The following is a 56,497-nucleotide window of genomic DNA, read 5'->3' on the forward strand; positions in this document are numbered from 1 at the left end:
GTCACGGTGGACACGATGAGGCTGTTGGTGAGGTACCGCAGCAGCTTCGCGTTGTCGAGGATCGCGGTGAAGTGCTCGAACGTGAGGTGCTCCGGAAAGAGCCGCGGCGGGAACCGGAACACCTCGTGCGTCGGGGTCAGCGCCGTGACGAGCACCCAGTAGACCGGCCCGAAGGCGAAGATGCCGATCAGTGCGACCGTGGTGGCAGGGCCGAACAGCCGGCCCGCACGGCGCTTGCGGACCACGTCCTTCGGCGGGACGACCACCGGCGACTCCTTGACCAGCGTGGGTGCGCTCATGCCGGCTCACCCCGCTCGGACACCCGCACGTAGACGACGACAAGGGCGAGGATGAGCACCAGCCACAGGGCGCCGAGGGCGCTGGCCTTGCCGAGGTCGAAGGCCTTGAACGCGGTGTCGTACACGGCGACGGCGAACGTGGTGGTGGAGCCGGCCGGCCCGCCGTTGGTGAGCACATAGATCATGTCGAAGTGCTGCACGTTCCAGATCACCTCGAGCAGCACGACGATGCCGAGGATCCCGCGCAGGTGCGGCAGCGTCACGTGCCAGAAGCGGTTGACCGCTCCGGCGCCGTCGAGTGCCGCGGCCTCGTGCAGCGCCGCCGGGACGGTCTGCAGCCCGGCGAGCAGCATCACCATGATCCACGGGAAGCTCGCCCAGCTCTTGGCCACGATGACGGCGGCCATCGCGGTGCCGGGGCTACCGAGCCAGACGATCGGCTCGTCGATCAGGTGCATGCTCGTGAGGAGCCCGTTGAGCAGGCCGTAGTTGGCGTTGAAGATCCACATCCAGACGAACGACACGACGACGCCGGGGATCACCCAGGGCATCAGGAACAGGCCGCGCAGCACCGCCCGGCCGCGCAGTCTCGTGTTGAGCGCCAGGGCGAGGGCGAAGCCGATGACGACGGGCACGACGGTCGAGCCGACGGTGAAGACGACCGTGTGCTCCAGGACCGGCCAGAAGTTGCGCTCCAGCACCTCGGCGAAGTTGTCGAAGCCGGCGAAGGAGCGGCCCGGCAGCACCAGACTCTGGTTGAACAGGCTGGTGGACAGGGACCCGATCAGCGGATACAGCACGACCGCGCCGAGCAGCGCGAGCGCCGGCAGGGTCAGCAGGAACCCGAACGTCCGGTCCTTCACAGCGACACCGCGCTCGGGTGGTGCGCCGGCCCGACGTAGCCGAGGCCGATGCTGATCGAGTCGGCCGCCTCGATGACCATCCGGGACAGCGCGACCTCGCGGCTCTGCAAGTCGATTGCGGAGAGCGGGCCCGACACCGACAGCGCGGCGACGACGGTGCCGGCGCCGTCGCGGATCGGGGCGGCGACGCAGGCGCGGCCGAGCGCCAGCTCCTCCAGCTCGGAGCCGTAGCCGCGGGCGGCGGTCAGCTCGAGCTCGGCGTCAAGCTTCTCGTGGGTGGTGATCGTGCGGGGCGTGTAGCCGACCAGGGCGCTCGGCGGCAGCAGCCCGCGCCGCTCGACCGGCGTGAGGCCGGTCAGCAGCGACTTGCCCAGGCCGGTGGCGTGCAGCGGGTTGCGCTGGCCGGCGAGCACGAAGGATCGCGGCGCCTGCCGGCCCTCGAAGTTGAGCAGGTAGAAGAGGCTGGCGTCGCGGCGGACCGCGACGTTGACGCCGAGGCCCAGGTCGGCCGCCAGGTTCTGGGCGATCTGCCGCGCCTCGCGGTGCACGGGGTGGCTGTTGAGCACGGCGCCACCGAGGCTGACCGTGTCCAGGCCGAGCCGGTAGAGCCCGCTGACCGGGTCGCGGTCGACGAAGCCGGCCGCCTCCAGGGTTGCGAGCAGGCGGGACGCGGTGGAGAGTCCAAGGTCTGCGAGTTTGGCGACGTCGGAGACGCGCAGCTCGGAGCGGCCGGCCGTGAAGACCCGCAGCACCGTCAGCGCCCGCTCGACGCTCTGGTTGCTTCCGACATCCGAAGCCATCAGGACCCTCTCTGGAAGTTGCTTGCGTGATACGGCAAGATATCCCGCATGCTGCAAGTGGTCAACCGCACAGCGGGGGTGCCCCGTGAGGATCGTTGACGTGACGACCTTCCCGCTCAAGCTGCGCGGGGAGGACGTCTACCTGGGCGCCGCCACGCGCTCGAATCCCGAAGAATCCGCCTATTACCTCCGGCCGCCCTGGCGCAGCCTGTACTCGGATCGTTACGAGACGCTCCTCGTCAGGATCACCTGCGACGACGGCACGGTGGGCTGGGGCGAGGCGCTCGCACCCGTCGGGCCCGAGATCGTGCAGGCCATCGTCGACCGGCTGCTGGCGCCCGCGCTGCTGAAGCAGGACCCGCGGCGGGTCCGGCCGATGTGGACCAGGCTCACCGGCCTCATGCGGGAGCGCGGCCACCTCGTCGGCCACCAGGCGGACGCCCTGGCGGCGGTGGACATCGCCCTGTGGGACCTGGCCGGCAAGGCGGCGGGGCTGCCCGTGCACGCGCTGCTCGGCGGGGCCTACCGCGACACCGTGCCGACCTACGTCTCGGGCCTGCCCGTCGCGACCGACGCCGAGCGGGCCGAGCTCGCCCGCAACTGGCTTGCACAGGGTGCAACCTCGGTGAAGCTCCACCTCGGCCGTGGGGTGGAGGAGGACCTGGCCACGTTCGACGCGGTCGCCGCGACCGGGATGCGGGTCGCCGTCGACGCGCACTGGGCCTACGACCTCGCCGACGCGCTGCGCCTCGGCAAGGCCCTCGACGCCCGCGGCGCCTGGTTCCTGGAGGCACCCCTCGCACCCGAGGACGTCGACGGCCACCAGGAACTCGCCGCCGCGCTCGTCACCCCCGTCGCCGTCGGCGAGACGCTGCGCAACCGGTTCGAGTTCAAGCTGTGGCTGCAGGAGCGGGCCCTGGACCTCGCGCAGCCCGACGTCGGCCGCACCGGCATCACCGAGGCCATGGCCATCGCGGAGATCGCCTCCGTGCACCACGTGCCGGTGGCGCCGCACCACTCCGTCGGGCTCGGCGTCGTCCTCGCCGCTGGCATCCACGTCGCCGCCGCGATCGAGGCGATGCCGGTCTTCGAGTTCCAGCCCGGCCCGTTCCCCGTCGCCAACCGCATCCTCACCCGGCCGCTGACCGGCGGACCCGGGTCGTTCCACCTGCCGACCGCGCCGGGCCTCGGCGTCGACGTCGACATCACCGCCCTTCTGGAGGACCAATGAGTGGCCAGCAAGCACAGATTCAGCTCGCGACGACGCCGCAGGCGGCGCCGTGAGTGGCCAGCGGAGCGGCTCGGGCCGCTCATCAGCAAGCACAGATTCAGCTCGCGACGACGCCGCAGGCGGCGTCGTGAGTGGCCAGCGGAGCGGCTCGGGCCGCTCATCAGCAAGCACAGATTCAGCTCGCGACGACGCCGCAGGCGGCGTCGTGAGCCGGTCCACCGACGTGCGCGGGCTGATTCCCGTGCTCGCCACCCCGTTCCACCCCGACGGCTCCCTGGACACGTCCAGCCTGCGCCGGCTCGTCGAGTTCTCCGCCGCCGCGGGTGTGGACGGCGTGGCCGTGTTCGGCTTCGCCAGCGAGGGCTTCACGCTGACCACGGCCGAGCGGGCCGCCGTTCTCGCCGTCGTACGGGACGCGCTGGGCCCGACCCTGCCGATCGTCGCCGGCGTGTCGGCGACCGGCACCGGCGACGCGATCGACCAGTGCCGGGCCGCGGCGGACGCCGGTGCCAGCGTGGCGATGCTGATCCCGCCGTTCATGGTGAAGCCGTCCCCGGCCCAGATCGTCGACTTCTACGGTGCGGTGGCCGGGGCCGGAGGGCTCTCGGTGATGGTGCAGGACGCGCCCGCCTCCACCGGCGTCAACCTGCCCGTGCCGCTCATCGTCGAGCTGTCGAAGCTCGACGGCGTCGACTCGGTGAAGGTCGAGACCCAGCCGACCGCCCCGAAGGTCGGCGCCGTCATCGACGCGACCGCCGCCGACTTCCTCGTCCTCGGTGGCCAGAACGCGCTGTTCGTCCTGGAGGAGTACGCCCGCGGCGCCGTCGGCACCATGCCCGCGAGCGAGTTCCCGGACCTGCTCGTCCCGGTCCTCCGCGCGTACCAGGCGGGGTCGCTCCGGGAGGCGCGGGAAGGGTTCAACCGGCTGCTGCCGCTGATCCGCTTCGGGCTGCAGCCGGGGATCGCGTGGTCGATCCACAAGCACGTGCTGCACCGGCGGGGCGTCATCGACTCCACGACGGTCCGCGCGCCCGCCGTGGACGCCGACCCGGCGACCCTGGCCGCGCTGGACGTGATCCTGGACGACCTCGGCCTGTCAGGACCGGCCCGATGAGCGGCGTCCCGGACGGCCGCCACAGTTCAGGGAGCGCCCGGTGAGGGGCGTGCTGGTCATCGGGGCGACGTCGCCGATCGGGCTCGCGATCGGGCGGGCCTTCGCCGGCGACCGGGTCGCGGGCGCCGCCCTGGACACCACCGGGGATCCGGCGTTCGAGGCGAGCTGGGCGGCCGACTGCTCCACCCCCGACGGCGCGGCGGACGTGGTCGGCCGGGCCGTGGACCTGTTCGGCCGGCTCGACGTGCTCGTCCTCGCCGCCGCGGTCATGCCGGTCGCCCCCGCCGAGACCCAGACCGACGACCAGTGGCGCGCCGCGATCGACGTGACGCTCTCGGGCGCCTTCTACGCCTGCCGGGCGGCGCTGCCGCACCTGCCTTCCGGCGGCAGCATCGTCGCGGTCACCTCCGTGAACAGCTTCCTCGCCGCCCCCGGCCTGCCCTCGTACGCGGCGGCGAAGGCGGGCCTGGACGGCCTGGTGCGCCAGCTCGCCCTCGAGTACGGCCCGCGCGGCATCCGCGTCAACGCGGTCGCGCCGGGTCTCATCGGCGGCGACGACCTCCCCGCCGCCGCCGAGGGCTACCCGCTGCGCCGCGTCGGCCGCCCCGAGGAGGTGGCGTCCGCGGTGGCGTTCCTGGCGTCACCGGCCGCCGGGTTCGTCACGGGCGCCTGCCTTCCCGTCGACGGCGGCCTGTCGATCGCCTCCCCGGCCGCGTTCCTCCGCCCCGACCTCCGCGCGAGGTGGCTCCCGTGACCGCCGTTGTCCGGGGTGCGGGCGGTCGCGGGAGGTGGATCGGGTGAGCGGGCTGATCGTGGGGCTCGGCGAGGCGATGGTGCTCTTCCAGCCCGCCGACCTCCTCCCCCTGGAGGAGTGCGCGACGGCGTCGGTGCACGTGGCCGGCGCCGAGCTGAACCTGCTCGCCGCGGCGGCCAGGGCCAGGGCGCGGGCGGCGTTCTGCAGCCGGGTCGGCGACGACCCGTTCGGGCGGCGGGTCGTGGCGGCCGCGGAAGGGCTCGGCGTCGCCGCCGGTCTCGTCGCCGTCGACGGCACCCGGCCGACGGGCGTGTTCGTGAAGGACGTCCGGCCCGACGGTGCGCGGCGGGTCCACTACTACCGGGCCGGTTCGGCGGCGTCCGCCCTCGACGAGGCCGACGCCGACCGGGCTCTGGCCGCCGGGCCCGACCTGGTCGCGGTGTCCGGGCTGACCGCCGCGCTCGGCGACGGGCCGCGGCGGGCGGTGCTGCGGCTGGCCCGCGAGGCGCACGCGCGGGGCATACCCGTCGCCGTCGACCCGAACCTGCGGCCCGGGCTGGACGCGGCCGGTGTCGTGACCGCGTTGCTGCCGCTGACGGCGTACCTCCTCCTCGGGATGGACGAGGCGGTGCCCCTCTTCGGCACGGACGACCCCGGGGAGGTCTTCGCCCGGGCCAAGGCCGCCGGCGTGCGGGAGGTGGTGCTGAAGGCCGGCGCCGACGGCTGCTGGCACGACGGCGGCGACACGCCGGCGCACCTGCCGTCCGCGGCGGTCCGGGTGGTCGACCCCGTCGGCGCGGGGGACGCGTTCGCGGGCGCCTACCTCGCCGCCCGCCTCGCCGGGACCGGGCCGCGCGGCGCGGCGCTGCTGGGCACCCGGTTCGCGGCCAGGGTGGTCGCGTCGGCCGGCGACACCGAGGGGCTGCCGGCTCCCGCCGAGGTCGCAGCGATGCTCGCCGAGGCCGGATGACCCTTGCCCGCGGCGGCGGGGATCATCCTCCTGGCGAACGACCTTCAGATCCGCGTCGGGAGGCCGATGGATGGTTGGGTCCTCCACGAGGACCACAGGGGTCCGCCGTCCAGAGGGAGCGTCACAGGTCATGCCCGGAGTGCTCGCGTGGCTCATGCCGAAGGTCCGCCTCAGCGACGCGGCCTTCCAGTCGCGGCACCGGGCGCTGCGGCTGGTGCTGGCGCTGCACCTGCCGGTGCTCGTCGTCCTCAGCCTCGTCAACGGGCACACCGTCGTCGGCGCGCACGCGCACGACGGCGGGTGGCTCGTCTGGTCGGCGAACGCGGGCGTGCTGATCTGCGCGATCGCCGGCGGCGTCGCCCGCAGCAGGCGCGGCTCGGCGGTCGCCGTGTCGACGGGTCTCGTGCTCGCCGCCGCGGCGCTCGTGCACGCCGGCAACGGCCTCACCGACCTGCACTTCCATTTCTTCGTCGTGGTCGGGCTGGTCAGCCTGTATCAGGACTGGGTCACGCTGCTGGTCGCCGTCCTGCTGGTCGCGGCGCACCACCTCCTCGTCGCCGCGACCATGCCGGACATGCTGTTCAGCAGCCCGCAGGCGCGCGACCATCCGATCCTGTTCGTGCTGCTGCACGCCGGGTTCGTCCTCGCGATGTGCCTGACGCAGCTGGTGTACTGGAGGTTCGCCGCCAACGCGGAGGCCGAGGTCGACGCCGAGCGGGCGCGCGTCGCCGCGGAGAACCAGACGGCGCTGCGGGCCGCCGCCGACGACGCCACCCGGCGCGAGGAGGCGGCCGCGAGCAACGCCGCGGAGCAGGTCGAGCACAGCGAACGCCTCGGCCGGCGCCTCGAGACCGTCCTCGCCGACGTCGCCGACGCCGGTGTGCGGCTCGGCGCCGAGGCCGGCGCGGCGATGGAGTCGTTCGAGCAGAAGCTGGCGGGGATGACCGGCGCCGTGCGGGACGCCGTCACCGACGTCGAGGCGGCGCTCAACGACTCCAACCACGCGCGCACCGTCATCGGCGAGCTGGAGACCGCGATCGCCGACATCGCCACCGTCGCCGGCCTCATCCAGGCGGTCGCGGACCAGACGAAGCTGCTCGCCCTGAACGCGACGATCGAGGCCGCCCGCGCCGGTGAGGCCGGGAAGGGCTTCGGCGTGGTCGCCAACGAGGTCAAGGACCTCGCCGCGCAGACCGCCGCCGCGACCGGCCGGATCGAGACGACCGTCGGCCAGGTCACCGCCGGCGCGCTCGCGGCGGCGAACGCGGTCGGCGGGGTCGCGGACCGGCTCGGCTCGGTCGCCGCCGCCCAGCGCGAGGTCGAGGCGTCGCTGCACGAGCAGACGAGCCTCGCGGCCACCACCCGCAGCTCGGTCGCGGCCGCCGCGGAGAAGGTCAGCGCCACCGCCCACCAGCCCTGACGCCGCGGGTCCACAAGACCTGGCGGTGTGCACCCCACGAACGCACAACCTTTACCGGATCACGGCACACGCGAGGAGCGCAGCGCCGGTGCAGCACCACGACGCCGAGCGGGCGCGGAAGCAGGAGGCCGGAAGCAGGAGGCCGGTCAGTTGGCGACGGGGGCCGGGACCTCGGCGGCGGAGACAGATGCCTTCGTGCGGAAGGCCGGGGCCAGGGCGACGATGCCCGCGGCGAGGACCGCCGGCACGACGAAGGCCAGGCGCAGGGACGCGCTCTCCGCGACCGCGCCGATCAGGCCGGCGCCGACGACGAAGCCGACATAGTTGAAGAGGTTGACGCGGGCGATCGCGACGCCGGTCCCGGCCGGGTCGAGGCGGCCGGCGGCGGAGAAGGACTGCGGGACGACGAGCGACAGGCCGATGCCGACGACGGCGAAGCCGGCGATGCCCATCGCCGCCGACTGGGAGGCGGCGACGAGGCCCAGGCCCAGGCCGCCGACCACGCCCCCGACGGCGACGACGCCGACGGGGCCGAAGCGGCGCACGACGAGGTCGCCGGCGGTGCGGCCGACGAGCATGGTGGCCTGGTAGGCGGCGAGGCCGAGGGCGGCGACGCTGGTGCTGGCCGAGAACGCGTGGTCGAGGAAGACCGTGCTCCAGTTGGAGACGGCGGAGTCGGCGATGAACATGAGCATCATCGCGATGCCGACGAGGATGACGGGGCGCCACGGGACGGCGGTGTCGGCACCCGGTGGCACGTCCGCGACCTCCTCCGCGCGGCGCAGCTGCCAGGGGCCCGCGGCGAGGGCCAGCAGCGCGCCGACGGCCGCGACGGCGGCGAGGGACGCGCCGATCGACCAGCCGAGGCGGGACGTGCCGGCGGTGGCGAGCGCGCCGAGGATGGCGCCGACGCTCCAGACGGCGTGGAACGAGTTGAGGACGGGGCGGCCGTAGCGGCGCTCGACGCTGACGCCCTGCATGTTCATCGTGGCGTCGACGAACCCGAGCATGAGGCCGACGAAGGCGAGCGCGACGTACAGCTGCCAGGCCTGGCCGGCGAGGCCGACGGCGGTGATGGCGAGGGCGACGCCGGGGCCGCCGGCGCGCAGCACGGGCGAGCTGCCGAAGCGGGCGGACAGCAGGCCGGCGAGGACGCTGCCGACGCCGGCGACGACCGGGACGGCGAGCAGGACCAGGGAGAGCTCGCCGTCGGAGAAGCCGAACTTCTCCTGCAGCACGCCGACCTGGGTCAGCAGGGCGGCGAAGCAGAAGCCCTGGACCAGGTACGCCACCGCGACGCTGAGTCTTGCCCGGCGGTCCCGCATTCCGGCCCCCAATGGTGAGAATTCCTCGGAAGCATCGTTCACGGGGCGGCGGAGCGCAAGGCCCACCAGCGGGCGGCCTGGAGGGTCGCGCCGTATCCGATGAGTGTCAGCAGGTGGAACAGGTACAGCCACAGCAGCACGGCGACGGTCGCGCCGACCGCGTCCAGGCCGCCGAAGGGTGCGCCGAGGTCGAGGGGCAGCGACCAGAACAGCACGAACCCGTGCGCGAAGCCCGAGACGTTCGCCGCGGTGAACGAGCCGACCACGACCGTCGGCACCCAGGCGGGGCTCGGTGGGGCGCACCAGCGGTACACCATGACGAACGCCGGGCTGAGCGCGAGCCAGGTGGCGAGGAACGACACGACGACCGCCGTCACACTCGACCACCCGCCTTCCTGCAAGCGACGTGCGGCGCCGGGCAGCACGAGGAGGAGGCCGAGCAGCAGCGCCGGCGCGGCGGCGAGGACGGGCAGGATGAGCAGCCGCCCGCGCCAGCCCGCGGGCGAGCCGGACTCGGTGAGCGAGACGAACGCGCGGCGGAGGCCTTCGCCGTACCAGGTGGCGGGGACGAGCGCGATCAGGGTCAGCGGCCACGACATGCCGAGCCCGGCGTCGACGAGCACGGCGGTGGCGTGGCCGGCGCCGAGACGGTCGGGCATGGCGGCGATGACCGGCCCGGCCAGCTCGCGGACCCGGCCGGTGCCGGCGATGAGCCCGGCGAGCTTGATGGTGAGCAGCGCGACGGGCACGACGGCGACGGCGCCGTAGAACGTGACGGCGCCCGCGTGCAGGTTGAGGTCCCGGCCGCGGAAGAACCGCAGGACCACCCGCACCGCACGCATCACGACCGCCCGGTACCCACCGCGGCCCCCCGCGACACACCCCGGCGCGACGCACCGGGACAGCGCCGGAAGAAGGACGGCGGGCCGCGTGCCGGCGGCGTCCGGGAGCAGGCCCGGGGCCGCCGGCACGGGACATGGCGCGGCTACGACACGGCGGGGGCCGGCAGGAGGGTGGTGAGCAGGCCGCGCAGCAGGTCGATGCCGTCGTAGCTCAGGACCGACTCGGGGTGGAACTGGACGCCGGCGAAGGTGGGGCCGCGCAGCGCGTGGACGTCGCCGTTGGCCGGGTCGCGGGACAGCTCCACCTCACCGTAGGCGCTGCTGAAACGGTCGTCCGGGTGCGTGGCGGTGAAGGTGGAGTAGAAGCCGACGGTCGTGGGGCGGCCGAAGAACACGATGTCGCGCTGCATGCCCTGGTACGGGTTGGCCTTGCGGCGCAGGGGCAGGCCCAGCAGCCCCGACAGCAGCTGGTGGCCGAGGCACACGGCCAGCGTCGGCGTGCCGGAGTCGAGCAGCTGCTCGGCGACGGCCCGCATGGCGGCCATCTTCGGCTCCTCGACGCGCCGCGGGTCGCCCGGGCCGGGGCCGAGCACGACGAGGTCGTAGCCGTCCAGCGTGGTGACCGCCGTGTACTTCTGCAGGACGACGTCCAGGCCGAGGATCCGCAACTGGTGGTGCAGCATGCCGGTGAAGGTGTCCTCCGCGTCGACGATGAGGACCCGCCGGCCGGCGAGCGCGGGCGTCGCGAGCGACCGCGTGTGGTGGTCCTGGAGCCAGAACGGCGCGAGGGTGGCGTTGCGGGCGACGAGGGCGCCCTGCACGGCGGGGTCCGCGGCGAGCAGCGGCGCGGCCGGGACGGGGCCGGAGGCCGCGGCGGCGCCCAGGCCGAGCGCGGTCAGCACGCCGGCGGCCTTCGTGTGGGTCTCGCGCACCTCCCCTTCGGGGGTCGAGTGCCGCACGAGGGTGGCGCCGACCGGCACCCGCAGGCGCCCGGCCGAGGAGATCTCGGCGGTGCGGATGAGGATCGGCGCGTCCAGGGTCTGCCGGCCGGCCTCGTCGGTGCCGATGAGGGCGAGCACGGCGCCGTAGTAACCGCGGCCGCGGCGCTCGTGGCGGGCGACGACCCGGCACGCGTTCTCGATCGGGCTGCCGACGACGGTCGGCGCGAACATCGTCTCCCGCAGCACGTCCCGCACGTCCAGGGCGCTGCGGCCGGCGAGGAGGTACTCCGTGTGGACGAGGTGCGCCATCTCCTTCAGGTACGGGCCGATGACCTGCCCGCCCTCGGTCGCGACGGTCGCCATCATCTTGAGCTCCTCGTCCAGGACCATGGACAGCTCGTCGATCTCCTTGCGGTCGGCGAGGAACCGCAGCACCGCCTCCTTGTCGGGCACGCCGCCCGGGTGCCGGAACGTGCCGCTGATCGGGTTCATCATGACCAGGCCGTCCTCGACGCTGACGTGCCGCTCCGGGGTGGCGCCGACGAGCGTGCGCTCGCCGGTGTGCACGAGGAACGTCCAGTACGCGCCGCGCTCGCGCTCCAGCAGCCGCCGGTACACGGCGAGGGCGGCGGCGACCGGGTCACCGTCGACGTCGGCGGTGAAGACGCGGTGGATGACGAAGTTGGAGCCCTCGCCGCGGCCGATCTCGTCGCGGAGCACCTCGGAGACGATGGAGGCGTACTCGTCGTCGGACACGTCGAACGCGCCGTCGCGCAGCGACACCGGCCCGGCCGGCAGTACAGCGAGGAAGTCGGACACGGGGCACGACGAGCGGGCGGAGATGCGCAGCACGGACAGGGGCGTGCCGTCGTCGACGCACTCGAAGCCCCGCTCACGGACCTGCCGGAACGGCACGAGCGAGAGGGACTCGGACGGGATGTCGGCGAGCGACTCGACGGTCTCGACGGTGCCGGCGAGCACCTCGACGACGTCGCGGCCTTCGCGGCGCAGCAGGGCGAACGGGCGGTTCAGGTCGGGCAGCATGCGGGTCGTCCCTCTCAGGTCTGGCCGGCGGTCCGGGCGGCCGGCCCCTTCGAGAAGGGAACGAAAAAGCGACCGCCGGATCGGCGGCCGCGGATGTGGGTGTCACGCGGGAGTGGGCCGCCTCGTCAGGCGGGCCACCAGCATCGGTTCAGGTTCGCGGACACGCAGAAGACCATACGACGAACTCCCGGGCGGCGCCAGCACCTCCCCGCAAAACGCCACCCAGGAAGAAATCGTCAGCGGTTCAGCGACCCCATCGTCGCCGCTGGATACCTCGTGCCGGCCACATCCTGCGCGATGGAGAGCTTCTCGATCGCGGCGAGATCGTCCGCGGTCAGCGGGACGTCGAGCGCGGCCACGTTCTGTTCGAGGTACGGGCGCCGCTTGGTGCCGGGGATCGGCACGACGTCGTCGCCCTGCGCGAGGACCCAGGCGAGCGCGAGCTGCGCGGGGGTGACGCCCTTCGCGGCGGCCAGGGCGCGGACCTCGGCGACCAGGTCGAGGTTGCGCTGGAAGTTCTCACCCTGAAAGCGGGGGTTGACCCGGCGGAAGTCCGACGGGTCGAACTGCGACGGGTCGGTGATCTCGCCGGTCAGGAAGCCGCGGCCGAGCGGGCTGTAGGCGACCAGCCCGATGCCCAGCTCGCGGAACGCGCCGAGGATGCCGTCCTCCGGCTCGCGGCTCCACAGGGAGTACTCGTACTGCCCGGCGGTCACGGGGTGCACGGCGTGCGCCCGCCGTACGGTGGCGACCGACGCCTCGGAGATGCCGAGGTGGCGGACCTTGCCGGCGGCGACGGCCTCGCTGAGCGCGCCCCAGGTGTCCTCGATCGGCACCCGGTCGTCGACGCGGTGCTGGTAGTACAGGTCGATGTGGTCGACGCCGAGGCGGGTGAGCGACGCGTCGAGGGCGGCCCGCACGTAGTCGGGGTGGCCGTTGATGCTGCGGCCGTCGCCGTCGCGCTGGATGCCGAACTTGGTCGCGAGGGTCACCTCGTCGCGGCGCCCGGCGATGGCGCGGCCGACCAGCTGCTCGTTGGTGAACGGGCCGTACATGTCGGCGGTGTCCAGGAGCGTCACGCCGAGGTCGAGGGCGCGGTGGATGGTGGCGATGGACTCGGCGTCGTCACCCGGGCCGTAGAACTCGCTCATCCCCATGCAGCCGAGGCCGAGCGCCGACGTGGTCAGAGTGCCAAGGGTTCGCTGTCGCATGCCCCAACACTCCCCCTTCGAGCGCGCTCGAAGTCAAATAGGCTGAAACGATGGATCTCACCATCGCGGAAGTGGCGCAGCGGACCGGCCTGACCGCGCACACGCTGCGGTATTACGAGCGGGCCGGCCTCCTCGACCCGCCGGAGCGGGACTGGAACGGCCACCGCCGCTACTCCGAGCGCGATGTCGGGATGCTGGGGATCCTGACCCGCCTGCGGGCCACCGGCATGCCGATCGCCGGGATGCGCCGGTACGCGGAGCTGTGCCGGGTCGGCCCGGAGACGTTCGACGAGCGCCGCGAGCTGCTGGAGCAGCACCGCCGGGAGGTGCTGCAGCGGATCGCCGACCTGCAGAGCGACCTGACCCTCATCGAACACAAGATCAGCGTCTACGGCGGCGTGGCGACCCCCGTGCCCGATCTCGCCAGCCCGTAGAGGCACACCAGCGCGGCCAGCACGAGCGGGACGCCGTCGCGGATGACGCCGTCGACGCCGAGCAGCAGCCAGCACAGCGCCGGTTGCACGAGCAGCACGAAGACGCTGATCATGGCGAGCAGCACCCGCGCCCAGGCGTGCCCGAACATCATCGCGAAGCTGATCAGCGACGCCACGAACGCGACGACGATGCCGAGCACGAACCACGAGATGACCAGCGGCACGGCCGTCGAGCGCGGCAGCCGCGGCTCGCCCCACAGCGTCCCGGCGGCGACCAGGCACGGCACGCTCAGCAGCGCCGAGTAGGACAGCGCGGCGACCCGGGCGGTCAGCGCCCACGCCGGGATCGGCCGCTTCGACGGCCTGCGGGTGAGGTGCGCGGCGATCGCCGGCGAGCGGAACAGCTGCCAGACCACGGTCGTGCACAGCGTCAGGATGACGGCGAGCGCGGCGAGCACCTGCCACGGCGGCAGGTAGCCGCCCTCGCGGGGCTGGGCGAGCCGGGCCGAGGCGAACACGGTGGTGACCGCGAGGATCAGCCCGAACGGCCGGGCGGTGAGCCGGCCCCAGCGGATCTCCCGCATCAGGAACAGGAATCCGAGTGCGCGCAGCATCGCCCAGAACGTCCGCACCCCGAGCCCGAATCCGCCCTCGCTGGAGTATTTGAGGTTGACGAGGTCCGCGGCGAGCGTCACCACCGCGGTGAGCAGCACGATCCGGCGCAGCCGCCGGCTCGCCGGAGTCGGCGCCGGAGGTCGTTTGATTTGCACCAGTTCACGCCAACTGCCCTGCATGAAACGGCACGCTAACACCGTCGCCCGCACATTGCTGACGCCAATGCACTAATGTTTCCGCCCATGACCGGGCGATTCCTTGGTGTGGTCAGGCGCAGCACAGTGTTCGTCGCGATGATTGTCGGAATTCTTGGCATCCTGCCGTTTCCGTCAATTGCCACCGCATATGCACCCCGTCTCACGCTCGCGAGCAGCACACCGGGCGCGGAGACCCGAGTGGGCCACCTGCCGCAGGTGCTGCAGCTCGTGTTCAACGACAAGATCGTGGACGCCCAGGTGATCCTGACCGGCCCGGACAGCGCGGCCGTCAGCCTCGGCGCCGTCACCGTGCGCAACGAGACGGCCCGCATCGCGCTCGGCGTCCCGGACGGCGCGCCCGGCAGCTACACCGTGTCCTACACGGCCACCGGGAGCAACGGCGCGGCCGGCAACGGCAGCTTCTCGTTCACCGTGACCACCGGCGCGAAGACCGGCACCTCCGCGAAGCCGACCCGCACGCCGTCGCCGACGGCGGCGCCGACCGTCCTGCCGGTCGGCACCAGCGCCGCGGCCGCGCCCGCCGACTTCCTGACGTCCAAGGCGCAGCCGCCGGCCGCCGCGGCGCCGCCGGCCGCCGGACGTCCCGCGTGGTGGACCTACGCGGCGGTGCTGCTGGTGGTGGCATGTGTGCTGGTGGTGTTCCTCGGGTTCAGCCGCCGCCGGATCCGGCCCGGCATCCCGGCGAAGTAAGGCAGATCAGGCACAACCACGCCTTATCGTGAAGGCATGCTGGAGCACCTTCGCGTCCTCGTCGTCGACGACGAGCCGGACCTGTGCGAGATCGTCAAACGGGTGCTCAGCCGCGCCGGCGCCGATGTCCTCACGGCGTCGGGGCTCGCCGGGGCGGAGCGGGTCTGCGTCGAGCACCCGGCCGCGATCGACCTGGCGATCACCGACCTGAAGCTCAACGACGGCTCCGGTGTGCAGGTGGCGGAGGTGGTACGGGAGCACTGCCCCGACGCGTTGATCATGTACATGTCCGGCCTGCCCTACTTCGACGCCTCCGTCGTGGAGCTCGGGCCCGACGCCTCGGTGATCGCCAAGCCCTTCCGCGCCACCGAACTGGTCGACATGGTGCAGGTCGCTCTGATCCGGGCGGGACGGGTCGCTCCGTAGCGACATCCCCCAAGCGTTATCACCAGCGTTATCACCACGCGCCGGTAGGGCATATGAACGGCATGGAGCAGGACGAACCCACCGGACCGCGGCTCGAGAACCCGCCGAGCCGGCCCACGCAGCTGACCAAGGGGTCATGGATCAACGTCCTGAAGCGGACGGTCAAAGAGTTCAACGAGGACAACCTGACCGACTGGGCCGCCGCCCTGACCTACTACGGCGTGCTGTCGATCTTCCCCGGCATCCTGGTGCTCCTCGCAGTGTCCGGCATGCTGCTCACCGACACGACCCAGAACGCGGTCCTGAAGAACACCCAGGAGCTGTTCCCCGCGCCGATCGCGGGGCCGGTCAACAGCGCCATCGACGAGCTCAAGCAGGGTTCCGGCTCCGCCGGCGTGCTCGCGATCATCGGTCTGCTCGGCGCCGTCTGGACCGCCTCCGGCTACGTCGGCGCGTTCATCCGGGCCGCCAACTCGATCTACGACGTGCCCGAGGGCAGGCCGATCTGGAAGGTGCTGCCGATCCGCCTCGGCGTCACCGTCGTCGTCGGCGTCCTCATCTCCCTCGCCGCGCTGAGCATCGTCTTCACCGGCCGGTTCGCCGAGCAGGCCGGCAGCTGGATCGGCCTGTCGAAACAGGCCGTGCAGATCTGGGACATCGCCAAGTGGCCGGTGCTGCTGCTCGTCGTCATGGTGATCCTCGCCGTGCTGTACTACGCGTCCCCGAACGCCCGGCAGACCGGCTTCCGCTGGGTCACGCCCGGCGGCGGGCTCGCGGTGCTGATCTGGCTGATCGCCTCCGCCGGCTTCGCGATCTACGTGGGCAACTTCAGCTCGTACAACAAGACGTACGGCACCCTCGGCGGCATCATCGCGTTCCTGGTGTGGCTGTGGATCTCCAACATCGCGATCCTGCTGGGCGCGGAGTTCGACGCCGAGCTCGAGCGCGGCCGCGCCATCCAGGGCGGGCTGCCCGCTGACCAGGAGCCGTTCATGCCGCTGCGCGACGCGAGCAAGGTGAAGGAGGGCGACGACCCCGATCTCTAGCGGGACGACGGGGTCAGGGCGGCGCCGACCTGGTCGACGAGGCCCGACATCTCGAACGCGACCTCGCCGACGTCGCAGCCCGGCTGGACCATGGCGGCGATGCTGGCGAGGGTGTGGCCGTCGCCGAGGGCCATGACGAACAGCAGGCTGCGACCCATCTGCACGATCGTGCGCAGGACCGGGCCGGCGTCGGTGGCCGCGGACACGCCCTGCGCGAGGGAGACCACGCCGGCGACCATCGCGGCGAGCTGGTCGGCGCGCTCCGGCGGCAGCTCGTTGGAGGCCGCGACCAGCAGGCCGTCCCCGGAGACCGCGACGGCGTGCCGGACGCCGGCCACCCGATCGGTGAAGCCGCTGAGCACCCAGTCGAGCCCCGTGATGGCTGTCATGACGTGGCATGTCCTTCCTGACGCACCGTGGTGACGGTGCCGAGACGGCCGATCGGATGCCCGTGTGCCGGCAGCGTCTCGCCGGCGTCGCCGGGGTCCGCGGATTGGGATGTGCCCGTGGTGCCGCTCTGCGGTGACGCATTGACAGTACGCCGTGGCAGCCCGTCGTCGAACGCCCGGGCCTCGACCGTGGGCCCCTCCGCGACGACGCCGCTGGGCACCACCGGGACGAGCAGGCCGCCCTTGCGCGGCACGGGGATGTCCATCGGCTCCGCGCCGGGCAGCGCCGGGCTGCGCTCCAGGGGGCGCGGCGGCAGCCGGTGCGCGGCGGGCTCCGGCAGGACCAGTGGCATCCGCGGCCGGTGTACGACCATGCCCTGCGGCAACCGCACGGTCGCGACCAGCCCGCCGGACTGCGCCGGGTGCAGGGCGACACCGATCCCGTGACGGGCGGCGAGCCGGGCGACGACGGTCAGCCCGAGCCGCGGGCCGGCCGCCGGGTCCGCGAGCCGCTCGTTGAGCTCGGCGAGCAGGTCCGGGTCCACGGCGGCGCCGTGGTCGGTGACGTGGACGACGGCGCCGTCGCCGGCCCGCCGGGCGTCGACGACGACGGGGTGCTCGCCGCCGGCGTGCCGGGCGGCGTTGTCGAGCAGCTCGGCCAGCAGGTGCACGACGCCGTCGACCGCGGCGGGCTCCACCGCCGTGTCGTCGTCGACGCGGCCGTACTCGACGCGCTCGTAGGCGTGGATCTGCGACTGCGCGGCGCGGAGCACGTCGAGCAGCGGCACCGGCGCGGGGTGCACCCTGGCGGCGTCGGCCCCGGCGAGGACGAGCAGGCTGTGGGTGTCGTGCCGGATGCGGGTCGCGAGGTGGTCGAGCGCGAACAGCAGCGCCAGCCGGTCCGGGTCCGCCTCGTCGCGTTCGGCCTCGTCGAGGCGTTCGAGGAGCCCGTCGGCGAGCCGGGCCGCGCGGCGCCCGAGGTCGCCGTACATGCCGGCCTCACCGGCCCTGAGCGCGGCCTGCCCGGCGGCCGCCTCGGCGGCGTCGGCGGCGGCCCGGGCCACGGCCCGCTGCACGGCGTCCAGCGCCTCGGCGACCCGCCCGATCTCGTCCCGCCCCGCCGCCACCTCCCCGGCGGCCACCCCCGCCGCGTGCGGCTCGACCCCGGACAGCCCCGCGGCCCGCGGATCGTCGCCGGGCGGACCGGCGGCGCGCGGACCGGTGACCGGAAGGGCGCCTGCGACGGGCGGGGCGGCTGGGTGGGCCGCGGTGTTGGCTGCGGTGTTGGCTGCGGTGTTGGCGAGGCGCAGAGCCAGGGTCAGCAGGGCGCGGAGGCGGCGGCGCAGCGCGCGGGCGGCGGCGACGGCCAGGGCGATCGCGGCGACCACGACGGCGAGGACGGCGGCGAGGCCGAGGACGACCGTGCGGTTCTGCCGGTCGCGGGCGTCGCCGACGGCGGCGGCGGTGTCGGCGGCAACGCGGTCGGCGAGGCCCTGGAGGCCGTCGAGCTGGGCGAGCGACGCCAGCACCAGGGCGGCGGTGTCGGCGGGGGCGGACGGCGGGGCCAGCAGCAGCGGGTCCACGTCGGCGGTGACGTCCAGGCCCTCGAACACGGCCCGCCAGGCGGGGGTCGCGGCGGCGGCGAACCGGTCGAACGCGCTCGCCGCCGCGGCGCGGTGGGCGGCGATCGCGTCACGGTCGGCGGCGGTCAGCTCCCCCGCGGCGAGCGCGCGCACCGCCGTCACCTGCACGAGGGCGAGCTCCTCCTTGCCCACGGCGAGCCACCCCGCGGCCCGGCTCCCGGCGAGGACCGCCGGCGGCGCGGGCCGGTCGGCGACGCCCTGCTGGAAGGCGATCAGGCCGGCGATCAGCTGCCGGTACCCGAGCAGCGGCACCGGACCGGACGGCTCCGGCGCGCGGGCCCGCAGCGCGTCGAGACCGTCCAGCGCACCGGCGGCGCCGGGCACACCGGCCGAGACGGCACGGAAGCGGGCGGCGGCGGCGTCCGTGCGGGCGGGGTCGCCGGCCGGCGTGGGCCGGGCGGTGCCGGCGAGGGCGAGCCGCTCGCGCTGCAGGCCGTCGACGACGCGGCCGGCCTCCGCCGACGCCGAGACGGCCGAGGCGACGGCGCCCTTCACGTCGCCGGAGCGGTCCGCGTAGACGGCGACGGTGACCCCGGCGAGGCCGATCAGGGCCAGCAGGGGCAGGAGCAGGACGAGGACGAGCTTCGCGGCGACGGGGATGTCGGCGAACGCCACCCCACGGACGAAGAAGCGGTGCCGCCGTCGAACCGGCGCAGCGTCACGCAAGACCCCCACCGCCTCCCCTTGTCGGCCCTTTATGCGTACCGCTTTTGCGGTACGTGCGGAAGAGATAACTTTGAGTAGCCGCCCGAATTTCACACATTGACGCGGAATGCACCTCGCTTAAGCAAGAACAAAGACAAAGTTGAACCGGAGCCGCACCCGTCCGCTTGAACGCCCGAACGCGCGCTCATTAGGGTTCAGGGATGCCTGAGCGGCTCTTCGCGGATGACGACCCCTCATCCGACTCGCACAGACGCGTCAAGGGCGCCTTCTTCGCCGACTACACGGGCGAGTTCCCGATGCCGCGCGTCCTCAACGAGCCGTCGCCGGCCGACGACGAGCAGGAGCAGCCCCGTACACCTGCCGCGAAGACCTCAAAGGGACCCGCGCCGGCATGGCTCAGGACGGGACGGCCCGCCCTGCACGAGCTGATGCGCAACCGCCGGCAGGCCCTCATGGCCCTCGGCGGCGGCGCCGTCGCGATCGGCGGGCTCGGATCCGGCGCCGCCGCGATGCTCGGCCGCCCCGAGGACGCCGACGAGATGGTCCGGACCGGCCAGGGCGGCGGCAACGTCTCCCCGCGCGACGCCGGCTCGTTCTCCAACCGCGACTCCAGCTACACCAGCGGCCTCGGCGACCTCAACGACCTCGGCGCCGCCGGCACCGCCGACTCGGCCTCCGCGGCCGCGGTCGCCGCGATGCGCGCCACGCCCCGCTTCCCGACGCCGCTGAACCGCGACCCGGTGCTGCACCTGCTGCGGCGCTGCACGTTCGGGCCCACGCAGGCCGACGTCGCCGCGGTCAAGGAGCTCGGCATCGACGGCTGGCTCGACCAGCAGCTCGACCCCGAGAAGATCCCCGACCCGGTCGCCGACGCGGCGCTGAAGACCACGCCGACCGTCACGATGACCACCGCGGAGATCCGCGCGGCGGTCAAGGACGGCGACAACAAGGCGATGTACGAGCTGACCCGCGCCGTCATCGCCCGGCAGGTGTGGAGCACCCGGCAGCTGTTCGAGGTGATGGTCGACTTCTGGAACAACCACCTCAACATCACCAGCCCGTTCGACGGCGGCTGGGACACCCGGGTCCCCTACGACGTGAACGTCATCCGCAAGCACGCGCTGGGCAAGTTCTCCGACATGCTCATCGCGTCGGCGCGGGACCCGGCGATGATGCGCTACCTGGACAACACGTCCTCCGACAAGCGCAACGTCAACGAGAACTACGGCCGTGAGCTGCTCGAACTGCACACCGTCGGGATCGACGGCGGCTACAACGAGAAGGACGTCCGCAACTCCGCGTACCTGATGACGGGCCGCACCGCGACCCGCGAGGGCACCTTCAGGTATGAGCAGAACCGGCACTGGACCGGCGCGGTCAAGGTGCTGGGCTTCCAGCACGCGAACAAGTCGGCGAAGGACGGCCTGGCCGTCGGCGACGCCTACCTGCTGTACCTGGCCACGCACCCGTCGACGGCGAAGTACATCGCCCGCAAGCTCGCGGTCCGGTTCGTGTGCGACACGCCGCCGCAGTCCCTCGTCGACCGGCTCGCCACCGCGTACCAGCAGAGCGGCTCGGCGATCGCGCCGGTGCTCAAGGTGCTGTTCCGGTCCCTGGAGTTCTGGATCGCGGCCGGGCTGAAGACCCGCCGCCCCCTGGAGAACTTCGTCGCGACCGCCCGCGTCGTCGGCACCAAGCCCGGCACGGACACCGGCAAGGCCCTCGAAGACCTGTACAACTTCACCCGCAAGCTCGGCCAGGCGCCGCTGGGCTGGGAGCCGCCGGACGGCTACCCCGACGTCGCCAACGCGTGGAGCTCCGCCGCCGGCATGCTGGAGACGTGGAACTCGCACCGCGCGTTCCTGCAGCAGTCGTTCAAGGGCCTCAACAACCCGCGCGCCGACTCGCTCGTCACCCAGCCGGCCGCGACCCTGGCCACCTACCTGGACGTGCTGTGCAACCGGCTCATCTTCCAGCCGATGAAGCCCGCCGAGCGGGACGCGCTGATCAAGTTCCTCGGCGCGAAGCCCGACACCCGGGTCACCGACGCCAACCTCGGCGGCAAGCTGCCCAACCTGGCGCCGCTCGTCCTCGACTCCGTCTACCACGCGCTGCGGTGAGGTTTCCGTGACTGACCTTCCAGAAGGCGAGCGCCGCCCCACCTCACTGGAGGAGCTGCGCCGGCACGGCCCGAACCTGTGCGAGGCCGCGATCCGGGTGCAGGCCGACCAGGTCCAGGACGAGCTGGCCGCCGAGCGCGAGCGGTGGAGCAAGGGCTTCACCCGCCGCCGCCTCGTGCAGGGCGCCGGGTTCGTCGGCGTGGCCGCGCTCGGCGCGCAGCTGGTGACGAGCCGGGTCGCGTTCGCCGCGCCCGAGGACGCCAAGGGCACGCTCGTCGTCATCTTCCTGCGCGGCGGCATGGACGGGCTGTCCGTGGTCGCGCCCGGCGACGACCCCAACTACCGCTCGATGCGGCCCAACATCGCGATCCCCATGGCGGCGCTGCTGCCCGCCGGGCGCGGCTTCGGGCTCAACCCGGCGATGACCGCGCTGTACCCCTTCTGGCAGGCCGGCAAGATGGCCGCGGTGCACGCGGTCGCCTCCCCCGACGCCAGCCGCAGCCACTTCCAGGCGCAGGACGCCCTGGAGCGCGGCGCGGCGTCGGTCGCGGTGCGCACCGGCTGGCTCGACCGGGTCCTCGCCCAGATGGGCCCGGGCACCACGTTCCGCGCCGTCGCGCAGGGCAACGCGCTGCCGCGCTCCCTCGTCGGCGGCGAGCAGGCGATCGTCCTCAACGGCATCCGCGACTTCCGCATCGACAACGACGCCATGCGCAGCCAGACGATGGAGGCGCTGAAGACCCTCTACACGGGCCTCGACCACTCCCTGGCCGGCACCGCCGCCGGCACCATCCAGGCGATCAACACCGCGCAGAAGATCGCGAACTCGCAGTACCGGCCGCTGGAAGGCGTCCAGTACCCCGGCGGCGGCCTGGCGGACCGGCTGAAGGACATCGCCCAGCTCATGAAGGGCGGCGTCGGCCTGCGCGTCGCCGCCCTCGACGTCGGCGGCTGGGACATGCACACCAACCTCGGCCGGGTCGACGGCGGCGACATGCGCAACTCGCTGACCAACCTGTCCGAGGCGATCGGCGCCTTCGCCACCGACCTCGGCCCGCTGCTGGACAACACGACCATCATCACGATGAGCGAGTTCGGCCGGCGCGTCCAGGAGAACGGCAACGTCGGCGTCGACCACGGCCACGGCAACGCGATGCTGCTGCTCGGCGGCGGCCTCAACGGCGGCAAGGTGCACGGCAACTGGCCCGGCCTCGCCCCCGGCGCCCTCGACCAGGGCGATGTCGCGGGAGCCAACGACTACCGCGACATCCTCGCCGAGATGCTCAAGAAGCGCTTCAACGTCCAGGACTCGGCGGCCATCTTCCCCAACCACCAGTTCAAGACGCTGGGCGTCTTCAAAGGCTGAACCCTAGAGGCTGAAGACCGGCCCCGTGGTGGTCGACAGCGAGCAGGCGTTGCCGTACGTCTTCTTGTAGTCGACCCGCTTGCCCTTCCACCGGCCGACGGCCGTGACCGTCACCGGGTCGTACTGCATCGTGCACGCCATGCCGGTCGTGGCCTGCAGCCGGGCGAAGTCGCCGCCGACCTTGGCCAGCGCGGAGCACGCGTCCTTGGCCAGCTTGTGCGAACCGCCGGCGGGCCGGCACGTCAGCGACGCGCGGCGCTGCGCCGGCTTCGAGCTCTCGCCCTTGGCGACCGTCAGCACCAGCTTCGTCGGCCTGGCGGGCGCTGCCGTCGCCGCCGCGGCCGTCATCGTCTCCACGGTCGCGATCGCCGCCACCAGCATCGTGGCCGTCGCGACCAACCGTCCTGCACCCATTCCAACCCCCGTCGCACCTTGGTGGGGCGAGCTTACACACCTTTTTCCGGACATTTCGCATTTTGGCTAATGTACGACTGGCGCACGGCCATCTGGCCTCGCAAGCTCGGCTCCCCTCCCGCCTCCGTCCCCACCTGACCTCCGGCGGGACCAGTCACCCAGTCGAAGGCGCCCGGGCCGCGCCGCACGATCCCGCACCGGTTCCGGTGCCCCAGGCCGGCAGAGTCCGGGAATTCATGAGGGCCCGGACGCCCGAGGCTCACCGCCACCGTCCGCGGCGCCGGGGCAGCGTCGGGGCGGCTTCCTGACGGCTTCCTGGCGGTCTGACAAATTGCGGCGCGCGATGCCCCCTGTTGATCGACGTCCCGGACTAGGGTGTGCTACCACCGACGCTCGGGAGGAGACTGCCGTGACCCTGGAGGCACAGGCACAGAAGCTCGTCGCCGGCCTGGTGCGGGTCGCCGTCATGGCGCCCACCGACACGCCCCCGCCCGAGCAGTCCCAGCTCCCCCCGCCGCACCGGCAGGTCCTGCTGCTGCTCGGCCGGCGGGACCGCGAGTTCCGCCTGTCCGACCTGGCCGCGGAGCTCGGCTCGTCGGTCGCGGCGACGATGGCGATCGTGTCTCCGCTCATCGCCGAGGGCCTGGTCGAGATGCGGCCGGCGCCGTCCTACGCCGCGCACGACATGCGGATCGCGGCGACCGACCGCGGCCTGGCGCTGACCCCCGCGCCGTCCAACTGGGCGGAGCACGCCCTCGGCAGCGTCGAGGACCTCGACGAGCACGCCCAGGCGCGGCTGCTGCGGATCGTCACGACCAGGATCACCGAGCTGCAGCGGGAGGGCCGCATCCCGGTGAGCCGGATGTGCCTGTCGTGCCGGTTCTTCGACGGCTACCGCCACCCCGGCACCGACGCGCCGCACCACTGCTGGTTCGTCGACGCCCCGTTCGGTTACCGAGAGCTACGACTGCACTGCCCTGACCACATTCCGGGCGGAAGCTCACCACGGTCCGGGTGAACGACCCCCCTCACGCGCTGCGCTCACCCCCGGGTGCTCATATGCTGTGCCTGATGAACGCGCGGGGTGAGTCATGTCAATGTCGGTGACCGTCAATGTGTTGATGGACGGGTCCACGGTGGTCTCCGTCCGGGGCGAGATCGACCACGGGACCGCGACGACACTCCGTCAGGACCTGGTGGCCGCCGCGACCCAGCGCCGGCCGAGCGTGCTGCGGGTCGACCTGGGGCTCGTCACGTTCCTCGACTCGGCCGCGGTCGGCGCGCTCGTGGGCGCGCAGCGCGAGGCGGGCGTCGAGGGCGTCCGCCTGGTCATCCACCGCGCCAGCCCGTTCGTGATCCGCCAGTTGAAGGTGGCCGGCGTCCACGAGCTCCTCGGCGCGCCGCCCGAAGCCGACCCGGACCAGATCACCTTCTGAGCCGGGCGAAGGGCCGGCGCGCCGCGGGCCGGGCCCCCGCCCGAGGCCGCCGGGGCGCTACGAGCCCGCGCTGTCCGCCTGGACCGGGGCGGGGGCGACCTGGGCCGGCACGGTGTGGTCCCAGCGGTCGGGGGCGGGGCGCACGTCGTCGTGCGGGAAGACCCAGGCCCGGTATGCCCACAGCCGGAACAGCATCGCGAGGGCCGTGCCGAGCACCATGCCGAAGCCGAAGTCGGAGATCTCCTCGACCAGGGCGCTGACCGCCGGCTCCTGCAGCCCGAAGATGTACCTCGCAACGAACAACGGCGCCGCGTTGACCGCGACGCCGATGCCGTTGATGACCAGGTAGAGCGCCATCTCATGATGGCGGCGCCGGCCGCCCCGGGTCCGGAAGGACCATTCGCGGTTCAGGAAGTACGACACCACCGACGCGACCACGTTCGCGATCGTGAGCGCGGTGACCGGCTTGTGCTCCAGCACGGTCAACCGGAGCCCGTAGTTGACCAGCAGCGTGACCACGTAGCAGAACCCGCCGACGATCACGAACTTGACCGTCTCACGGTGCCGCCGCATCCGCTGCGCCACGGGGCCGGGGAGCCAGTTGAGGGTCCGGTCAGTGAGCCGCATCGGCCGGACTATACCCGGCGAACCTTGCGACACGCCCGTTGTCTGGCTCCGGTTCCCACCCCCGTCCGTCACCGCTCACCCGTGCACACCGACGCCCCCGGCGTGACCGCGGCGGCAGCGTCCACCGGCCCCACGACCACGCAATACGCGACCATCGGATCGACGCCCTTCACCACGTACGACGTCGTGCCCGGCGGCACCTGCGCCAGCACCACCGCGGGCCCGCCGTCGCGTGAAAGCGCCACGACCGCCGTGCCCTCCAACCCCGTCCAAGTGACTGCGAGGGCCGTCCCGTCGTCCCGCAGCCGGAGGTCCCGCACCCTCGCCGGCCCGCCCTCTCCCTGCCCGGCCGCCGCCTCCTCCCCGGCCCGGGGAGCGGCCGTGCCGGTCGGTCCGGCCGGTGGCTTCGCGGTGGTCCGGTCCGGGGCGCCGCCCTGGCCCCACGGGATCGAGACCGCGGCGATGACCAGCGCGCCGGCCGCGACCGCGACCACCGCCTTCAACGGCACCACGACCCGCCGCTCCCCCGCGGCACGACCCCTGTCGCCGGGACCGGAAGCCTCGTGCGTCACGGCGGGTGCGTCCACGACCGCGGGAGGACGCACGACGCGCTCCAGCGCCACGACCTCGGGCACCACGGCCGGCTCCTGGACGCGCTGCTCCGCCGGGTCCGGCAGTGGGTCCGGCAGTGGCTCCGGCAGTGGCTCCGGATCATCGACGTCCTCCGCCGCGACGTCCACGGCGAAGGCCCGCGCATCAGCGGCCTCCGGGGCATCGCCGGCCACCGCCGCCTCCCGGAGCACGGGCGCGGGATGCAGCAGGGCGGCGGGCATCGGGGGCTCGACGGCGGCGAGCTCCCACTCCATCGCCTTCGTGAACGGATGGCGGTTGCCGAGCCGGGACCGCGCCGCCGCGTGCGCGACGGTGAACAGACGGCGCGACGCGGGGACGTTGCCGTCGTCGCGGTGCAGGGCGGCGAGCTCGGCGGCGATCCGGATGGTGTCCAGGTCGTCGGCGCCGTACTCCCGGCGGTGCACGGCGTAGGCGGCGTTGAGCATGGCGAGGGCGAGCGGGCGCTGGCCGCGGTCGCGCTGCAGGAGCGCGAGGTTGACGCGGGCGAGACGGATGACCCGGGCCGCCTCCGCGCCGGTGACGGGGTCGGTCTCGTCGACGCCGCTGTCCAGGACACGGTGGTAGAGCGCCTCGGCGGCGTCCCACTCGTCGTAGTCGTGCCGGACGGCGGCGAGCACCGCCCAGGCGTGCACCGTGGACACGTCCGACGGCCCGTACGCCTGCTCGGCCTGCGTGGCGACGGCGTCCGCGAGGTCGTAGGCGGCGGCGAGGTCACCGAGCTCGCGCAGCGCCTCGGCGAGCAGCCGGCGGGCGGTGAGCCGGTCGCCGTCCGGCAGCCCGGGCTCGTCCAGCAGGGCCCGCGCGGCCTCCTGGGCGCCGTGCAGGTCCCAGGTGGCGACGAGCTCCTCGACGGCGGCGAGACGGGCGCCGAAGCCCCGCTTCGGCAGCGGGACGGGACCCGCGGTGGTATCGACGCTACTCACAGCCTTCCCTCCGCCCGAGAGCCTAGAGGGAACGGTGACGCAACGCCAGCCTTCGATCACGATGCGCGTAGATGGCGTCGGCTCCGGCAGCCTGCCACGTCGCTGCCGGAGCCGAGCCGTCCCGCGTTACCGCGTCGTAAGCCCGCGGGCGCCGCACACTGTGAACGTTCGGCCGCGCGGCCGGAGCCTTAAGAAGAAACAGGGTGCGGGCCCTGAGAATTCAGCCGAGCAGCCGGCGGTACAGGCGCAGATAGTCCTCGACCATCCTGTCGGCGGAGAAACGGCTCACCGCGTGCCCGCGGACCTGGTGGCGGTCGAGCTTGAGCGCGTCGTCGAGCACCTCCACCGCCTCGGCGGCGGACCCCGCGAGGTATCCGGTGACCCCCTGGTCCACCACCTCCGGCATCGAACCGAGCGGATACGCCACGACGGGCGTGCCGCACATCATCGCCTCGACGACCGACAGGCCGAACGGCTCCGCGAAGCCGATCGGGTGCAGCAGCGCGGCGGCGGCGCCGAGGACGTCGGCGCGGTCGGTGGGGCCGATGTTGCCGAGGTACACGATCTGCTCGCCGTCGATCTGGGGCAGGACCTCCTCGGCGTGGTACCGCTCGTCGTGGACGGGGCCGGCGATGAGCAGCCGCCGGCCGGCCGTGCGGGCGATCCGGATCGCCTCGGCGGTGCCCTTGTCGGGGTGGATGCGGCCGAACGCGACGAGCGAGTCGCCCGGCGCGGCCCGGAACGGGAACTGCGCGACGTCGATGCCGTGGTAGATCGTGGCGGCGTAGTCGAGGCCGGGGCCGCGGTCGGCGTCGGAGATGGACACGAACGCCGAACGGGCCCGCTGGTACGCGGGGAGGATCGACGGCGAGCAGAAGCCGTGCACGGTCGTGACGAGCGGCGCCCGGCAGAACCCGCTCATCGCGAGGGGCAGCCAGTCCAGGTTGTTGTGCACGAGGTCGAACCCGGCGCTGCGTTCGAAACAGTGCGCCACGTGCAGCGCCTCCCAGATCCTCCCGTCGTAGGAGGTGTCCTCGTTGTACGGGCGCTCGACGACCCCGTCGAGTCGGGCGGCGGTGACCGAGTCGAGGCTGGCGAAGAGGGTGACGTCGACGCCGCGCGCGACGAGCCCCTCGGCGAGCAGGGAGACGACCTGTTCCCACGGCCCGTACGCGCGGGGCGGGGTCCGCCAGGCGATCGGTCCCAGCAGTGCGACCTTCATCCGCGCTCCCTACCCGTCATGTGGCACTCGAACCCGTCCATCTTCGCCCTGCTCAGTTACGCCACCCGGCTGCCGATAGGCAGGTCAGCCGAATCAGCGACAAGGAGACCGATGACCGCATGGCGCTGGTATGCGGGGCTGGGGCTCGGCGCGGTGGTCGTCGGCGCGTTCCTGCCGGTCATCCCGCGCCAGGCGCTGTACTCGCTGGTCGGCGCCTCGACCGTGGTCGCGGTGGTCGTCGGGGTGCGGCGCCACCGTCCGGCGCACCCGCGCGCGTGGTGGCTGTTCACCGCCGGCCTGGCCTGCTCGGTGCTGGGCGCGGTGGCGTGGGCGGTCGACTACACGCTGACCGGTGAGGTCGGCTTCCCGTCGGCGAAGGACGCGCTGTTCCTCGCCGCGTACCCGTTCCTCGGCGGCGGCCTGGTCAGCTGGGTGCGCCGCGACCCGCGCCGGCCGCGCTGGGAGCGGCTCATCGACTCCGGCATCGTCGCGTCCGGGGTGGCGGCGCTGAGCTGGACGTTCATCGTGCATCCGGTGCTGGCCGGCGCGCACTTCGACGTCCCGCACCGGATCAGTCATGTGCTGTACGCGGGGATCGACCTCCTGCTGGTCGTGGCGACGACCCGGATGGCCTTCACCAGCAGCGTGCGCAACGCCGCCCACCGGCTCGTGTGCGTGGCGGCGGCGACGCTCATCACCGGCGACATCGTGTACTACGTCGCGATCGCCTGGACCGGCGACCCGAAGGGCGACCGTATCTCCGCGGCGCTGTACCTGTGCGCGTACGCGCTGATGGGCACCGGCGCGCTGCACCCGTCGATGGCGCAGGCCGCGGGCCGCCCGGAGCGGCCGCAGCAGGTGATCCCGCGGCGGCGGATCTACCTGTACTCCGTGCTGTCGCTGATCGGTCCGGTCACCGCGATCACGATGCTGCTGGTCGCGTCGCCGCTGCCGTCGCGGTCGTGGGCGGTCGTGCCCCTCGCCACGTCGATCGTCACGTCGGTGCTGCTCATCGCCCGGTTGAGCCAGCTCGTCCAGTTCGCGCACCGGCGGGTGGAGGAGCTCGACGCGCACGCGCTCGCCCTCGGCGCGGCGCTGCGCGAGCAGGAGGCGCTGCGGCAGCAGCTGACGCACCGGGCGCTGCACGACGCGCTCACCGGCCTCGGCAACCGCGCGCTGCTGCAGGAGCGCCTCGAGCACGCCCTGACCCGCACGAACGCGGCCCACGGCCTGCTGCTGCTGGACCTGGACGGCTTCAAGGACGTCAACGACTCGTTCGGCCACCCGGTCGGCGACGCGCTGCTGATGGAGGTCGCGGCGCGGCTGCTCGGCGAGGTCGACACCGCCGACACCCTGGTCCGGCTCGGCGGCGACGAGTTCGCCATCCTCCTGGAGGACGTGCCGGTGCTGCGGGTGAACGCGGTCGGTCAGGCGATCGTCGACGCCCTCGCCCAGCCGTACGGCATCGGCGGCCGGGAGCTGAACGTCACCACCAGCGTGGGGACCCTGCTGGTGCGCGCCCCGACGACACCCGCGGAGGCGCTGCAGCTCGCGGACCTCGCCCTGTACGCGGCGAAGGCGGCGGGCAAGAACCGGCTCGCCGCCTACGAGCCGCGGCTGGCCAGCGAACGGCACGAGCACATGCGCCTGTCGGCGGAGCTGCGGCGGGCCGTGGCGAACGACGAGTTCACGGTCAACTACCAGCCGGTGGTGGACCTGTCGACCGGCCGGGTCACCGCGGTCGAGGCGCTGCTGCGCTGGAGCCCCGACGGGCGGCCGGTGCCGCCGATGGAGTTCATCCCCATCGCCGAGCAGTACGGCCTGATCGTCCCGATCGGTGCATGGGTGTTGCGGCAGGCGTGCCGCGACGTCCGCTCCTGGCACGACAGGTTCGGCATCTCCGTCACCGTCAACGTGTCCGGCCGCCAGCTGCGCGAGCCGGACTTCGCGCGGACGGTCCTCTCGGCGCTGCGGGAGGCGGACCTGCCCGGCGGCGCGCTGATCCTGGAGATCACCGAGACGGTGCTGGTCGCGTCGTCGACGGAGAGCGACGACGTGACGGCGCTGCTGTCGGCGCTGCGCGAGGAGGGCGTGCGGGTCGCCGTCGACGACTTCGGCACCGGGTACTCGTCGCTGGCCTACCTGCGCCACCTGCCGGTCGACATCCTGAAGATCGACCGCGCGTTCACGCCGGAGGGTGGGATGGCGGAGGAGATGGCGTTCACGCGGGCGATCGTCGAGCTGGGCAACAGCCTGCGCCTGTCGGCGATCGCCGAGGCGGTCGAGACGCCGGAGCAGGCGGCCCGGCTGCGCGAGCTGGACTGCCCGCAGGCCCAGGGTTACCACTTCTCCCGGCCGCTGCCGGCCGACGCCCTCGACGAGGTCCTCACCGCGGGCGACGGCGTCCTGCACGGCGCCTCCGCCCCCGCCACGACCTGAGCCCGGCGTCCGCACGGGGCTTGCGGGCCGCCGGGACGGAAGGAGGACCCGGGGTGGGCCCGGGTCCTCCTCAGGTGTGACTGGCGGTCCGCCGGTTCACCAGTCCTTGATCCAGGTGACCTTGGTGTCGAGCCACTCGTTGAGGCGGGCGACCTGGTCGACGTCGGTGTCGAGCCAGCTGACCTGCCCGGTGATGGCGAGGATCGCGAAGACGACGGCGGTGCCGCTGAACAGCACGCCGAGGGTGCCGAGGCCGCGGCCGGCGACGTGGCGGCGGGCGCCGGCGATGATGCCGCCGAAGGACAGCAGCAGGCCGAGGGCGCCGAGCGGCAGCGCCCACACGGCGAGCAGGCCGGTGAGGGCGGCCGCGACCGCGACGACGCCGGTGATGAGGCCGAGCGTCGACAGCATGCTCGCGCGGGCCGGGCGGCCCGGCTCGGCGACGACCTCCGGGTCGGTGACGATCTCGCGGTCCGTGACGGGCTCGCGGTCGATGACCGGCTTCATGGTCGTCGTGTGCGACTCGCGGCGGTCGGCGATGCCGTCCCGGTCGGTGTCGGTGTCACCGGGGAGCGGGCCGACGGCGGGGATGCGGTGGGTGCGGTCCGAGGTCCGCAGCCGCTTCGACTCGACGCGGTCGTCGATGCCGTCATGGTCCAGGTCGACGGTGGGGCCGGCCTTCGGGTCGAGCGTGCGGTCGGCGACCCCGTCGTGGTCGCGGTCGGCCTTGCCGTACAGGGTGCCGCCCTCGACGCGGTCGTCCACCCCGTCATGGTCGCGGTCGACCTTAGGGTCGACCTTGCGGTCGGCGGTGTCGCCGGCCTTCTGGTCGAGGGTGCGGTCGTCGACCCCGTCGTGGTCCCGGTCGACCTGGGCGTTGCGCCCGCCGAACAGCTGCCCGATGCGTGCCACGCGTGTTCACCTCCTGTGGAGCGCCCGGCCGCAGGCCCGGGGGGTGGGAGTGCGGCGGATCGGGCGGATGTCGATGCCGTACCCAGCGGCGTCTCACCTCAATCGGGTGTCGTTCGTTTGGTGGGGGTATGCCCGGGTATCGCCGGAGACATGGAGCCTGAACTCACCCATGACGAGATCGAAGCCCGCAGCCGGCTCGGCCGTTTCATCCCGATGGCGAGCCTGCCCGGCGACCGCGACGACCTCCTCGCCGGCGCCACGGACCTCAACGCGCCCGACGACGTCCTCAGCGCGCTGGAGCGGCTGCCGGAGGACGAGATGTTCGAGACGGTGAGCGAGATCTGGGCCGCGCTCGGCCATCGCAACGAGGACGCCCACCACTGACGGAGATCCAGCGGGCCGGGATACCGGTGTACGACCTTGCCGCGACGCACTACCGTCACGCTGCGTGGAGTGTTCCGTGCTGGGTCCGGTCGAGGTGGTGGCCGGCGGAAGGCCCGTCGACCTGGGCGGCTCCCGCCAGCAACTGATCGTGGCTGGGCTGCTGTTCCACTCCGGCCGGGTGGTCGCCGTGCAGGACCTGGTGGAGCTGGTGTGGGACGACGACCCGCCGGTGACCGCCCGCAACCAGCTGCAGACCGTGGTGTACCGCATCCGCCGCCTCCTCGGCGCCGACGGCGAGGCCCTGCGGACCGACCCGGCCGGCTACCGGATCACGCTGCCGGAGGACCGGCTCGACCTGTCCCGCTTCCGCGCGGCACTGCGCCGGGCCCGCACCGAACCGGACCCGGAGGTCGCCGCGCGGCTGTACCGCACCGCCCTCGACGAGTGGCGCGGCACCCCGTTCGCCGGGCTGCCCGGCTCGGTGATCGCCCGGTGGCGCAGCTCGCTCATCGAGCTGCGCTGGGCCGCGACCGAGGAGTGGGCGGAGACCCTGCTGGTCCTGCGCCGGCCCCGCGAGGTGGTCGAGCACGCGGCGCCGCTCGTCGCCGGCAATCCGCTGCGCGAGCGCCTCGCCGGTGCCGTCATGGCCGCCCTGCACCGCGACGGCCGCCAGGCCGAGGCGCTGCACCTCTACCGGCGCACCGTCGAGGCCCTGCGCGACGAGCTCGGCGTCGACCCCGGCCCGCGGCTGCGCGACCTGCACATGGAGGTGCTCCGCGGCACCGCGGAGACGTCGCCGCAGGGATCGGGGCCCAGCGCCCTGCCCCGGACGGTCGCCCGGCTGCGGGGGCGGGAGGAGGAGACCGCGCGGCTGCTGAGGGCGGCCCACGGCCCGCACCGCCTGATCGTCGTCGACGGGATGGCCGGCGTCGGGAAGTCCGCGTTCGCGGTGGCCGCCGCCGAGGCACTGCGGCCCGGGTATCCGGCCGCTCAGCTCTTCGTCGACCTTCAGGGGCACAGCGAGGGCGGCCCGGTGTCGCCGGTCGACGCCCTCGGCCTGCTCCTCGCCCAGCTCGGCGAGGCACCGCAGCGCATCCCCGGCGACCTGCCGGGCCGGCAGGGGCTATGGCGGCGGGCCCTCGCCGGCCGCGGGTCCGTCGTGGTGCTGGACAACGCCGCCGGCGCCGAACAGGTGCGGCCGCTGCTACCCCAGGCCGACGCGCCGTGCGTGGTGCTCGTGACCAGCCGGACCAGGATCGGGCCGGTCGACGACGCGTTCCTGCTGAAGCTGGAGCCCCTTCCTGTCGGTGCCGCGGTGGCGGTGCTGCGGGACGCGGTGGGTGAGCGGGTGGACGCCGAGCCGGAAGCGGCGGTCATGGTGGTCGAGCTGTGCGGGCGGCTGCCGTTGGCGGTGCGGCTGATCGCGCACCGGTTGCAGCACCGGCCGCGGTGGAGTCTGGCGGCGATGGTGGAGCGGTTACGGGCCGCGGATCCGCCACCGATCGCGGTGTCGGCGGAGGGCCACAGCGTGGCGGCGGCGTTTGACGTGTCGTATCGGCAGTTGAGCGGGGCCGAGCAGCGGTGCTTCCGGCTGCTCGGGCTGCATCCGGCGGGTGAGTTCGAGGCGTGGCCGGCGGCCGCGCTGGCCGACGTGCCGGTCGGGCAGGCCCGGGAGCTGCTGGACCGGCTGGTGGAGGTGCACCTGCTGGAGGAGGACCAGCCCGGCCGGTACCGGCTGCACGACCTGCTGCGCGAGTTCGCCGCCACCCTGGTGATCGAGGAGGAACGGGCGGCCGCGACCACCCGGCTGCTCGACTACTACCTGCACACGGTCGCCGCCGTGAACCGTCCCCTGGAGCTGATCCAGGCGATCGCACCGGACGTGCGGCCGGACGCGTTCCAGCGGTCCTTCTCCGACGAGCACGAGCGCCTGCTCTGGTTGCGGGCGACGTGGCCCGCCGTCGTCGCCCTCGCCGATGAGGCGCACCGCACCGGCGCGCACCGGCACGCGGTCATGCTGCACCGGGTGCTGTGGCGGTTCGCCAACAACGAGGGGCGGGCCGAGATCGCCGAACGGCTCGGCCTGCAGGCCATCGCGTCCGCGTCCGCGCTCGGCGACGACGGGCTGATCGCGCTCGCCAGCAACTGGCACGCCGGCACGACGATGCGGCTGGGGCGCAGCACGGAGAGCATCAGGCACCTGGAGCGAGCCGCGGCGCACTACGCCACGGCCGGCATGCCGCAGGAGGTCAGCCGGGTCCAGGTCAACCTCGGCATCGTGTGCCGCGCCGCCGGATGGCTCGCCGAAGGCATGGAGCACCTGCGCACGTTCCGCGAGCTGAACAAGGAGCACGCCAGCACGCCGTTGGCCCTCTTCGAGACCGGCGCGACCGAGCTCCTGCTGGGGCGGCCCGCCCAGGCCCGCGTGACGTTGCGCGACGCGGCGCTGCACATGCACCGCATCGGCGCGACCATGCAGCTCGCCAACCTGTGCAACGAGTTCGCCGGGGCGCACCTCGCGCTCGGCCACCCACGGCTGGCGCTGCTGCTGTTCACCCGCGGCCATCGGATGAACCGGGAGGCCGGCAGCAGGGCCGGCGTCGTCGAGGCGCTGTGCGGGATGGGCCGCACGCACGCGGTGCTCGGCGACCCCGGCGCGGCACTGCGCTGCCATCACGAGGCATCCGAGCAGGTCCGCGACCTGGCGCCGTTCTTCGAGGCCAGCGCCCGCAACGACCTCGGCACCACGCTGACCCTGCTCGGGCGGACCGGCGACGCGATCGCCGCGCACGAGCTGGCGCTGCGCCTCGCCGAGCTGACCGAACGACGCTACGAGCGGGCCCGCGCGCACGCCGGGATCGCCGACGCGCTGCGGCGCGAGGAGCGGGACGACACGGCCGAGCGGGCCGCGGCGCGGGCGTTGTTCGAGACGTGCGGCCTGGACGCCGCGGCGGTGGCGCGGGCCTCAGAGCCGGCGCAGCAGCTTGTGCTCCTCAACGACCGGCACTGACAGCGTCTTGTAGCCGACCTCGTCGAACAGGACCGTCATGTGCTCACCGGCGTACGACATGACGACGCCCTTGCCCCACTCGCCGTGGCGGACCTCGCTGTGGACCGGGAACGGCACGTCGGCCGTGGCGGCGAGCCCGGCCTGCGCGCTGCCGTCGTGGCAGTTGTCGCAGTGGCCGCAGGTGCCCTCGAGGTGCTCACCGAAGTACGCCAGCAGCGTCCGGCCGCGGCAAAGCTCCGTCTCGGCGAAGGTGCGCATCATGTCCAGGCGCGACCGCGACAGCGTCTGCTGCCGCTCGGCCTGCTCCTCCGCGAGCTCCGCCGCCTTCGCGGGGGTCGGCGCCCACCGGGGTGCCTTGACCTTGCTGCCGTGCAGGAGCTGCGCGCCGCCGACCTCCTCCAGGAGGCTCAGCAACTGCCCGAGCTTGCGCGCGCCGAGGCCGGTGCGCTCCTCCAGCTCGTCGCGGGTGATCGCCTCGGGCGCGACGGAGCGCAGCAGCGCCGCGAGGGAGCTGACCTCCTCACGGTCGACGGAGACGTTCGTGAAGAACTTCCGCAGCCCGGTGTCCTCGGTTCGGTGCAGCAGCAGCACCTGCGCCGGCTTCCCGTCGCGCCCGGCCCGGCCGATCTCCTGCAGGTAGGAGTCGGGCGAGTCCGGCAGCGCGATGTGGTTGACCCAGCGGATGTTGGGCTTGTCGATGCCCATGCCGAACGCGGTCGTCGCGACCATGATCTCGACCTCGTCGGCGAGGAACGCCTCGTGCGCGCGCTCGCGGTCGCCGGCGCTCATGCCGCCGTGGTACGCGACGGCCGGCATGCCCTCCTCGACGAGCCGCTCGGCGAGCTCCTCGGTGGCGCGGCGGGTCGGCGCGTAGATGATCCCGGGCGGCGTGGACTCCTTCAGCCGGGTGAGCAGCCGCCGGTAGCGGGTCTGCTCGTCGGGGCAGTGCACCGACTCCAGGAACAGGTTGGGCCGGTCGAGGCCGGTCACGACGATCTCCGGGTCGCGCATCCCGAGCCGCTCGACGATGTCCTCACGGACCGGCGGCGAGGCGGTCGCGGTGAGCGCGACGATCGGCGGGCGGCCCAGCTCGCGGATGAACTGCCCGAGCTGCAGGTAGTCGGGGCGGAAGTCGTGGCCCCACGCGGAGACGCAGTGCGCCTCGTCGACGGCGACGAGGCTCGGCTTCAGCGCCTTGATCTGGGCGACACGGGCCGGGTCGGCGAACTGCTCCGGGGTCAGGAACACGAACTCGGCGTCGCCGGCGCGCAGCGCCTCCAGGGCCTCCTCGCGCTCGGCCTTGCCCTCGGCCGAGGACAGCCGCACGGCCTGCAGCGACGCCTGGTTGCGGGCGGTCAGCGACGCGATCTGGTCCTGCTGCAGCGCCAGCAGCGGCGAGATGACGATCGTCGGGCCGGGCAGCAGCGGCGCCGGCACCTGGTAGATGGCGGACTTCCCGGCGCCGGTCGGCAGCACCGCCAGGGCGTCGCGTCCCTCCATCAGGGCCTGCATGGCCTGCACCTGCTCGTCTCGCAGCCGGTCCCAGCCGAAGTGTTCCTTCGCGATGCGCCGCAGGTCGTCCGTCATCTCTGGATTCCTCTGGTAGGACGGGAGGTATGCCTATCGAAACACAGGGCGTCGTCGCCCTCGGCAAGGGACGGCCCGTCAGCCTCGAGACCGTCATCGTCCCCGACCCAGGCCCCGGCGAGGCGGTGGTGGAGGTGCAGGCGTGCGGGGTCTGCCACACCGACCTGCACTACCGCGAGGGCGGCATCGGCGACGACTTCCCCTACCTGCTCGGCCATGAGGCCGCCGGGATCGTCTCCGCCGTCGGCCCGGACGTCACCGATGTCGCGCCCGGCGACTTCGTCGTGCTCAACTGGCGGGCCGTCTGCGGGCAGTGCCGGGCGTGCCTGCGCGGGCGTCCCTGGTACTGCTTCAACACCCACAACGCGAAGCAGAAGATGACCCTCGCCGACGGCACCCCGCTGTCGCCGGCCCTCGGGATCGGCGCGTTCCTCAAGTACACCCTGGTCGCCGCCGGTCAGTGCACGAAGGTCGACCCCCGCGCGTCGGCGAGCGTCGCCGGGCTGCTCGGCTGCGGCGTGATGGCCGGCATCGGCGCCGCGATCAACACCGGCAACGTGGGCCGCGGCGACTCGGTCGCGGTGTTCGGCTGCGGCGGCGTCGGCGACGCGGCGATCGCCGGCGCGGTCCTCGCCGGCGCGCGCACGATCATCGGCATCGACGTGGACGTGCGCAAGCTCGCCTGGGCGCAGGAGTTCGGGGCGACGCACGTCATCAACTCGCGCGAGACCGACCCGGTCGAGGCGGTGCGGGCGCTGACCGGCGGGTTCGGCGCGGACGTCGTCATCGAGGCGGTGGGGTCGCCGCAGGTGTACGAGCAGGCCTTCAACGCCCGCGACCTGGCCGGCACGGTGGTGCTCGTCGGCGTGCCGCGGCCCGACATGCAGCTGACCCTGCCGTTCCTGGAGGTCTTCGGCCGGGGCGGCGCGCTGAAGTCCAGCTGGTACGGCGACTGCCTGCCGTCGCGGGACTTCCCGATGCTCGTCGACCTGTACCTGCAGGGACGGCTCCCCCTCGACAAGTTCGTCAGCGCCACCGGCGGCCTGTCGGACGTGGAGGCGGCGTTCCACGAGATGGAGGCGGGCACGGTCTTGCGGACGGTGATCGTGCTGTAACGCTCTTTTCGGGATGTATCGGTCGCGCCCTTGTTGCCGATAGGTTCCCGATATATCGTCGAACTATCAACGACAGTCGACAACAGGTCGGCGACCGTTCGACGATTGGAAACGATCATGCGATCACGACACGGAGCAATGCTCTTCGACGCGGGTGCCTGGCACCGTGGCTTCGGCGGCTTCATCCCGCCCTTCCCTCCCGGTGGCCCGGGCGGCCCGGGCGGGCGCGGCTGGGGCCACGGGCACGGCCGGGGCGCTGGACGCGGCGGCTGGGGCGGCAAGGGCACGGGCCGGGGCGGCCGCCCCAACGTGCGCCTCGCCGTCCTGGCGCTGCTGCACGAGCGCCCCATGCACGGCTACGAGATGATCCAGGAGCTGGAGAGCCGCACCGGCGGCATCTGGCGGCCGAGCCCCGGCTCGATCTACCCGACGCTCCAGCTGCTCGAGGACGAGGGCCTCATCACGGCCGAGGAGCAGGGCGGCCGCAAGCGCTTCGTCCTGACCGACACCGGCCGCCCCGAGGCCGAGGCCGCCGCACAGAACGCGCCGTGGCAGGAGTACGGCGACGAGAACGTCTCCCAGGCACAGGAGTTCCGCGACGCCGCGATCGGCATCATGGACGCCCTGCGGCAGGTCGGCTTCAACGGCACCGCCGAGCAGCGCACCCAGGCCCTCGAGGTCCTGACCGAGACGCGCCGCAAGCTGTACGCCATCCTCGCCGACTGATGCCGGCGCGCCGGACGACCCACCAGCGATCCACCCGCCCGACCAGGCGGGTGGATCGCCGCATCTCCACCCAGGACCGCCGCGCCGTCTCCGCCCGGGGACGCCACATCTCCGCCCGGGACCGCCATCTCTGAGCCGGGGATCGCCGCATCTCGTCTCAGCGCGGGTTCGCCGCGCCCCGGCCGGGGGTCGCCACGCCTCTGCCCGGACGGCAGGACCGCCACATCTTCGCCCGGGGCCGCCGCATCTCGGCCCGGAACCGCCACGCCTCGGCACGGGATCGCCATCTCTGAGCCGGGGATCGCCGCATCCCGTCTCAGCGCGGGTTCGCCGGGACCCGGCCGGGGGTAGCCACGCCTCTGCCCGGACGGCGGGACCGCCACGTCTTCGCCCTGGATGGCCACGTCTCGGACCGGGCGGCAGCGGAAGCCTCCTGGGTCTGCGCGGCAGGCGACACGAGGCGGCTGCGCGGCAGGCAGGTGACACAAGGCCGCATCGAGCCCGCAGGAGCTGACGGCGACCACGTCATCCCCTGGACTCGCGAGGGCCGTGCGTCATCCATCCCCTGGGCTCGCGGGGGCGCACGTCATCCCTGAAGCCTGCGGGAGTCGGCGGTGGGCGTGGCATCTCTTGCGGTGGATCAGGTGAGCAGCTCGGGTGCTGCCGGGCCGTTCACAAGCACGATACCCCCGCCGGAGAAATCGATCTTCCGCCGGAACAGTCGACCCGCGGCGGCGTAACCCTCCGTAGTCTACGCTGCCCCGCGCGCCCGGCACGGTGGCCGGGCGGGGTCAGACGGCGGCCGGTTCGCGCTTCTCGGCAGGTTCTTCGGAGATCTTTTTGCGGGTGGCGAGAAACGAGCCGGCGAGAATCAGCACGAAGGCGCCGACGGTCAGTGGGGTGATCTTCTCGTGCAGGACGGCGGCGCCGAGGATGACGGCGACGGCGGGGTTGACGAAGGTGATGACCGTGGCGCGGACGCCGCCGACCTCGGCGACGAGGGCGAAGAACAGCACGAACGCGAGCGCGGTGCACACGACGGCCAGGGTGACGGCGGCGAGGGCGGGGCGGAGGGTCACCGTGCGGGCCAGGGACGGCAGGCCGGGGGCGACGAACGGGGCGAAGAGCAGCGCGCCGGCGGCCAGGGACACGGCGGACACGCCGTAGCGGGGCACGTCGGAGAGCCAGCGTTCGATGATCAGCGGGCCGGACGCGTAGCAGATCACGACGCCGAGGAGCTCCAGGAGCGGGACGGGGCCGCCGGTGGTGCCGTGGAAGCCGACCAGCAGGCCGACGCCGGCGAGGCCGGTGACCAGGCCCGCGATGCGGGTGCCGGAGAGGCGTTCGCGGGCGATGAGGGCGGCGGCCAGGGGTACACCGGCGATGACCAGACCGGTGAAGGCGCTGTCGACCTCCTGTTCGGCGTGGGACAGCAGCAGCCAGGGGATGCCGACCTCGACGACGGTGTAGGCGAGCAGCGGCAGCCACGGGCGCAGCGAGGCCCGGACCTCCTTGCGGTACAGGGCGATCGGCAGCAGCAGGAGCGCGCCGAGGGCGGTGCGGACGAAGACCAGCTCGGCGGGGCCGATGTCGCGGACCGCGACCTTGATCAGCAGGTACGGGACGCCCCACACGACGGACATGGCGATGAAGAGCAACCAGCCACGACGACTCATGCCGACAGCATCACGCGACGGTGCGCACGGGGTCTTGAACGGAGTTGCGGAACGCGGCCGGGGTGACGCCCGTCACGCGCTTGAACCACCGGGTGAGGTGGGCCTGGTCGGCGAAGCCGACGGCGCCGGCGACCTCGGCGGGGGTGTGGCCGGCGGCGAGGAGGTGGCGGGCGCGGCAGACGCGTTCGAGGACGAGCCAGGCGTGCGGCGGGAAGCCGGTCGCGGCGCGGAAGACGCGCAGCATGTGGAACGGGGACAGTTCGACGCCGTCGGCGAGCTCGCGGAGGTTGGGGGCGCTGCGGAGGTCCGCCATGAGCCGGTCGCGGATCTCGGTGACCTTCCGTCCCGCCGCGGCGTCCTGGGCGGGCAGGGCCGGCATGCCGGAGGGGGCGTGCGAGCCGTGCCGGCGGACCACCGAGGCGAGCGCCCAGGTGAGCTTCGAGTGGGCGGCGAAGGTGTCGGTACCGGAGGTCAGCGCCTCGTGGGCCGAGCGGATCAGGTGCACGGTGTGCGGGTCGTGGACCACCGCGTCGGCGAAGTGTGCCGGCGCCGCGAAGCCCTCGAAGAGCAGGTCGGCGGGCGGGTAGAAGACGCGGTAGGCCCAGCCGGAAGGGTCGGCGGCCTGGCCGTCGTGCGGCTCGCCGGGCTCCAGGATCGCCAGGCTGCCGACGCCCGCCCGGTGCAACGCGCCCCGGTAGTGGAACTGTTCGGCGCCGCAGACCACGACGCCGATGGCGAAGGTCGAGTGGCTGTGCCGGGTGAACGCGTGCCGCCGGTAGTCGGCGGTGAGCAGATCGACCTGAAACCGGCCGTCGTCGACCCGGGTCCAGCGAGCCGAGTCGGTCATGCAACCACCGAAAAAGCCGAGAAAGCCGAAAAAGCCGAGAAAGGCGGGGAGGTCATGCGGTCACCGTATAGCCGAACGGCAGCTCCAACCGGTGCCGTTCGAGCAGGTCCGCGTCGGCGAGCAGCTCCCGGGTCGGGCCGTCGGCGGCGATCCGGCCGTCGTCGAGGATGACGGAGCGTGGGCAGAGCTCCAGGGCGTACGGCAGGTCGTGGGTCACCATCAGCAGCGTGACCGGCAGCGACCGGAGGATGGCGGCGAGCTCCCGGCGCGACGCGGGGTCGAGGTTGGACGACGGCTCGTCGAGCACGAGGATCTCCGGCCGCATCGCGAGGACGGTGGCGACGGCGACCCGGCGGCGCTGCCCGAAGGACAGGTGGTGCGGGGCGCGGTCGCGGGCGAAGGCCATCCCGACCGCGTCGAGGGCCTCGTCGACGCGCGCGGCCAGCTCGGCGCCGCGTAGGCCGAGGTTGGCCGGGCCGAAGGCGACGTCCTCGGCGACGGTCGGCATGAAGAGCTGGTCGTCGGGGTCCTGGAAGACGATCCCGACGCGGCGGCGGACCTCCTTCAGCCCGGCCCGGTCGCGCGGCTCGACGGCCAGGCCGCCGACCTCGACGCCGCCGGCGGTCGCCGTGTGGATGCCGTTGAGGTGCAGCACGAACGTGGTCTTGCCGGCGCCGTTGGGGCCCAGCAGGGCGACCCGCTCCCCCTGCGGGACGGTGAGGTCGACGCCGCGCAGCGCCACGTGCCCGTCGGGGTATGCGAAGTGCAGGCCGGTCACCCGCAGGGATGGCGTCACCCGAGCAACGCTACCGTCGCGATCGCGCCGGCGACGACGGGCACCGTGGCGGCCGCCGCCCACTGCCGGGCGGTCGCGCCGCCGCCGGCGAGCGCCAGTGGGATGCGCCCCTCGTAGCCACGGGAGATCATCGCCAGGTAGACGCGTTCGCCGCGCTCGAAGGCGCGCAGGAACAGCGCGCCGATGCCGGTGGCGAAGCCCTTGATCTGCCACAGGAAGCGCGGGTCGTAGCCGCGGGAGCGCTGCGCGACCCGCATCCGGCGGCCCTCGCCGGCCAGGACGTCGAGGTAGCGCAGCATGAACGTGGCGATGACGGTGATCATCGCCGGGCAGCGCAGCCGGTCGAGGCCGAGCAGCAGGTCGCGTGGGGTGGTGGTGCCGGCGAGCAGCAGCGACGAGAGCACGCCGAGGGTGCCCTTGGCGATGATGTTCCACATGCCGTAGACCCCGTCGACGGACAGGCTCATGCCGAGCCAGTGCACCCGCTCGCCGTGGCCGAGGAACGGCAGCGCGAACGCGAACAGGATGAACGGCAGCTCGATGAGGGAGCGCAGGGCGAGCCAGCGCAGGCCGATCCGGGCGGTGAGCGCGACGGCCACGATGACGGCGAGGTAGCCGCCGAACGCCCACAGCGCCTCGCGCGGCGTGGCGACGACGGCGACGGTGAACAGGACGCTGGCGGCGATCTTCACCTCGGGCGCCAGGTCGTGTACTGGCGAGCGCCGGTCCACGAACAGCGCGTGGCTGTGCCCAGCCCCCATGTCAGCCCGCCTGATGCGAGGAGCGCGAGGAACGACCGGCGCGCAGCAGCCAGAAGACGCCGCCGCCGATCGCGAACGTGGCGACGACCCCGATCACCCCGGACAGGCCGGTGGAGAGGAAGTCGTTGCCGATGCCGCGCAGCCCGTACCCGGCGAGGGGGCTGTCCTTGGTGGCGTTGTCCGTCTCCGACTGCGCCATGCAGGTGCCGCCGGTGATGTGGTCGTCGGCGTCGAAGGTGCAGCCCTCCCGGGCGACGGAGTCGAGGCCGTCGGGGTGGCCGGAGGCGTAGTTGCTGACCACGCCGGCGAGCAGCAGCGCGGCGATCAGGCCGCTGAGGATGAACCAGGTCGACTTCCTCATACCGTCACCGCCTCGCTGACGACGGGGCGCCGGCGGTTGCGGACCGCGTAGACGAGGTCGGGGCGGACCTTCGCCACGTAGGTGACGGTGAGCGCGGTGATGACGCCCTCGCCGAGCCCGATCAGCAGGTGCGTGCCGGCCATGGCGGCGGCGATCGCGCCGAGGGACTTCCCGATGTCGGTGGCGCCGCCGAGGGCGTACTGGAGGACGAAGCCCTGCGCGGCGACCGTCACCGACACGACGCAGGCGATCACGGCGGTCGCGGTCAGTGTCCAGGTGCGCCGGGGCAGCACCCGCAGCAGCGTGGCGACGACCAGGTAGCCGGCGGCGGTGCCGAGCAGCGCCATGTTGGTGATGTTGAGCCCGAGGGCGGTGACGCCGCCGTCGCTGAAGATCAGTGCCTGCACGACGAGGACGATCGTGACGCAGATCGCGCCGAGGTAGGGCCCGACGAGGATCGCGGCGAGGGTGCCGCCGAGCAGGTGGCCGCTGACCCCGGGCAGCACCTGGAAGTTGAGCATCTGCACGGCGAAGATGAACGCCGCGACCAGGCCCGCCATGGGCACGAGCCGGTCGTCGAGCTCGCGCCGGCCCTGGATGAAGCACAGGGCGAGCCCGGCGAGGGCGACACCGGCGAACAGCACCGCGATCTGGTTGTCGATGATCCCGTTGGAGATGTGCATGGCTACCGCAGGCATGCCATGCAGCCTATTGCCGATGCCACGTTGTTGCCAAGAGTTTGCAACAAGGCACGCGCGAACCTCAGGCGAGGATCCTGGTGTTCCTGGTCGTCGGGGTGGCGTCCACCAGGTGAACGCGGTTCCGGCCGTTGTGTTTCGCGTGGTAGAGGGCCTCGTCGGCGCGCCCGACGACCTCGTCCGCGGCCTCCACGCCGTCCCACCGGACCAGCCCGGCGGAGAACGACTGGCCGTGCGGGGTGACCTCGCGCAGCCGGTCCAGGATCCGTGCCGCCTCCGGCGGGGCGGCGCCGACGAGGAGCACGCCGAACTCCTCGCCGCCGTAGCGGGCCAGGGTGTCGCCGGGGCGCAGCAGCGACCGCCACGCGGCCGACGCCTCCTTCAGCAGCCGGTCGCCGGCCTGGTGGCCGAAGGTGTCGTTGAAGCGCTTGAAGTGGTCGAGGTCCAGCAGCGCCACGCAGACGTCGGCGCCGCTGCGGCGGGCCTTCGTCATCTCCCGCTGCAGCTCCAGGTCCCAGGCGCGGCGGTTGGGCACCCCGGTCAGGCCGTCGTTGTGCGCCGGATGCCGGCCAGGATCGCCAGCGTGCAGGACGCGGACAGGGCCGGGTAGAGCAGGCCGCGCTCGATGCCACCGGCCGGCAGCAGGTAGTACGCGACGATGACGAGCGCCCCCGCACACGGTCCAGAGCTGCCAGGGTGCGGGGCGTCCGATCGTTGCCATGCCCACCTGGTTCGTCAGGCGGCGGGTGTACGTGAAGCGCCGGCGGGTGCAGGTGCGGCGCCGACAGGTGTTACCAGGTCACCGGTAGCGTCTCGACGCTGCGCACGATCATGCCCTGCTTGAAGCGCAGCTCCTCGTCGGGCACGGCCACCCGGACCGCGGGCATCCGCGTGAACAGTCCGCGCAGCGCCTCCTGCAGCTCCATGCGGGCCAGCTGCGCGCCGAGGCAGTGGTGCACGCCCGCGCCGAACGACAGGTGCGACAGCTCCGCGCGGGTCACGTCGAGGCCGTCGGGCTCGTCGTACACCTCGGGATCCCGGTTCGCGACGGCGAGCGCGGGCAGCACGACCGCTCCCTTCGGGATCGTCACGCCGCCGAGCTCGACGTCCTCGGTGGCGACGCGGGGCAGCGAGGTGGCGGCGTCGCCGAGCTGGACGAAGCGCATCAGCTCCTCCACCGCGCCCGGGATCAGCGACGGGTCGGCGCGCAGCCGGGCGTCCTGCTCGGGGTGGTGCCGCAGGGTCAGCAGGATCATCGTGATCTGGTTGGCGGTCGTCTCGTGCCCGCCGATGAGGATGCCGAGGCTGAGCCGGACCAGCTCCTCCTCGGAGAGCTTGTCCTGCTCGTCGCGGGCCGCGATCAGCGCCGTCATCAGGTCGTCCTGCGGGCTGGCCCGCTTGAGCGCGATCAGGCCGGCGAAGTACTCCCCCATCGCCCGCAGCGCGGCGCCCATGACCCGCGGGTCGGAGCCGGGCCCGCCGAGCAGCGTGTCGGACCAGCCGTGGAACTTCGCCCGGTCGCCGGCGGGCACGCCGAGCATCTCGCAGATCACCCGGACCGGCAGCGCGAGGGAGAAGTGCTCGACCAGGTCGGCGGGCTGCGGCAGCTCCAGCATGGCGTCGATGAGCTCGTCGACGATCCCGGCGGCGCCGGGCCGCAGCTGCTCGACCCGGCGGGCGGTGAACGCGCGGGCGACGAGCTTGCGCAGCCGGGTGTGCTCCGGCGGGTCCATGCCGGCGATCGAGCCGGTGGCGAGCGCGCCGAGCCCGAAGTCGGCGGCGGCGGTGGTGGAGGCCGCCGCCTGGGCGCGGCTGAACCGCGGGTCGACGAGGACGGTGCGCACGTCGGCGTAGCGGGTCACCACGTAGGCGACCCCGCCGTCGGGGGTGTCGATCCGCGCCACGCCGCCGAGGTCCTCGTCGCGCTGGACCTCGGACAGGGCCGGCAGCGGCGCGTACAGCGTGGGCGCGTCGGGCAGCGGGAAGGGCAGTGTCGTCATGGCAGCTCCCTGCTCCGGAGGGTGACTGCCCGACAACCTATCGAAGTACGGAAATTCCTGCCGCCCCTTGGGTGTCCCCCTCGTCGCCTTCCGTGACGGCGCCCAGCGTGCCGTTCTCCAGGTGCACGAGGTGCCCGGTGACCGCCCGGGCGTGCTCGGGCTGCTGCTCGACCAGCAGGACGGTGAGCCCGGTGCGGGTCAGCTCGGCGACGACGGACCGGACCCGCGCGGCGAGGTCGACGGCGAGCCCCTCGCACGGCTCGTCGAGCAGCAGCAGCCGCGGCTGGGTCAGCAGCGCCCGGGCGATCGCGAGCATCTGCGCCTCGCCGCCGGAGAGCTGGTTGCCCTTGTGGGTGAGTCGCTCACCGAGCCGCGGCAGCAGGTCCAGGACGCGCTGCCGGGTCCACTCCCCCTTGCGGCGCGACAGCGTCAGGTGCTCGGCGACGGTGAGGCTGGCGAAGACCCGGCGCCCCTGCGGCACCAGCGCGACACCCGCCCTGGCGATCGCGTGCGCCGGTCGCCGGGCCAGCTCGGTGCCGCCCAGCCGGACGCTGCCGGAGCGGGCCTTGACCAGGCCGGCGATGGTGTGCACGAGGGTGGTCTTGCCGGCGCCGTTCATCCCGAGCACCGCCAGGGCCGTGCCCTCTGGCACGGTCAGGTCGACGCCGTGCAGGACGGTGCCGCCGCCGTACCCGGCGTGCAGCCCCTCGATGGTCAGCGTCATGGGGCCACTCCGGCGTAGGCGGCCGCCACCTCGGGTGAGGAGCGGGTCTCCGGGACGGTGCCGGTGTGCACGTGACGGCCGGAGTGCAGCACCGTGATCCGGTCGGCGAAGCCGTAGACCAGGTCGAGGTGGTGCTCGACCAGCAGGATCGCGACGGTGAGCGGCAGCGACGCCAGCAGCGACGCGAGGACCTCGACCTCCGGCGGGGCGAGACCCGCGGCGGGCTCGTCGAGCAGCAGCAGGCGCGGCTCCCCCGCCAGGGCCATCGCCAGCTCCAGCTGCCGGCGCTGCCCGTGCGACAGCGCGCCCGCGAGGGTCTGGTCCACGCCGGTCAGCCCGACGCCGGCGAGCAGGTCCCGGGCGTGCTCGTGGGCCCTGGCGCGGCGACCGGCGCGCAGCCGTCCCCACGGCCGGCGGGCGGCGACGAGCACGTTGTCCAGCACCGGCAGGCTCGACCAGACGGCCGGGTGCTGGTGGGTCCGGCCGACGCCGAGCCGGGCCCGGCGGGCCGGGCCGAGGCGGGTGACGTCGTGGCCGTCGAGGCGGATGCGGCCCGCCGTCGGCCGCAGCGACCCGGCGACCAGGTTGAGCAGCGTGGACTTGCCGGCGCCGTTCGGGCCGATCAGCCCGACCCGGTCGCCGGGCGCCATCCGCAGGTCGACACCGTCCAGGGCGGCGAGGTCACCGTACCGGCGACCGAGCCCCTCCACCTCGAGCACGTCAGTCATGCGCCGACCGCTTCCCCAGCAACCCCCGTGGCAGGAGGTACACGCAGATGATGAACAGCCCGCCCAGCACCAGCGGCGCGTGGCCGGGCAGCGGCCCGGAGACCCAGTCGCGGGCGGCGACCACCAGGCCCGCGCCGAGCAGCGCGCCGACGAGCGAGGTGGCGCCGCCGATGACGACCGCGAGCAGGACGAGCGCGGAGACGTCGAAGCCGCCGTCGCCGGGCGAGACGTAGCGCTCGACGGTGACCAGCAGCGCGCCCGCCGAGCCGGCGAGGGCACCGGCGACCACGTAGGCGACGGTGAGGTATCCGGCGACGGGGTGCCCGCTGGCCCGCATCCGCTGCTCGCCGTCGCGGGCGGCCCGCAGCATCGCGCCGGCCGGCGAGCGCAGCACCAGCAGCACCGCGCCGACCAGCACCGCCACGACGGTGAGGACGTAGAGGTACGTGGCCCGGTCGGTGGTGAGCGTGACCAGCCCCGGCAGCGGGGCCGGGGACGCGAACGCGAGCATGCCGTCGGTGCCGTTCGTGACCGACTTCCACCGTCCGGCGATGGTCGAGGTGAGCTCGCCGAGCGCCAGGGTGATCATGAGCACGACGACGCCCCGCGCGTAGACCACCAGCGGCGCGGTGACCAGCGCGAACAGCGCCCCGGCGGCGGCCGCGGCGAGCAGCTGCACGACGCCGATCGCCACGTCGTGCCGGACCAGGGTCGCGGCGGTGTAGGCCCCGACGAGGTACGGCGCGGTCTGCCCGAGCGTCGGCAGGCCCGCGACGCCGGTGAGCAGCGCGACGCTGACGGCGAGCAGCCCGATGACGAGGATCCGGGTGAGGGTCTTGGTGGCGTAGTCGTCGAGGACCCACGCGAGGGGCAGCAGCACGGCGATCAGCGCCGGGAACCCCAGCGGCGCGAGGCGCCGCAGCGGGGCCGGCAGCGCGGGGCGCTTGAGCGCGGTCATGCGGCGCTCCTCCCGGCCGACAGCAGGCCACGGGCCCGCGCGGACAGCACGACGGCCATCGCGCCGAAGAGTAGGAACGGGGCGTAGTCCCGGGTCGTCTCCGAGGTCACCCCGATGGTCTGGATCTCGCCGACCGCGATCGCGGCGACGAACGCGCCGCCGATCGAGCCCATGCCGCCGAGCACCACCACGACCAGGGACAGCATGAGGACCAGGTCCGCGGTGCGCGGCCCGGGGCCGATGATCGGGGCGCCGAGCGCGCCGGCGAGCCCGGCGAGGGCACCGCCCGCGGCGAGGATGCCGGTGCGCACCATGAACGGGTTGACGCCGAGCGTGGCGACCATGTCACGGTCGTCCACGGTGGCGCGGACCAGGCTGCCGAGGCGGGTGCGGGCGACGACGACGTAGAGCGCCACCGCGATGAGCGTGGCGACGCCGATGAAGGCGAGCCGGTAGCCGGGGTACGAGTGCCCGGCGATGGTCACCGCCCGGTCGAGGCTCGCGGGGATCCGCACCGGCAGCTCGTCGGGGCCGAACACCCCGACGAGCAGGTCGCCGGCGACGAGCGCGACGCCGAACGTGAGCAGCGCCTGCGCCAGGTGGCCCCGCCCGGCGAGCGGCACCAGCAGCGCCGACAGGACGGCGCCGCCGGCCGCCGCGGCCACGGCGCCGATGAGCACCGCGGCCGCGAGCGAGGCCCACGACCCGTCGCTGACCTTCGCCGCCGCGTAGGCGCCGAAGGCGAACAGCGTGCCGTGCGCCAGGTTGAGCACGTCACCGACGCCAAAGGCGAGGGTGAGCCCGGCGGCGACGACGAAGAGCAGCAGGCCGTAGGCCACGCCGTCGACCGCCGGGATCAGGTACGCGTCCAACTCGGTCAGGCACCGACCGTCGCGAGGTCCTGCACCATGACGTTGGCGAGGGCCCGGCCGTCGTTGCGGACCTGCCGCAGGTACCACTTCTGGATCGGCGAGTGGTTCTTCGGGCCGAACTGCCAGTTGCCACGCGGCGACGCGATCTGGCCGAGCTTGGCCACGGCGGCGTTGATCGACTCGGGGGTCGGGTTGTCGCCGGCCGCGGCGATCGCGCGGTCCAGGACGGCGGCCGCGTCGTAGGACGCCATCGCGTACTCGGTCGGGGTCGCGTCCGGGTGCTTCTGCTTCCAGGCGGCGACGAACTTGCGGTTCTCCTCGTTGTCGAGGTCCGGCGAGTAGTTGCAGACGTTGAGGATGTTCCGCGCCGCGTCGCCCTGCGCCTGCAGCACCGAGCCCTCGGTGAGGAAGCCCGCGGCGTACAGCGGGATGTCCTTCGCGTCGGACTGCGCGTACTGCTTCACGAAGTCGATCGCGGCCTTACCGGCGTAGAACGTGTAGACGGCCTTGGCGCCGCTCTGCTTGATCTGCGACAGGTACGGCAGGAAGTTCGTGGTCGCCGGGAACGGCGTCCACGTCGCCTTGCCGTTGACCAGCTGGCCGCCGATCTTCGTGAACTCGGTGGTGAAGCCGCCGACCTGGTCGAAGCCGCCCTGGTACTCCGGCCCGATCGCGAAGACCGGCCCGTTGACCTTGTCCTTGATGTGCTGCGCGATGGCCTGGCCCGCGTCGGTGGACATGAAGCTGGTCGTCCACACGCCGCTGAGGTCCTTGAGCTCCGGCCGGCCGTTGGAGCCGATCAGCGGGATCTTCGCCTCGGCGAGCAGCGGCGCGACGGCCGCGACCGAGCCACCGCCGACGATGCCGGTCAGCGCGACGACCTTCTCGTCCTTGATGAGCTTCGTCGCGGCGGGCACCGCGGTCGGGGCGCCGTCGCCCTCGTCGGCGATCTTCAGGTCGATCGGGTGGCCGCCGAGCTTGTTGTCGTGCATCGACAGGTACAGCTCGAAGCCGCTCTTCAGGTCGGTGCCGACCGCCTGGTAGGTGCCCGTGAGGGAACCGAGGAAGCCGATCTTCAGGGTGGAGGCGGCGGCGCCGCTGTTGGACTTGGTGTCAGCGTCGCCGTCGGCGCAGCCGGCGGCTGCGACCAGCAGACCGGCGGCGAGCACCGCACTGACCAGCGATCGTCGTTGCATGGTTCTCCTATGTGTTCTGCGTTCGCGGTTGGTTCGCGGAGGGGTTCGCGGTGGGGTCGCGGACGTTCGTTCTGTGACGCGGTTCTGGTCGGTGGCACGGTTCTTGGCGTCGGCGCGGTCATCGGCGCCGGCGCGGTCGGGGTCAGCGGCGGGCGGCGGTGCGCTGCGCCAGGGCGTGCTCGGTGACGGCGACCAGGATCTCCTTGGCCGACGCGCGGGAGCGGACATCGGCGTTGATCATGGGCACGCCCGGGCTGACCGCGAGGGCGTCGCGGACGTCCTCGAGGTGGTAGCGGGCGGCGCCCTCGAAGTGGTTCACCGCGATGACGTACGGCAGCCGCCGGTTGTCGAAGAAGTCGATGGCGCCGAAGCAGTCGGCGAGGCGCCGCGTGTCGGCGATGACCACGGCCCCGATCGCGCCGCGGCACAGCTCGTCCCACATGAACCAGAACCGCTTCTGCCCGGGCGTACCGAACAGGTAGAGCACGAGGTCCTGGTACAGCGTGATCCGGCCGAAGTCCATGGCGACGGTGGTGCTGCCCTTGTTCGGCACGAGCGTCGAGTCGTCGTGAGCGAGGCTGGCCGCGGTCATCACCGCCTCGGTCGTCACCGGCGGGATCTCCGAGATGGCCCCGACGAGGGTCGTCTTGCCGGCGCCGAACCCGCCCGCAATGATGATCTTGACAGCGGTCGGCCGCCCGCGTCCCGGAGCGGTCATGCCGTCACCTCCGCTGCGCTCCGGCGCCGGCCTGACCGAAGACTGCGATCCCGATGCCCGGCCACTCCGCTGCGCTCCGGGCCGGTCATGCCGGCGCCCCGCGGACCGTCGGGGCCAGCGCGTCACCGATCCGGTTGGCCAGCTCGGTCATCTCGTAGGACACCTTGCCGACGTCGGCGTTCGGCGAGGCGAGCACCAGCAGCGACGCGCCGTCGGTGAACGCCATGGTGAACATGAAGCCGCCGTCGAGCTGGGTCACGTTGGAGATGACGCTGCCCGCCTCGAAGAACCGCGCCGCGCCGGCGAGCAGCGCGACGAGACCACTGCCGGTGGCCGCCAGCTGGTCGGCCCGGTCGCGCGGCAGCGCGCGGGTGTGGGCCAGGACCAGCCCGTCGGTGGAGATCGCCAGCGCGTGGCTGACATCGGGGGTGCGGGTCGCAAAGTTGTCCAGCAGCCAACCGAGATTACTCGGGTCGGTCACAGAAATGGTCCTCTCTTGCTGTTCTTGGTGCGTCAGGGAGCCCATGTGGATCAGGAGCCGCCGCCCGGCCGGCGGCCGGCCACACCGCGGGCGTAGGCGGACATCGCGGCGGCGACCTTGCTGGGGTCCCGGCGCGGTGCGGTGGAGCGTTCCCCCTGTGCCGGCGCGGCCGCGCCGGGCACCAGATGTCGCTGCGGCGCGCGGACCGGCAGGCCGGACGCGGTGACGCTGCTGACCTCGGGCGTGGCCGCCTGCTGGGCGGCACGCCAGCCGACGTCGGCGCTGGACTCCCAGTTCGTGGGCTCCTCGGGCGCGCTGTACACGCCCGTGTCGGCGAGCTCGACGGGTGTCTCAGTGCGGAACCAGCCGTTGACCGACTGGAAGATCGGCAGCTCGATCGAGTCGTCGGCGTCGGCGAGGATCGAGGGCATCTCGGGCTCCGGCAGCGGCGGCCACGAACCCGGGCCGGGCGGCATCGGCATCGGCTGCGGCGCGCGGTACTCCTGCACCGGCGCGTACTCCTGGACCGGCGCCTGGACGGGTGCGTAGTCCTGGACGGGTGCGTAGTCCTGGACGGGTGCGTAGTCCTGGACGGGTGCGTAGTCCTGCACCGGCGCGAACTCCTGCGTGGGCGTCGCGACCCGGTACTCCTGGGTGGGCACGTCGAACAGGCTCGGCGGCGCGGTCCGCGGCGCGGGCGTGAACAGCTCCGCGGCGACCGGGCGGGCGGCGGGACCGCCCCCGTTGCCACCGCTGCCGTTGCCGTTGCCGCCGGCGCTCTGGGCGTACCCGGCGGGCAGGCTCGCGGTGACCGCCGGCGCGAGCTGCGGCTGCCGCTCCGAGGCCATGATCGGGCGGAACACGTCCTTGGGGATGACCACCTCGGCGAGCGTGCCGGTGTGCTGGCCCGGCCGCAGCTGCACCTGGATCTGGTACCGCGCGGCGATGTGCCCGACCACGGTGAGACCCATGGCGCGGACCGCGGCGATGTCGATCGCGGGCGGCTGGGCGAGCAGCTGGTTGAGCTGCTCGCGGCGCGACGGCGGCAGGCCCACGCCCTCGTCGACGATCTGCAGGATGACCCGGTCGCCGAGGGCCCGGCCGGTGACCCACACCTCGGACTCCGGCGGCGAGTAGCCGGTGGCGTTGTCGAGCAGCTCCGCGAGCAGGTGCACGATCTCGTCGACCGCCTCGGCGACGACCGCGACGTCGTCGTCGACGCTGCCGAACCGGACCCGGGTGTAGTGCTCGATCTGCGAGATCGCGGCCTGCAGGACCTTGCCCATCGGGGCGTCCTCGCGGCGGACGCGGGCGGCGCCGGAGCCGCCCAGGACGAGCAGGCTCAGGTTGATCCGGGCCATCCGGGTGGCGAGGTGGTCCAGCTGGTACAGCTGCTGCAGCCGGTCGGGGTCGGTCTCGTCGCGCTCGACCCGGTCGACCTGGGCGAGGACCGCGTCGACCAGTCGCTGCTCGCGGCGGGACAGGTGGACGAAGATCTCGGCGACGTTGGACCGCATGACGGCCTGCTCACCGGCGATGCGGACCGCCTCGCGGTGGACCGCGCGGAAGGCCTGCGCCACGTCGGCGACCTCGTCCGCGCCGCCGACGACGAGCTTCGCCGAGGCGCGGTCCGCGACCTCGTCCGGGTCGACCGTGCCGGGCGCGGCGGCGCGCAGCTCCGCGACGACCGCGGGCAGCTGGTCGTAGGCGACGTCGCGGGCCGAGTCGTGCAGGGCGCGCAGGCGGCGGGTGATCCGCCGGGCCACGACACCGGTCAGGATGATCGCGATGAGCAGCACCAGGGCGACGCCGGCGATCTGGAAGCCGGCCTGGGTCATCTGCTCGTCGCGCAGGTCGCCGACCTTCTTCTGGATCGCGTCGTCGACCTTCTGCTGGACCCCGAACAGCAGGCCCGACCAGCCGGACATCGCGTTGATCCAGCCGCCCGTGTCCAGGCTGAACCGCTCACCGGGCCGGGTGCGGTTGACCTGGTCCTGCAGCCGCTGCGCGGCGATGACCTGCTCGCCGGTGCTGGCCTGCTCGTACCACCTGCGCCACTCGGCCGGGGCGAGGTCGTTGAACTGGACCGTCGCCTCGACGAAGCTCGTCCGGGTGGCGGTGATCTCCTGCTGGAGCGCCGGGGTCAGCTCGGTCGCCGCGACGGCGCGCAGCACGGCCGCCTGCTGCTGGCCGAGGGCCTCCGCGGCGCGCGACAGGGCGGCGGCGGCGCGGATCTGGTCGGCGAGCTCGGTCGGGGCGCCGGAGCGGGCCACCGACTCCCGGTAGGACAGCAGGTCGGCGATGAGGATGCGGTAGCTGAACGCGATGCCGGACACCGACGCGCGGGCGTCCTTGCGGACCTGCTCGCGCAGCTGCGCCAGGCCGTCGAGGTTCGAGTCGACGCGGCGGACCACGTCCGGCACGTCGCTGATGCCGGCGCGGCTCTCGCGGTACGCCGTGACGTTGTCGTCGGTGATCATCACCTGCGACGAGTACGCCTCCAGCTGCGCCGGGTTCGGGTTGAGCAGCACGTTGACGGCCGCGGCCCGCTCGCGCTGCAGCGCGTGGGCGAGGCCGCCGGCGTCGGAGGCGAGCGCCGAGAGGTCCTGCAGCTGCCGGCTGCGGTTCACCTGTTGGACGGTGGTCACCAGGGCGATGCCGGCGAACACGACGACGGCGACGAGCGGCACGCCCACGATGAGGCGGAGCTGGTCGATGATGCGCCGGCCGGGCCGTTCACGCCGCCCGGCCCGTGGGTCGCGCTCAGGCGCGGCCGGGGCGGCGGCGTGACGGGTCGGCCGACGATCGGGACTCAGCCGAGTGTCGCGCTCCTGTCTTGGGACGGGCAGCGACGACGTGCTCTGGCTTTGGGTCACGAAGAGTCCCCGCAGGCATCCGAGATTGACAATACGGGTCAGTCCTGACAAGCAGGCGCATGACGTTGAGCACAATCACAGGTCGGCCGATCCGTGTCAATACCGATGTCGCACGCGCGCCGCCGATCGCCTTGTTTTTCCTCATCCGTTGGGTTGGTGTACACGAACCCATACGGACCCAAACGGCTGCCACGGGGCCAACTTCCGCTGGCCATGGGACGCCGGGCGCAACGGCGACGTTTCCAGGTTTTTACGGGACGGAAATACTCACCGAACGCATCGCCGACAGCACAAAGGGTAAGTATTTGCCGTAGGTCACATAATTTCGTGCCAATGTCCTATGGGGTTGCGAATACTTTGTTGGCGGTCCGGACCTGGTTCTCGTCAAGGCATGTCCGGCCGCGGAAGCCGAGCCGGCGCAGGACCACGCCGGACGGTTCGCAATCGGTGCCGGGCGGGCACGCCGCGGCGATCGGCGGCGCCAGCCGGGCCGCCGCGCCGGCCATCACGACCATCGACCGGGCCCACAGCAGCTCGCGCTCGTCGTCGCCCGGCTCGACCAGCAGCTGCCGGGCCAGGGGGCCCTCGGCGAGCTGGAGCCGGGCGACCCGCGGGGCGCGGGCGATCTCGGCGGCCTGCAGGACGGCGGCGGCGGTCGCCAGGCGGGGAACGACGGCGATCCGGCCGACCGGCAGCCGGGCCGCCTCCTCGGCCTCGGCGATGACGGCACTGAGGGCGGCGATCTCGCTGGCCGACTCGGCGGCGACGCAGACCCCGGTCAGCGCGGGCGAGACGACGACCCGCAGCGCCTGCCGGCCCCGCTCCGTCGCGTCCAGCCGGACCCAGACCGCCTCCCGGGCCGCGTCCACGATCCAGCCGCCTACGGCGGCTGGGTCGGCGGCGCCGCCGAGGTCGACCACCAGGGCGTCCGCCTCACTGGTACCGATGCTTCCGACATTTCGGATATCGGGGATATACAGCCACGACCGCATAGTTCGATCATCGGCCGGAAGTGCGCGCCGCGCACGTCGTGCGGTGCGTTTTGACCGTTTAGCCCTTCTTGCCGCCGGGTATGCATGCACGCTGAATGGTGACCGCGACGACAGGGGGAGTCATGGCATCCGACGCCGTCACGCTGATCATGAATGACCACCGGCTCATGGAGCAGCTCTTCGACCGGCTCCGAGCCGGCTCGGGCGACCGGCAGCTGCTGCTCGACGAGATCGCCGCGCGGCTCACCGCGCACAGCCACGCCGAGGAGCAGCAGGTGTACCCGTCGCTGCCCGACGAGGTCGCGCACCGCGGCGCCGACGAGCACCACGAGGCGGAGCGGATGCTCCACGACCTGCAGCGGATGGGCCCGGAGGACGAGTCGTTCAACGACCGCCTGGAGGACTTCATCGCCACCGTCGGCCACCACGTCGAGGAGGAGGAGACGTCGACGCTGCCCGCGCTGCGCGAGTCCGTCGACGAGGCCCGCCTCATCGAGATCGGCGCCGCCTTCGAGCAGGTCCGCCTGGAGGAGCTGGCGGTCGCCGGCATCAGCGTCGGCTGAGCCCGGCCCGCACGCCCGCACAGGCGTCATGAGCGCGATTCCGGCCGCGCCGGCACCGGAATCCGGTGGAGATGACGGCTCGGCCCTGCTTGGGTACAGTCGGGCAGGTCATGGTGCTTCTGCGGGCTTCGCCGACCGCGGCCGTCGATGCGGCGCGGCTCAGCGACCTGCCCGCACACCCCGCGCCGCAGCGGGTCCGCGACCATGTCGTCATCCTCGCCAGCACCGGCCAGGGCACCCACACGATCGACTTCGTGACCCACGCCTGCCGCCCCGGCACGCTGCTGTGGGGGCGTCCCGGCCAGGTGCACCAGTTCGGCGGGCAGGCCGGCTTCGACGCGACCGTCCTCGCCTTCCCGCCCGCCACGCTGCCGGCCCTGCCGCCGCTGCCCGTGCGGCTCGTCACCGACCCGACCGCACCCACCTGCTGGCAGCCGGCCGGCGAGGACGAGGAGGCGATCGTCGCTGAGATCGCACAGATCGCCGTCGACCGGGCCCGCAGCGACGGCAGCGAGCTGAGCCGCGCCCTCCTCGCGCACCAGGTCGCGGTCCTGCTGATGCGGATCGTCGCGCTGGCGCCACCGGTGCGCTCCGGCCCCGCCGCCGACCTGATCGACCAGCTCCGCGCCGAGATCGAGCGCGACGTCACCCACCGCCGGGTCGAGGACTACGCCGAGCGGCTGGGCTGCTCCGTGCGCACGCTGACCCGCGCCGGCCTCGTGATGACCGGCCGCAGCGCGAAGCAGATCGTCGACGAGCGGATCGCCCTGGAGGCGAAGCGCCTGCTCGCCACGAGCACGCTGCCCGTCGCCGAGGTCGGCCGGCGGCTCGGCTTCGACGAGCCGACCAACTTCGGCCGGTTCTTCGCCCGCGAGACCGGCCTCACCCCGGGCGCCTTCCGCGCGACTTTGCTGCGCTCCCCCGCCCCGCCGCGCGTGCCGCACCAGCGCTCGTCCCTGCCGGGCCGCCTCACCCCGCTGGCGCCCCGCACGGCCTAGACCTCCGGGGTCAGGCGGCAGCCGGACGGGCCGTCCGGCACGGGGATCGAAAGCTCGCTCGCCGCCTCCTCGCGGCCCACGAACGGCACCAGCGTGAAGTACGCGAGCATCGGCAGCAGCGCGGGGAGCTGCTCGACGCGGCCGGCGGCGACGTGGCGGTAGATCGTCGCGTAGATGCCGCCGACGACCGTCTCGACCAGCTCCTCCGGCATCGGCAGGTCGCCGGCGCTCGGCGCCTCGCTGAAGAAGCGGTCGAAGCGGCGCAGCAGCTCGGCGCGCTCGGCCCTGGCCAGCGGGCCGGCGGCGTCGATCTCGACCACCGCCGTGGTGGCGAAGGCCGGCAGCTCGGCGAGGACCTGCAGCAGCACCCGCAGGGCGGCGCGGGCGCCGTCGCGCC

52 protein-coding genes and 2 pseudogenes (1 of these 54 cut by a window edge) are annotated in these 56,497 nt (G+C 73.2%); 20 read left to right on the forward strand and 34 right to left on the reverse strand.

Going from position 1 to position 56,497, the window contains the following annotated elements; all coding sequences use genetic code 11:
• From ABZ321_RS47940 to ABZ321_RS47950, 3 genes and pseudogenes are all read right to left on the reverse strand, one after another.
• Positions 1-299, reverse strand: a pseudogene (locus tag ABZ321_RS47940) (hypothetical protein); the annotation flags it as partial.
• Positions 296-1,162: a sugar ABC transporter permease gene (locus ABZ321_RS47945; RefSeq protein ID WP_344502812.1), complete on the reverse strand. Its 867-nt coding sequence runs from the start codon at positions 1,160-1,162 to the stop codon at positions 296-298. The pseudogene ABZ321_RS47940 and the gene ABZ321_RS47945, both read right to left, overlap by 4 nt.
• Complete coding sequence (locus ABZ321_RS47950) at positions 1,159-1,962, reverse strand: IclR family transcriptional regulator (protein ID WP_344502813.1); 804 nt, start codon at positions 1,960-1,962, stop codon at positions 1,159-1,161. Before ABZ321_RS47950 ends, ABZ321_RS47945 begins: the two co-directional genes overlap by 4 nt.
• A 100-nt stretch (positions 1,963-2,062) precedes the next feature.
• Between ABZ321_RS47950 and ABZ321_RS47955 the strand changes: the two genes are divergently transcribed.
• The 5 genes from ABZ321_RS47955 (at position 2,063) to ABZ321_RS47975 (ending at position 7,451) form a co-directional block, all read left to right on the forward strand.
• Positions 2,063-3,193, forward strand: a complete 1,131-nt coding sequence (locus tag ABZ321_RS47955) for a mandelate racemase/muconate lactonizing enzyme family protein (protein ID WP_344502814.1) — start codon at positions 2,063-2,065, stop codon at positions 3,191-3,193.
• Positions 3,194-3,398: 205 nt separating this feature from the next.
• Positions 3,399-4,307 carry a dihydrodipicolinate synthase family protein gene (locus ABZ321_RS47960; protein WP_354903073.1) on the forward strand — a complete coding sequence of 303 codons (909 nt, stop codon included), beginning with the start codon at positions 3,399-3,401 and terminating at the stop codon, positions 4,305-4,307.
• Between the two features lie 40 nt (positions 4,308-4,347).
• Positions 4,348-5,061 carry an SDR family oxidoreductase gene (locus ABZ321_RS47965; protein ID WP_354903074.1) on the forward strand — a complete coding sequence of 238 codons (714 nt, stop codon included), beginning with the start codon at positions 4,348-4,350 and terminating at the stop codon, positions 5,059-5,061.
• Between the two features lie 43 nt (positions 5,062-5,104).
• Positions 5,105-6,031, forward strand: coding sequence for a sugar kinase (locus tag ABZ321_RS47970; protein WP_354903075.1), 927 nt, complete (start codon positions 5,105-5,107; stop codon positions 6,029-6,031).
• 130 nt (positions 6,032-6,161) lie between these two features.
• The gene (locus ABZ321_RS47975; protein ID WP_354903076.1) at positions 6,162-7,451 is read left to right on the forward strand and encodes a methyl-accepting chemotaxis protein; all 1,290 of its coding nucleotides are present in this window, start codon (positions 6,162-6,164) and stop codon (positions 7,449-7,451) included.
• Positions 7,452-7,597: 146 nt separating this feature from the next.
• On the opposite strand, the gene ABZ321_RS47980 is transcribed toward ABZ321_RS47975, so the two are convergent.
• From ABZ321_RS47980 to ABZ321_RS47995, 4 genes are all read right to left on the reverse strand, one after another.
• Positions 7,598-8,776 (reverse strand): MFS transporter, encoded by a 1,179-nt coding sequence (locus tag ABZ321_RS47980; RefSeq protein WP_354903078.1) that lies wholly within the window; start codon positions 8,774-8,776, stop codon positions 7,598-7,600.
• Positions 8,777-8,814: 38 nt separating this feature from the next.
• Positions 8,815-9,618 carry a YhjD/YihY/BrkB family envelope integrity protein gene (locus ABZ321_RS47985; protein WP_354903132.1) on the reverse strand — a complete coding sequence of 268 codons (804 nt, stop codon included), beginning with the start codon at positions 9,616-9,618 and terminating at the stop codon, positions 8,815-8,817.
• Between the two features lie 143 nt (positions 9,619-9,761).
• Positions 9,762-11,603, reverse strand: a complete 1,842-nt coding sequence (locus tag ABZ321_RS47990; RefSeq protein WP_344502822.1) for an anthranilate synthase family protein — start codon at positions 11,601-11,603, stop codon at positions 9,762-9,764.
• A 236-nt stretch (positions 11,604-11,839) separates the two neighbouring features.
• Positions 11,840-12,814, reverse strand: a complete 975-nt coding sequence (locus ABZ321_RS47995; RefSeq protein ID WP_354903080.1) for an aldo/keto reductase — start codon at positions 12,812-12,814, stop codon at positions 11,840-11,842.
• 50 nt (positions 12,815-12,864) lie between these two features.
• Between ABZ321_RS47995 and ABZ321_RS48000 the strand changes: the two genes are divergently transcribed.
• On the forward strand, positions 12,865-13,248 hold the full coding sequence (locus ABZ321_RS48000) for a MerR family transcriptional regulator (protein ID WP_354903081.1): 384 nt from the start codon (positions 12,865-12,867) through the stop codon (positions 13,246-13,248).
• Here the strand turns inward: ABZ321_RS48000 and ABZ321_RS48005 are convergent.
• Positions 13,203-14,018 carry a hypothetical protein gene (locus ABZ321_RS48005; RefSeq protein WP_354903082.1) on the reverse strand — a complete coding sequence of 272 codons (816 nt, stop codon included), beginning with the start codon at positions 14,016-14,018 and terminating at the stop codon, positions 13,203-13,205. The genes ABZ321_RS48000 and ABZ321_RS48005 overlap by 46 nt on opposite strands.
• A gap of 138 nt (positions 14,019-14,156) precedes the next feature.
• On the opposite strand from ABZ321_RS48005, the gene ABZ321_RS48010 reads away from it, so the two are divergent.
• From ABZ321_RS48010 to ABZ321_RS48020, 3 genes are all read left to right on the forward strand, one after another.
• Complete coding sequence (locus ABZ321_RS48010; RefSeq protein WP_344503236.1) at positions 14,157-14,771, forward strand: copper resistance protein CopC; 615 nt, start codon at positions 14,157-14,159, stop codon at positions 14,769-14,771.
• Positions 14,772-14,807: 36 nt separating this feature from the next.
• Complete coding sequence (locus tag ABZ321_RS48015; RefSeq protein WP_354903083.1) at positions 14,808-15,197, forward strand: response regulator; 390 nt, start codon at positions 14,808-14,810, stop codon at positions 15,195-15,197.
• A 62-nt stretch (positions 15,198-15,259) separates the two neighbouring features.
• Positions 15,260-16,243: a YihY/virulence factor BrkB family protein gene (locus tag ABZ321_RS48020; protein WP_344502828.1), complete on the forward strand. Its 984-nt coding sequence runs from the start codon at positions 15,260-15,262 to the stop codon at positions 16,241-16,243.
• Here the strand turns inward: ABZ321_RS48020 and ABZ321_RS48025 are convergent.
• Both ABZ321_RS48025 and ABZ321_RS48030 read right to left on the reverse strand, forming a co-directional pair.
• Complete coding sequence (locus ABZ321_RS48025) at positions 16,240-16,632, reverse strand: roadblock/LC7 domain-containing protein (RefSeq protein ID WP_344502829.1); 393 nt, start codon at positions 16,630-16,632, stop codon at positions 16,240-16,242. The two genes, ABZ321_RS48020 and ABZ321_RS48025, sit on opposite strands and share 4 nt — an antisense overlap.
• Complete coding sequence (locus ABZ321_RS48030) at positions 16,629-18,941, reverse strand: ATP-binding protein (protein WP_354903085.1); 2,313 nt, start codon at positions 18,939-18,941, stop codon at positions 16,629-16,631. The genes ABZ321_RS48025 and ABZ321_RS48030 overlap by 4 nt, the downstream gene beginning before the upstream one ends.
• Positions 18,942-19,141: 200 nt before the next feature.
• Here ABZ321_RS48030 and ABZ321_RS48035 point away from each other — a divergent pair, with 200 nt between their 5' ends.
• Both ABZ321_RS48035 and ABZ321_RS48040 read left to right on the forward strand, forming a co-directional pair.
• Entirely contained in the window at positions 19,142-21,061 is a 1,920-nt protein-coding gene (locus tag ABZ321_RS48035; RefSeq protein ID WP_344502831.1) for a DUF1800 domain-containing protein, read from the forward strand.
• Positions 21,062-21,068: 7 nt separating this feature from the next.
• Positions 21,069-22,427: a DUF1501 domain-containing protein gene (locus tag ABZ321_RS48040; RefSeq protein ID WP_354903087.1), complete on the forward strand. Its 1,359-nt coding sequence runs from the start codon at positions 21,069-21,071 to the stop codon at positions 22,425-22,427.
• A 3-nt stretch (positions 22,428-22,430) separates the two neighbouring features.
• On the opposite strand, the gene ABZ321_RS48045 is transcribed toward ABZ321_RS48040, so the two are convergent.
• The gene (locus ABZ321_RS48045) at positions 22,431-22,841 is read right to left on the reverse strand and encodes a subtilase-type protease inhibitor (protein ID WP_354903088.1); all 411 of its coding nucleotides are present in this window, start codon (positions 22,839-22,841) and stop codon (positions 22,431-22,433) included.
• Between the two features lie 409 nt (positions 22,842-23,250).
• Between ABZ321_RS48045 and ABZ321_RS48050 the strand changes: the two genes are divergently transcribed.
• Both ABZ321_RS48050 and ABZ321_RS48055 read left to right on the forward strand, forming a co-directional pair.
• Positions 23,251-23,859, forward strand: a complete 609-nt coding sequence (locus ABZ321_RS48050) for a hypothetical protein (protein ID WP_344502835.1) — start codon at positions 23,251-23,253, stop codon at positions 23,857-23,859.
• Positions 23,860-23,938: 79 nt separating this feature from the next.
• Positions 23,939-24,277, forward strand: coding sequence for an STAS domain-containing protein (locus tag ABZ321_RS48055; protein WP_344503237.1), 339 nt, complete (start codon positions 23,939-23,941; stop codon positions 24,275-24,277).
• 57 nt (positions 24,278-24,334) lie between these two features.
• On the opposite strand, the gene ABZ321_RS48060 is transcribed toward ABZ321_RS48055, so the two are convergent.
• The 3 genes from ABZ321_RS48060 to ABZ321_RS48070 all read right to left on the reverse strand — a co-directional run bounded on the left by ABZ321_RS48060 (position 24,335) and on the right by ABZ321_RS48070 (position 27,682).
• The gene (locus tag ABZ321_RS48060; RefSeq protein ID WP_344502836.1) at positions 24,335-24,904 is read right to left on the reverse strand and encodes a GtrA family protein; all 570 of its coding nucleotides are present in this window, start codon (positions 24,902-24,904) and stop codon (positions 24,335-24,337) included.
• 68 nt (positions 24,905-24,972) lie between these two features.
• On the reverse strand, positions 24,973-26,460 hold the full coding sequence (locus ABZ321_RS48065; protein WP_354903090.1) for a tetratricopeptide repeat protein: 1,488 nt from the start codon (positions 26,458-26,460) through the stop codon (positions 24,973-24,975).
• Positions 26,461-26,680: 220 nt separating this feature from the next.
• On the reverse strand, positions 26,681-27,682 hold the full coding sequence (locus ABZ321_RS48070) for a glycosyltransferase family 4 protein (RefSeq protein ID WP_354903091.1): 1,002 nt from the start codon (positions 27,680-27,682) through the stop codon (positions 26,681-26,683).
• A 111-nt stretch (positions 27,683-27,793) separates the two neighbouring features.
• Here ABZ321_RS48070 and ABZ321_RS48075 point away from each other — a divergent pair, with 111 nt between their 5' ends.
• Positions 27,794-30,121 (forward strand): GGDEF domain-containing protein, encoded by a 2,328-nt coding sequence (locus tag ABZ321_RS48075; protein ID WP_354903093.1) that lies wholly within the window; start codon positions 27,794-27,796, stop codon positions 30,119-30,121.
• Between the two features lie 96 nt (positions 30,122-30,217).
• Here the strand turns inward: ABZ321_RS48075 and ABZ321_RS48080 are convergent, their stop codons facing one another.
• Positions 30,218-31,033 carry a hypothetical protein gene (locus tag ABZ321_RS48080; protein WP_354903094.1) on the reverse strand — a complete coding sequence of 272 codons (816 nt, stop codon included), beginning with the start codon at positions 31,031-31,033 and terminating at the stop codon, positions 30,218-30,220.
• Positions 31,034-31,195: 162 nt separating this feature from the next.
• Here ABZ321_RS48080 and ABZ321_RS48085 point away from each other — a divergent pair.
• Positions 31,196-31,417, forward strand: a pseudogene (locus tag ABZ321_RS48085) (DUF2795 domain-containing protein); the annotation flags it as partial.
• A gap of 64 nt (positions 31,418-31,481) precedes the next feature.
• Complete coding sequence (locus ABZ321_RS48090; RefSeq protein ID WP_354903095.1) at positions 31,482-34,427, forward strand: BTAD domain-containing putative transcriptional regulator; 2,946 nt, start codon at positions 31,482-31,484, stop codon at positions 34,425-34,427.
• On the opposite strand, the gene ABZ321_RS48095 is transcribed toward ABZ321_RS48090, so the two are convergent.
• A complete protein-coding gene (locus ABZ321_RS48095) occupies positions 34,383-36,014 on the reverse strand; it encodes an ATP-dependent DNA helicase RecQ (protein WP_344502842.1) in 1,632 nt (543 codons plus the stop codon). The genes ABZ321_RS48090 and ABZ321_RS48095 overlap by 45 nt on opposite strands.
• A 29-nt stretch (positions 36,015-36,043) precedes the next feature.
• Between ABZ321_RS48095 and ABZ321_RS48100 the strand changes: the two genes are divergently transcribed.
• Complete coding sequence (locus tag ABZ321_RS48100; protein WP_354903096.1) at positions 36,044-37,129, forward strand: S-(hydroxymethyl)mycothiol dehydrogenase; 1,086 nt, start codon at positions 36,044-36,046, stop codon at positions 37,127-37,129.
• Positions 37,130-37,246: 117 nt separating this feature from the next.
• Positions 37,247-37,855: a PadR family transcriptional regulator gene (locus ABZ321_RS48105; RefSeq protein ID WP_354903097.1), complete on the forward strand. Its 609-nt coding sequence runs from the start codon at positions 37,247-37,249 to the stop codon at positions 37,853-37,855.
• A 791-nt stretch (positions 37,856-38,646) separates the two neighbouring features.
• On the opposite strand, the gene ABZ321_RS48110 is transcribed toward ABZ321_RS48105, so the two are convergent.
• The 17 genes from ABZ321_RS48110 to ABZ321_RS48190 form a co-directional block, all read right to left on the reverse strand.
• On the reverse strand, positions 38,647-39,531 hold the full coding sequence (locus tag ABZ321_RS48110; protein WP_344502845.1) for an EamA family transporter: 885 nt from the start codon (positions 39,529-39,531) through the stop codon (positions 38,647-38,649).
• A 10-nt stretch (positions 39,532-39,541) separates the two neighbouring features.
• Positions 39,542-40,378 carry an AraC family transcriptional regulator gene (locus ABZ321_RS48115; protein ID WP_344502846.1) on the reverse strand — a complete coding sequence of 279 codons (837 nt, stop codon included), beginning with the start codon at positions 40,376-40,378 and terminating at the stop codon, positions 39,542-39,544.
• Positions 40,379-40,430: 52 nt separating this feature from the next.
• Positions 40,431-41,174: an ATP-binding cassette domain-containing protein gene (locus tag ABZ321_RS48120; protein ID WP_344502847.1), complete on the reverse strand. Its 744-nt coding sequence runs from the start codon at positions 41,172-41,174 to the stop codon at positions 40,431-40,433.
• Positions 41,171-41,935, reverse strand: a complete 765-nt coding sequence (gene cbiQ, locus ABZ321_RS48125) for a cobalt ECF transporter T component CbiQ (protein ID WP_344502848.1) — start codon at positions 41,933-41,935, stop codon at positions 41,171-41,173. Before cbiQ ends, ABZ321_RS48120 begins: the two co-directional genes overlap by 4 nt.
• A gap of 1 nt (position 41,936) precedes the next feature.
• Positions 41,937-42,296: a PDGLE domain-containing protein gene (locus ABZ321_RS48130; RefSeq protein WP_344502849.1), complete on the reverse strand. Its 360-nt coding sequence runs from the start codon at positions 42,294-42,296 to the stop codon at positions 41,937-41,939.
• Positions 42,293-42,994: an energy-coupling factor ABC transporter permease gene (locus ABZ321_RS48135; protein ID WP_344502850.1), complete on the reverse strand. Its 702-nt coding sequence runs from the start codon at positions 42,992-42,994 to the stop codon at positions 42,293-42,295. The genes ABZ321_RS48130 and ABZ321_RS48135 overlap by 4 nt, the downstream gene beginning before the upstream one ends.
• Before the next feature lie 64 nt (positions 42,995-43,058).
• A complete protein-coding gene (locus tag ABZ321_RS48140; protein WP_354903098.1) occupies positions 43,059-43,715 on the reverse strand; it encodes a GGDEF domain-containing protein in 657 nt (218 codons plus the stop codon).
• Positions 43,716-43,785: 70 nt separating this feature from the next.
• A complete protein-coding gene (locus ABZ321_RS48145) occupies positions 43,786-44,994 on the reverse strand; it encodes a cytochrome P450 (RefSeq protein ID WP_344502852.1) in 1,209 nt (402 codons plus the stop codon).
• A 37-nt stretch (positions 44,995-45,031) separates the two neighbouring features.
• Entirely contained in the window at positions 45,032-45,718 is a 687-nt protein-coding gene (locus ABZ321_RS48150; RefSeq protein WP_354903099.1) for an ATP-binding cassette domain-containing protein, read from the reverse strand.
• Entirely contained in the window at positions 45,715-46,446 is a 732-nt protein-coding gene (locus tag ABZ321_RS48155; protein ID WP_344502854.1) for an ABC transporter ATP-binding protein, read from the reverse strand. The genes ABZ321_RS48150 and ABZ321_RS48155 overlap by 4 nt, the downstream gene beginning before the upstream one ends.
• The gene (locus tag ABZ321_RS48160; protein WP_344502856.1) at positions 46,439-47,404 is read right to left on the reverse strand and encodes a branched-chain amino acid ABC transporter permease; all 966 of its coding nucleotides are present in this window, start codon (positions 47,402-47,404) and stop codon (positions 46,439-46,441) included. Before ABZ321_RS48160 ends, ABZ321_RS48155 begins: the two co-directional genes overlap by 8 nt.
• A complete protein-coding gene (locus ABZ321_RS48165) occupies positions 47,401-48,276 on the reverse strand; it encodes a branched-chain amino acid ABC transporter permease (RefSeq protein ID WP_354903100.1) in 876 nt (291 codons plus the stop codon). Before ABZ321_RS48165 ends, ABZ321_RS48160 begins: the two co-directional genes overlap by 4 nt.
• 5 nt (positions 48,277-48,281) lie before the next feature.
• Positions 48,282-49,472: an ABC transporter substrate-binding protein gene (locus ABZ321_RS48170; protein WP_344502858.1), complete on the reverse strand. Its 1,191-nt coding sequence runs from the start codon at positions 49,470-49,472 to the stop codon at positions 48,282-48,284.
• A gap of 142 nt (positions 49,473-49,614) precedes the next feature.
• Positions 49,615-50,190, reverse strand: coding sequence for an ATP/GTP-binding protein (locus ABZ321_RS48175; protein ID WP_344502859.1), 576 nt, complete (start codon positions 50,188-50,190; stop codon positions 49,615-49,617).
• 85 nt (positions 50,191-50,275) lie between these two features.
• Complete coding sequence (locus ABZ321_RS48180; RefSeq protein WP_344502860.1) at positions 50,276-50,671, reverse strand: roadblock/LC7 domain-containing protein; 396 nt, start codon at positions 50,669-50,671, stop codon at positions 50,276-50,278.
• 50 nt (positions 50,672-50,721) lie between these two features.
• Positions 50,722-53,361, reverse strand: coding sequence for a nitrate- and nitrite sensing domain-containing protein (locus ABZ321_RS48185; protein WP_354903102.1), 2,640 nt, complete (start codon positions 53,359-53,361; stop codon positions 50,722-50,724).
• Positions 53,362-53,885: 524 nt separating this feature from the next.
• Entirely contained in the window at positions 53,886-54,539 is a 654-nt protein-coding gene (locus ABZ321_RS48190) for an aldolase/citrate lyase family protein (protein ID WP_344502862.1), read from the reverse strand.
• A gap of 122 nt (positions 54,540-54,661) precedes the next feature.
• On the opposite strand from ABZ321_RS48190, the gene ABZ321_RS48195 reads away from it, so the two are divergent.
• Positions 54,662-55,102, forward strand: coding sequence for a hemerythrin domain-containing protein (locus ABZ321_RS48195; protein WP_344502863.1), 441 nt, complete (start codon positions 54,662-54,664; stop codon positions 55,100-55,102).
• Between the two features lie 110 nt (positions 55,103-55,212).
• On the forward strand, positions 55,213-56,100 hold the full coding sequence (locus ABZ321_RS48200; RefSeq protein WP_344502864.1) for an AraC family transcriptional regulator: 888 nt from the start codon (positions 55,213-55,215) through the stop codon (positions 56,098-56,100).
• Here ABZ321_RS48200 and ABZ321_RS48205 read toward each other — a convergent pair.
• A protein-coding gene (locus tag ABZ321_RS48205) for a TetR/AcrR family transcriptional regulator (RefSeq protein WP_354903104.1) crosses the window boundary here: on the reverse strand, positions 56,097-56,497 show its 3' portion. The gene runs 328 nt beyond the window's last position; only the last 401 of its 729 coding nucleotides appear in the window; the start codon falls outside the window, past its right edge; the stop codon is at positions 56,097-56,099. The two genes, ABZ321_RS48200 and ABZ321_RS48205, sit on opposite strands and share 4 nt — an antisense overlap.

The organism is Dactylosporangium sp. NPDC006015 (assembly GCF_040614215.1).
Lineage (GTDB): Bacteria > Actinomycetota > Actinomycetes > Mycobacteriales > Micromonosporaceae > Dactylosporangium > Dactylosporangium maewongense.

Bases quoted from the DNA above. Each gene is read 5' to 3' on its own strand.
- ABZ321_RS47950 (WP_344502813.1), bottom strand. From the start codon at position 1,962: ATGGCTTCGGATGTCGGAAGCAACCAGAGCGTCGAGCGGGCGCTGACG.
- ABZ321_RS47975 (WP_354903076.1), top strand. From the start codon at position 6,162: ATGCCCGGAGTGCTCGCGTGGCTCATGCCGAAGGTCCGCCTCAGCGAC.
- ABZ321_RS47980 (WP_354903078.1), bottom strand. From the start codon at position 8,776: ATGCGGGACCGCCGGGCAAGACTCAGCGTCGCGGTGGCGTACCTGGTC.
- ABZ321_RS47985 (WP_354903132.1), bottom strand. From the start codon at position 9,618: ATGCGTGCGGTGCGGGTGGTCCTGCGGTTCTTCCGCGGCCGGGACCTC.
- ABZ321_RS47990 (WP_344502822.1), bottom strand. From the start codon at position 11,603: ATGCTGCCCGACCTGAACCGCCCGTTCGCCCTGCTGCGCCGCGAAGGC.
- ABZ321_RS47995 (WP_354903080.1), bottom strand. From the start codon at position 12,814: ATGCGACAGCGAACCCTTGGCACTCTGACCACGTCGGCGCTCGGCCTC.
- ABZ321_RS48000 (WP_354903081.1), top strand. From the start codon at position 12,865: ATGGATCTCACCATCGCGGAAGTGGCGCAGCGGACCGGCCTGACCGCG.
- ABZ321_RS48010 (WP_344503236.1), top strand. From the start codon at position 14,157: ATGATTGTCGGAATTCTTGGCATCCTGCCGTTTCCGTCAATTGCCACC.
- ABZ321_RS48015 (WP_354903083.1), top strand. From the start codon at position 14,808: ATGCTGGAGCACCTTCGCGTCCTCGTCGTCGACGACGAGCCGGACCTG.
- ABZ321_RS48020 (WP_344502828.1), top strand. From the start codon at position 15,260: ATGGAGCAGGACGAACCCACCGGACCGCGGCTCGAGAACCCGCCGAGC.
- ABZ321_RS48025 (WP_344502829.1), bottom strand. From the start codon at position 16,632: ATGACAGCCATCACGGGGCTCGACTGGGTGCTCAGCGGCTTCACCGAT.
- ABZ321_RS48035 (WP_344502831.1), top strand. From the start codon at position 19,142: ATGCCTGAGCGGCTCTTCGCGGATGACGACCCCTCATCCGACTCGCAC.
- ABZ321_RS48045 (WP_354903088.1), bottom strand. From the start codon at position 22,841: ATGGGTGCAGGACGGTTGGTCGCGACGGCCACGATGCTGGTGGCGGCG.
- ABZ321_RS48055 (WP_344503237.1), top strand. From the start codon at position 23,939: ATGTCGGTGACCGTCAATGTGTTGATGGACGGGTCCACGGTGGTCTCC.
- ABZ321_RS48060 (WP_344502836.1), bottom strand. From the start codon at position 24,904: ATGCGGCTCACTGACCGGACCCTCAACTGGCTCCCCGGCCCCGTGGCG.
- ABZ321_RS48070 (WP_354903091.1), bottom strand. From the start codon at position 27,682: ATGAAGGTCGCACTGCTGGGACCGATCGCCTGGCGGACCCCGCCCCGC.
- ABZ321_RS48075 (WP_354903093.1), top strand. From the start codon at position 27,794: ATGACCGCATGGCGCTGGTATGCGGGGCTGGGGCTCGGCGCGGTGGTC.
- ABZ321_RS48095 (WP_344502842.1), bottom strand. From the start codon at position 36,014: ATGACGGACGACCTGCGGCGCATCGCGAAGGAACACTTCGGCTGGGAC.
- ABZ321_RS48100 (WP_354903096.1), top strand. From the start codon at position 36,044: ATGCCTATCGAAACACAGGGCGTCGTCGCCCTCGGCAAGGGACGGCCC.
- ABZ321_RS48105 (WP_354903097.1), top strand. From the start codon at position 37,247: ATGCGATCACGACACGGAGCAATGCTCTTCGACGCGGGTGCCTGGCAC.
- ABZ321_RS48110 (WP_344502845.1), bottom strand. From the start codon at position 39,531: ATGAGTCGTCGTGGCTGGTTGCTCTTCATCGCCATGTCCGTCGTGTGG.
- ABZ321_RS48115 (WP_344502846.1), bottom strand. From the start codon at position 40,378: ATGACCGACTCGGCTCGCTGGACCCGGGTCGACGACGGCCGGTTTCAG.
- cbiQ (WP_344502848.1), bottom strand. From the start codon at position 41,935: ATGGGGGCTGGGCACAGCCACGCGCTGTTCGTGGACCGGCGCTCGCCA.
- ABZ321_RS48130 (WP_344502849.1), bottom strand. From the start codon at position 42,296: ATGAGGAAGTCGACCTGGTTCATCCTCAGCGGCCTGATCGCCGCGCTG.
- ABZ321_RS48135 (WP_344502850.1), bottom strand. From the start codon at position 42,994: ATGCCTGCGGTAGCCATGCACATCTCCAACGGGATCATCGACAACCAG.
- ABZ321_RS48140 (WP_354903098.1), bottom strand. From the start codon at position 43,715: ATGGCAACGATCGGACGCCCCGCACCCTGGCAGCTCTGGACCGTGTGC.
- ABZ321_RS48145 (WP_344502852.1), bottom strand. From the start codon at position 44,994: ATGACGACACTGCCCTTCCCGCTGCCCGACGCGCCCACGCTGTACGCG.
- ABZ321_RS48150 (WP_354903099.1), bottom strand. From the start codon at position 45,718: ATGACGCTGACCATCGAGGGGCTGCACGCCGGGTACGGCGGCGGCACC.
- ABZ321_RS48155 (WP_344502854.1), bottom strand. From the start codon at position 46,446: ATGACTGACGTGCTCGAGGTGGAGGGGCTCGGTCGCCGGTACGGTGAC.
- ABZ321_RS48160 (WP_344502856.1), bottom strand. From the start codon at position 47,404: ATGACCGCGCTCAAGCGCCCCGCGCTGCCGGCCCCGCTGCGGCGCCTC.
- ABZ321_RS48170 (WP_344502858.1), bottom strand. From the start codon at position 49,472: ATGCAACGACGATCGCTGGTCAGTGCGGTGCTCGCCGCCGGTCTGCTG.
- ABZ321_RS48175 (WP_344502859.1), bottom strand. From the start codon at position 50,190: ATGACCGCTCCGGGACGCGGGCGGCCGACCGCTGTCAAGATCATCATT.
- ABZ321_RS48190 (WP_344502862.1), bottom strand. From the start codon at position 54,539: ATGCGGTCGTGGCTGTATATCCCCGATATCCGAAATGTCGGAAGCATC.
- ABZ321_RS48195 (WP_344502863.1), top strand. From the start codon at position 54,662: ATGGCATCCGACGCCGTCACGCTGATCATGAATGACCACCGGCTCATG.
- ABZ321_RS48200 (WP_344502864.1), top strand. From the start codon at position 55,213: ATGGTGCTTCTGCGGGCTTCGCCGACCGCGGCCGTCGATGCGGCGCGG.